Annotated in this window: 32 protein-coding genes; 20 read left to right on the top strand and 12 right to left on the bottom strand. The window is 63.5% G+C overall.

What is annotated here, in order from left to right:
* Window positions 1–164: 164 nt before the first annotated feature.
* The 4 genes from Q0K12_RS07855 to Q0K12_RS07840 all read left to right on the top strand — a co-directional run bounded on the left by Q0K12_RS07855 (window position 165) and on the right by Q0K12_RS07840 (window position 4250).
* Window positions 165–1124 carry a metal ABC transporter substrate-binding protein gene (locus tag Q0K12_RS07855; protein ID WP_297261727.1) on the top strand — a complete coding sequence of 320 codons (960 nt, stop codon included), beginning with the start codon at window positions 165–167 and terminating at the stop codon, window positions 1122–1124.
* Window positions 1108–1947: a metal ABC transporter ATP-binding protein gene (locus Q0K12_RS07850; protein ID WP_297261726.1), complete on the top strand. Its 840-nt coding sequence runs from the start codon at window positions 1108–1110 to the stop codon at window positions 1945–1947. The genes Q0K12_RS07855 and Q0K12_RS07850 overlap by 17 nt, the downstream gene beginning before the upstream one ends.
* A 2-nt stretch (window positions 1948–1949) precedes the next feature.
* Window positions 1950–2837, top strand: a complete 888-nt coding sequence (locus Q0K12_RS07845; protein ID WP_297261723.1) for a metal ABC transporter permease — start codon at window positions 1950–1952, stop codon at window positions 2835–2837.
* Window positions 2838–2948: 111 nt separating this feature from the next.
* Entirely contained in the window at window positions 2949–4250 is a 1302-nt protein-coding gene (locus Q0K12_RS07840) for a diguanylate cyclase (RefSeq protein ID WP_297261721.1), read from the top strand.
* Between the two features lie 305 nt (window positions 4251–4555).
* On the opposite strand, the gene Q0K12_RS07835 is transcribed toward Q0K12_RS07840, so the two are convergent.
* A complete protein-coding gene (locus Q0K12_RS07835) occupies window positions 4556–7456 on the bottom strand; it encodes an EAL domain-containing protein (protein ID WP_297261719.1) in 2901 nt (966 codons plus the stop codon).
* A 388-nt stretch (window positions 7457–7844) separates the two neighbouring features.
* On the opposite strand from Q0K12_RS07835, the gene Q0K12_RS07830 reads away from it, so the two are divergent.
* From Q0K12_RS07830 to Q0K12_RS07790, 9 genes are all read left to right on the top strand, one after another.
* On the top strand, window positions 7845–10094 hold the full coding sequence (locus Q0K12_RS07830; RefSeq protein ID WP_297261716.1) for a methyl-accepting chemotaxis protein: 2250 nt from the start codon (window positions 7845–7847) through the stop codon (window positions 10092–10094).
* A 226-nt stretch (window positions 10095–10320) separates the two neighbouring features.
* On the top strand, window positions 10321–11415 hold the full coding sequence (locus tag Q0K12_RS07825) for an alcohol dehydrogenase (RefSeq protein ID WP_297261714.1): 1095 nt from the start codon (window positions 10321–10323) through the stop codon (window positions 11413–11415).
* A 74-nt stretch (window positions 11416–11489) separates the two neighbouring features.
* Window positions 11490–12995: a sigma 54-interacting transcriptional regulator gene (locus Q0K12_RS07820; RefSeq protein WP_297261712.1), complete on the top strand. Its 1506-nt coding sequence runs from the start codon at window positions 11490–11492 to the stop codon at window positions 12993–12995.
* 874 nt (window positions 12996–13869) lie between these two features.
* The gene (locus Q0K12_RS07815) at window positions 13870–14865 is read left to right on the top strand and encodes a TRAP transporter substrate-binding protein (RefSeq protein ID WP_297261711.1); all 996 of its coding nucleotides are present in this window, start codon (window positions 13870–13872) and stop codon (window positions 14863–14865) included.
* 813 nt (window positions 14866–15678) lie between these two features.
* Window positions 15679–17871: a glutamine synthetase III gene (locus tag Q0K12_RS07810; protein WP_297261709.1), complete on the top strand. Its 2193-nt coding sequence runs from the start codon at window positions 15679–15681 to the stop codon at window positions 17869–17871.
* 442 nt (window positions 17872–18313) lie between these two features.
* Window positions 18314–19420 carry a glutamate synthase gene (locus Q0K12_RS07805; protein ID WP_297261708.1) on the top strand — a complete coding sequence of 369 codons (1107 nt, stop codon included), beginning with the start codon at window positions 18314–18316 and terminating at the stop codon, window positions 19418–19420.
* Window positions 19408–21039, top strand: coding sequence for a glutamate synthase-related protein (locus tag Q0K12_RS07800; RefSeq protein ID WP_297261706.1), 1632 nt, complete (start codon window positions 19408–19410; stop codon window positions 21037–21039). The genes Q0K12_RS07805 and Q0K12_RS07800 overlap by 13 nt, the downstream gene beginning before the upstream one ends.
* A gap of 12 nt (window positions 21040–21051) precedes the next feature.
* A complete protein-coding gene (locus tag Q0K12_RS07795) occupies window positions 21052–23352 on the top strand; it encodes an FAD-dependent oxidoreductase (protein ID WP_297261703.1) in 2301 nt (766 codons plus the stop codon).
* 164 nt (window positions 23353–23516) lie between these two features.
* Window positions 23517–25598 (top strand): methyl-accepting chemotaxis protein, encoded by a 2082-nt coding sequence (locus Q0K12_RS07790; protein WP_297261701.1) that lies wholly within the window; start codon window positions 23517–23519, stop codon window positions 25596–25598.
* Window positions 25599–25850: 252 nt separating this feature from the next.
* Here Q0K12_RS07790 and Q0K12_RS07785 read toward each other — a convergent pair whose 3' ends face one another.
* Window positions 25851–27119: an O-acetylhomoserine aminocarboxypropyltransferase/cysteine synthase family protein gene (locus Q0K12_RS07785; protein ID WP_297261699.1), complete on the bottom strand. Its 1269-nt coding sequence runs from the start codon at window positions 27117–27119 to the stop codon at window positions 25851–25853.
* Window positions 27120–27396: 277 nt separating this feature from the next.
* Here Q0K12_RS07785 and Q0K12_RS07780 point away from each other — a divergent pair, with 277 nt between their 5' ends.
* From Q0K12_RS07780 to Q0K12_RS07770, 3 genes are read left to right on the top strand one after another with little or no spacing between them, the layout of a single operon-like run.
* Window positions 27397–28344: a hydrogenase small subunit gene (locus tag Q0K12_RS07780; RefSeq protein WP_297261697.1), complete on the top strand. Its 948-nt coding sequence runs from the start codon at window positions 27397–27399 to the stop codon at window positions 28342–28344.
* A gap of 15 nt (window positions 28345–28359) precedes the next feature.
* Entirely contained in the window at window positions 28360–30036 is a 1677-nt protein-coding gene (locus tag Q0K12_RS07775; protein ID WP_297261695.1) for a nickel-dependent hydrogenase large subunit, read from the top strand.
* 59 nt (window positions 30037–30095) lie between these two features.
* A complete protein-coding gene (locus Q0K12_RS07770) occupies window positions 30096–30611 on the top strand; it encodes a HyaD/HybD family hydrogenase maturation endopeptidase (RefSeq protein WP_297261693.1) in 516 nt (171 codons plus the stop codon).
* Between the two features lie 248 nt (window positions 30612–30859).
* Here the strand turns inward: Q0K12_RS07770 and Q0K12_RS07765 are convergent, their stop codons facing one another.
* The 4 genes from Q0K12_RS07765 to Q0K12_RS07750 form a co-directional block, all read right to left on the bottom strand.
* Window positions 30860–31303 carry a DUF523 domain-containing protein gene (locus tag Q0K12_RS07765; RefSeq protein WP_297261691.1) on the bottom strand — a complete coding sequence of 148 codons (444 nt, stop codon included), beginning with the start codon at window positions 31301–31303 and terminating at the stop codon, window positions 30860–30862.
* On the bottom strand, window positions 31300–31578 hold the full coding sequence (locus Q0K12_RS07760; RefSeq protein ID WP_297228729.1) for a hypothetical protein: 279 nt from the start codon (window positions 31576–31578) through the stop codon (window positions 31300–31302). Before Q0K12_RS07760 ends, Q0K12_RS07765 begins: the two co-directional genes overlap by 4 nt.
* A gap of 76 nt (window positions 31579–31654) precedes the next feature.
* Window positions 31655–31816 (bottom strand): bacteriocin-type signal sequence, encoded by a 162-nt coding sequence (locus tag Q0K12_RS07755; RefSeq protein WP_297228731.1) that lies wholly within the window; start codon window positions 31814–31816, stop codon window positions 31655–31657.
* Between the two features lie 30 nt (window positions 31817–31846).
* Window positions 31847–33292, bottom strand: a complete 1446-nt coding sequence (locus Q0K12_RS07750; protein ID WP_297261689.1) for a putative sulfate exporter family transporter — start codon at window positions 33290–33292, stop codon at window positions 31847–31849.
* Between the two features lie 591 nt (window positions 33293–33883).
* On the opposite strand from Q0K12_RS07750, the gene Q0K12_RS07745 reads away from it, so the two are divergent.
* Both Q0K12_RS07745 and Q0K12_RS07740 read left to right on the top strand, forming a co-directional pair.
* Complete coding sequence (locus Q0K12_RS07745) at window positions 33884–34819, top strand: TIM44-like domain-containing protein (RefSeq protein ID WP_297261687.1); 936 nt, start codon at window positions 33884–33886, stop codon at window positions 34817–34819.
* 106 nt (window positions 34820–34925) lie between these two features.
* A complete protein-coding gene (locus Q0K12_RS07740; RefSeq protein WP_297261685.1) occupies window positions 34926–35321 on the top strand; it encodes a PaaI family thioesterase in 396 nt (131 codons plus the stop codon).
* Between the two features lie 482 nt (window positions 35322–35803).
* Here Q0K12_RS07740 and Q0K12_RS07735 read toward each other — a convergent pair whose 3' ends face one another.
* The 3 genes from Q0K12_RS07735 to Q0K12_RS07725 all read right to left on the bottom strand — a co-directional run bounded on the left by Q0K12_RS07735 (window position 35804) and on the right by Q0K12_RS07725 (window position 39272).
* A complete protein-coding gene (locus tag Q0K12_RS07735; RefSeq protein WP_297261683.1) occupies window positions 35804–36820 on the bottom strand; it encodes a bifunctional methionine sulfoxide reductase B/A protein in 1017 nt (338 codons plus the stop codon).
* Window positions 36821–36892: 72 nt separating this feature from the next.
* Window positions 36893–37879 carry a UDP-glucose 4-epimerase GalE gene (galE, locus tag Q0K12_RS07730; protein ID WP_297261681.1) on the bottom strand — a complete coding sequence of 329 codons (987 nt, stop codon included), beginning with the start codon at window positions 37877–37879 and terminating at the stop codon, window positions 36893–36895.
* A gap of 220 nt (window positions 37880–38099) precedes the next feature.
* The gene (locus Q0K12_RS07725) at window positions 38100–39272 is read right to left on the bottom strand and encodes an MltA domain-containing protein (protein ID WP_297261679.1); all 1173 of its coding nucleotides are present in this window, start codon (window positions 39270–39272) and stop codon (window positions 38100–38102) included.
* On the opposite strand from Q0K12_RS07725, the gene Q0K12_RS07720 reads away from it, so the two are divergent.
* The gene (locus tag Q0K12_RS07720; RefSeq protein ID WP_297261677.1) at window positions 39267–39701 is read left to right on the top strand and encodes a thioesterase family protein; all 435 of its coding nucleotides are present in this window, start codon (window positions 39267–39269) and stop codon (window positions 39699–39701) included. The two genes, Q0K12_RS07725 and Q0K12_RS07720, sit on opposite strands and share 6 nt — an antisense overlap.
* A gap of 139 nt (window positions 39702–39840) precedes the next feature.
* Here Q0K12_RS07720 and Q0K12_RS07715 read toward each other — a convergent pair whose 3' ends face one another.
* The gene (locus Q0K12_RS07715; RefSeq protein ID WP_297261675.1) at window positions 39841–40443 is read right to left on the bottom strand and encodes a translation initiation factor IF-2; all 603 of its coding nucleotides are present in this window, start codon (window positions 40441–40443) and stop codon (window positions 39841–39843) included.
* Window positions 40444–40805: 362 nt separating this feature from the next.
* Here Q0K12_RS07715 and Q0K12_RS07710 point away from each other — a divergent pair, with 362 nt between their 5' ends.
* Entirely contained in the window at window positions 40806–42869 is a 2064-nt protein-coding gene (locus Q0K12_RS07710) for an elongation factor G (protein WP_297261673.1), read from the top strand.
* 578 nt (window positions 42870–43447) lie between these two features.
* On the opposite strand, the gene Q0K12_RS07705 is transcribed toward Q0K12_RS07710, so the two are convergent.
* Together Q0K12_RS07705 and phoU are read right to left on the bottom strand one after the other, a co-directional pair.
* Window positions 43448–44878 carry a DnaA/Hda family protein gene (locus Q0K12_RS07705; RefSeq protein WP_297261671.1) on the bottom strand — a complete coding sequence of 477 codons (1431 nt, stop codon included), beginning with the start codon at window positions 44876–44878 and terminating at the stop codon, window positions 43448–43450.
* A gap of 476 nt (window positions 44879–45354) precedes the next feature.
* Entirely contained in the window at window positions 45355–46041 is a 687-nt protein-coding gene (gene phoU / locus Q0K12_RS07700) for a phosphate signaling complex protein PhoU (RefSeq protein ID WP_297261669.1), read from the bottom strand.
* Window positions 46042–46295: the final 254 nt, after the last annotated feature.

Below are 46295 nucleotides of genomic sequence, written 5' to 3'. Positions count from 1 at the left end.
TCTGGTGCCAATCCTATTATCACTCCCCCTCGCCCCTGGCCCCCCCCCCACGCCCCCACCCCCCCCCACAGAGCCATGCCGCAAGGCTCCCACACCCCTCACTTGACAGGCCGGGGGGGCATACCTAAAGAAAAAGAACATCAACATCAACCTGCCTGCTGATCATGAAGTTCCTTTCTCTTTTTTTTGCGGTCTTCCTGACCATCTTTTCTTTTGCCTGCCCGCAGCGAGCGGCCGCGGCGCAAGCCGCCCCGACGCTGAACGTCCTGGCCAGCACCTACCCGATGTGGCTGCTGACCCGGGCGGTGACGGCCGGCGTGCCGGACGTCGAGGTGCGGCTGCTCGTGGCGTCGGGCACAGGCTGCCCGCATGATTATGCGCCGACGCCCGCCGATCTGCTGCAGATCGAGCAGGCCGATCTCATCATCATCAACGGTCTGGGCATGGAGGATGCCTTCCGGGATGCTCTTGCCCGCCGCGGCACGCATGTGCTGGACTGCGGGGCCAGCCTTGGCGAAACCCTTGCCGGCTATGCCGGGAAGCTCCCGGCTGTCGCGTCTTGCGGACAGGGACATCATGACCACGACCATGCCGCCTGCGAGGCCAATCCCCATGTGTTTGCCGGGCCGCGCCTTGCCGCGCGCATGGCCGGGAGCATCGCGGAAGAGCTTGCCCGGCGGGATACGGCCCATGCCGGCCAGTACCGGGAGAATGCCGCCCGCTTTGCCGCCGGCATGCGGGATCTTCTGCAGCGCCTGCGGCAGCTGACGCCGCGGGGAGCTCGCCCGCGTGTCCTCCTGCAGCACGACGCTCTGGCCTATCTGGCGGCGGACGCCGGTTTTGAAGTGCTGGGCATCGTGCAGGCCGCTTCTTCCGACGCCCCGACAGCAAGCCATCTCATGCAGCTTTTGGCGGACGCGCGAGAAAAACGCCCTGACCTTCTTCTGGGCGAAGAGCAGTTTACGGACCGGACCATGCGGATGCTGGCGCAGGAGGCGGACATCCCTCTGCTATGCCTGGATTCTCTGGCCTCGGGCCCTGAAGATGTGCCTGCCGACCAGTATCTGCGCGTCATGCAAAACAATGTCAGCCTGCTTGAGGAACGCCTTGCCCATTCCCTCTGATGTGGCCGTGCGCCTGCGCGGCCTGACGGTACGCCGCGACGGGCTGACCATCCTGCAGGACATCGACGCGGATATCCCCTGCGGCAGCAGCACGGTCATCATCGGCCCCAACGGCGCGGGCAAGAGCACCCTGCTGCTCTGCATCGCCGGCGAGCTCGCCTGCGAGGGGCGGGTCACCTTTCCCGCCTTTGGCCGGCCGCCGCGCATGGCCTATGTGCCGCAGCACGTGCAGCTTGACGCGGGCCTGCCGCTGACCGTCCTGGAATTCATGGCGCTGGGCGGCCAGCGCCGCCCGCTCTGGCTGGGCGTAGCCGCTTCCGTACGGGAGCAGGCGCTCCGCCATCTGGACATGGTGCAGGCGGCACACCTGCTGCAACGCCGCATGGGCGATCTGTCGGGCGGCGAGCAGCGGCGGGTGCTGCTGGCCTCCGCGCTGGCCCGACGGCCCCGCCTGCTTTTGCTGGATGAACCGGCCGCCGGGGTGGACGCCAGCGGCGAACGTCTGTTCTGGAAGGTGCTGACCGCGGCCCGGCAAGAACAGGGATTCACGCAGATCATGGTCAGCCACAATCTGTCGCTGACGGCCCATTATGCCGATCTGGTGCTGTGCCTGAACGGAAGCCTGATGCGGGCGGGCGCGCCGCATGCGGCACTGACCGCCCCGACCCTGCGGGCCCTTTTCGGGGTCCCCATCCATCTGTATCCCGAGCAGTGCGAAGAGCCGGACGAGACCTGCGCCCAGTGCGGAGCGCACTGTCACAGTGCCGACGCGCCCGCCTGCACATCCGCCGCGGCTGCGCCGTCAGCCTCTTCCCTGAGGTAGCCATGCTGGAACATCTTTCCGTCCTGCTCCCCGATATGCTGCCTGTGGCGCAGGCTCTCGGCCGGCTGCCGCTGGACTGCCTGCAGGCCGCCTTCATGCAGCAGGCCCTGCTGGCCATCCTGCTGCTGGCGCCCATGACGGCGGCCCTCGGGGTCAGCGTCATCACCTTTCGCATGGCCTTCTTTTCCGACGCCATCGGGCACTCGGCCTTTGCGGGGGTGGCGCTGGGCCTGCTGTTCTCCCTTGATCCGCTCTTCACCATGCCGGCCTTCGGCGTGCTGGTGGGCCTGTGCATCATGGCCGTGCGGCGCGGCAGCCTGCTCTCGGCGGACACCTCCATCGGCATCGTCTTCTCGGCGGTGGTGGCCTTCGGCCTGGCCGTGGTCAGCCGGACGCCGGGCATGGGCCGCAATATGACCCAGTTCCTCTATGGCGACATCCTGACCGTCAGCCCCGCCGAACTGGGATTCCTGGCCCTGCTCGCGCTGGGGCTCTTCCTGTTTGCCGCCGCGGGCTTCAACCGCCTGCTGCTGATCGCCCTCAACCCGGTCATGGCCAGAGCGCGGGGGGTACGGGTCGCTCTCTGGCAGTATGCCTTTGCGGCCCTGCTTTCCCTTGTGGTCATGATGGCCGTACGGGCCGTGGGCGTCCTGCTGGTGACGGCCCTGCTCATCGTGCCCGCGGCAACGGCCCGCCATCTTGCCCGCACGGCGGGCGGCATGTTCTGGTGGGCGCAGGCCGTCGCCCTGTTCAGCGGCGTTGCCGGCCTGCTGCTTTCCGCGCAGAGCTGGCTGGGCACCGCCAGCGGGGCCACCATCATCCTTGTGGCCTGCGCCTGTTTTTTGTGCAGCACCGTCTGGGCCCGGCGGCAGGGGCATCGCCGCGGCTGACGGCAGCCGACAAGACGGCCTGCGACGGGGAAAGACGGCCTGCCGCACGCATTGACCTTCCTCCCGCCCGGTCGTACCCTGAAGAGGAACGACCACGGGCCCGGAGGACACATGTCCATCAAGAAAAAATTTCTGCTAGCGGGCATCTTCCTGCTCCTGCTCGGCATCAGCCTGAGCTGCTGCCATGCCGCATTGCGGCATCTGGAACAGCGGGAACGCCAGCACTGCTACGGTATCGCGCAGTCCCAGCTCGGCTACCTGACGCGGCAGATGGAAAATATCTTCAATACCACGCGGCTGCTGGCCGAACGCTGCGTCCTGCCCGACGGGGGAGTGACCGACTTTGACGAAGGGGCGCGCGGCGTCATGGTGCTCAGGGAGATACGCGCTCTGCAGCTGGCGCCGGACGGGCGCATCGTCTACAGCTACCCGCCCCAGCCGGATGTGGCCTCGCTGGATCTCTTCAGCGATCCCGCCCAGAAAGAGGACGCCATCCAGAGCCGGGATTCCGGCCTGCCGGGCATTTACGGGCCCTATCCTCTCCGCCAGGGCGGTACGGCCCTGCTCTGCCGTTTGCCCGTCTACCGCGGCGAGCGCGGCAATACCTTCTGGGGTTTCGCCATTGCCGTCATCGAGATGGATTATTTCCTGGCCAATTTTTCGCCCGCCTTCAGCCATAAATCCTACCTTCGCTACGCCCTGTTCCGGCGCGACGGGGAAAACGGAGAGCCTGTACGGATAGCGGGCTGCCCGTATGAAGCGCTCGTCGATCCGCTGGAGATCAGCAGCATCCTGCCCAACGGGCAATGGTCTCTGGCCATCGAACCGCGCAACGGCTGGATCCCGACCTGGTATGCGCATTGTCTCTACAGCCTGGCCGTGCTGCTGAGCCTCCTGCTCAGCGCGCTGATCGTCTGGCTGTTCAGGCATATCCCGCAGCTGGCCACCCTCATGGATATGGATTGCCATGATCCCCTCACCCATTGCCTGAACAGGACCAGCCTGCAACAAGATGTGGGCGGCTGGATCGCCACCCGGGAAAAATTCTGCCTCATCAGCATGGGGCTGACCAATTTCAATGCCTTATGCGAAGAGTTCGGCTATGACGTCGGGGAACGCCTGCTGCGGACCGTCGCCCAGCTGATACGCTCGCAACTGCCGCGCTCCGCGCGCCTTTACCGGACCGGCGGCGCCATATTCACCCTGCTGGTGGAGCGGGAAGCCACAGGGCCCCTGCTCAAGGCCCTGAATCTGCAGCTGGCCGGGCCTCTGCCGGTCGGCCCCCGCCTGCTGCGCTGCCACCTTGCCCTCGGCATCGCCCAATTCCCGCTGGACGGACACGCGCTTGATACGCTCCTCGGCAAGGCTGAAGAACGACGGGAGCGCGATACGCGGGAACAGCGCATCGACTGACGCCCGCCTGTCCGATGCGACGCCGGGACCGTACGGACGCCGGCGGCGGAGTCGTGGCGGCTCCCTTTCCAGCACGCATTACGGCTCCTGGCCAACAGGGATGTCGGGAGCGGAGGAAGAGTCTGGGCCCCCAAAGACAAGCGGAGCGTGTACGGCTTGCTTATCTTATTCCCTGAAATTGTTTGTAAAAATTGAGTCGGCAGGCTCTGGAACGTTTGGCCGGCGAATACGGCAAAAGGCGACGCGGCGGCACGGCGCCGCCCGACGGCTTTGAGGTGGGCGCATGCCGCTTTTCCCTGCGTCCTCTACAAGCTGGCCCGCTGGGCCAGGAAGGCCTCGAAATCGGCAAAGGGCATGGGCCGGGCGATGTAGTAGCCCTGACCGTAGGTGCAGCCTATGCCGGACAGGAAGCGGAGCTGATCCAGCGTCTCGATCCCCTCGCAGAGCACCTTGAGCCCCAGCTTACTGCCAAGATGCACCAGAGACTCCAGCATGGCCGGGCTGGACTTGTTGGACAGGAACTCCTTGTCCAGCTTGAGCACGTCCACCGGGAAGATCTGCAGGGCCGTCAGCGACGAGTAGCCCTTGCCGAAGTCGTCCAACGCCACCTTGATGCCCCAGGACTTGAGCCGCTGCAGGTTGGACACCACGAGCTCCTCATTGAAGCCCGCCAGGGATTCCGTCACTTCCACTTCCACGAGGTCATGCGGGATGTTGTGCCGCTCCAGCACGCTCATGAACTGCTCGCAGTAGGTGTCCGTCAAAAAGAGCGCGCGGGACTGGTTCACGCCGATGGGCACCACGCGCCGGCCCTCGTCCAGGCGCTGCCGCAGCCAGCGGCACACCCGGTCGAGCACATAGATGTCCAGCTCGCGGATAAAGCCGTTCTTTTCAAAAAGAGGAATGAATTCATCAGGGTAGATCTTGCTGCCGTCAGGCGGCATCCAGCGCACGAGGGCTTCGCCGCCGCTCACGTTGCCGGAAGCGAGCTGGATCTGCGGCTGGACGTGCACCACGAATTCCCCGGCGCCGAGCGCGGCCTGCATGCGGTTTTCCAGCGCGGCCATGCGCAGGACGATGGCGTCCATCTCCGTATCGTAGAAGGCATAGGAGGATTTGTACGTATTGTCGCCGATGCTGGTCTGCGCGGTCTCGGCGGCGACCACGAAGGGTGCGACCCGGCCCTCAAAATTCTGGATGCGGGCAATGCCGCAGCCCAGCACCAGCGCATGACCGAGCTCCCCGCCAAGCGCCGCGCCGGCATGGAAGAAGGTCGTGAGGCGCGCCTCGACCATACTGTCTTCCGCACAGTGCCAGAGGCAGAGGAAACGCCCGCCGCCCACATGCGCCACCAGCTCATGGCCGGACGTCAGATTCTGCAGCTCCGCGTAGCAGCGCCGTATGGTCCAGTCCCCGCTGCCATAGCCGCAGGAGCGGTTGATCTGCACCAGCTTGCGGATATTGATGCTCACCACCACATAGCCGTCCGCGCCGTCAAGCAGCATCTCGTCGCTTTCCAGCAGGAAGCGGGCCCGGTTGATGCCGCCGGTGACGGAATCGGTGTAGGCGACTTTTTCCAGAGCGTGCAGGTGCTTCTGATTGGCCTTGCCCCTGCGCCAGAATACGAGCCCGCCCAGCAGGACGCCCCCCGTGATGATCCAGAGGATGTTGCGGTGCACCACGCCGATGAGCATCTCCTGCATGGTCTGCGGCACATGGTCCATCACCAGCGTCTCCACCTGTCCCCCGGAAAGCGCCAGGATATTCTTGTCAAAAATGGAGATGGCGTAGGGCGAGACATGCGGCCCGAAGCCATAGGCCATGGGATAGAAGGCCTGCGTGATGGTGAAGGTATGCCGGCGCGGCAGACCGGCTGGCGTGATCAGGCCGGGATAGGCGGTCAGATGGGCTTCCGCCTCTCCCCTGCTGACGGCCTCGCAGCATTCCTCCGGCGTGGCATAGAGGACGAAACGGTCGGAAGGATAGGTCTGCAGGTAGGACTCCTGCACGCTCAGGAATTCCCGGGTGGTGGCGATGCGCAGTCCGGTCCCCGGCCTGGCGCTGGGGGTGATGGCAAGGGAGATGGGCGCATTATAGTAAGACTGCCCCACGAAGATGCCGAAACGCCGGGCAAAGTCGGCTGCAGGAGGAACATTGCTGACGAGGTCGGCCTCCCCCCTGCGGAGCATGGCAAGGCTTTCCTCGTAGTTGTCCGCCGGCACGATCTCGAGCGTGATGCCCGCCCGCCTGGCCAGCTCCAGCGTAAGCCGCTTGAGGAAGGGGCCCCGGCGGGGATCCATGCGTTCCTGCTCCCGGCTGTAGGCCATGCGCAGCACGGGTTTTCCGGCCAGCCATTCTTCTTCCCCGCGGGAAAGCGTTATGGCGACATTGCTGCCCACGTTGAGGAAACTGTCGAAGAGGGAGGAGAAGAAACGGGGACTCGTGATCTGCATCTGCCGGATGGCCTCGTCGATGCGGGGCATGAACACGGCGTCCCCCTTGCGGGAAACAAAATAAAAGGGCTCGATGGCAAAGGTGCCGGCGACCTTGGTCTGTTCTCCGGAAAGGCAGCCGTCCACATAGCCGTCCACACTGCCGTCCTGCACGGCACGGAGCATGGCCAGGCTTTCGTCGAACTCCACGATGCTGAAATCGAAGCCGAACTGCCGTCCCATACGGCGAAAGATGTCCTGATCGTACGTGCCACTGTAGAAGCCCAGCCGCATGCCGTCAAAGTCCTTGAAGTCCATGTAGTGGACATTGCTCTGCCGGGGCACATGCAGGGTGGTGATCTCAAAGCCGGCCTGCAGTTTGGAGAAGGTCATCTGCTGCGCGCGTTCGGGCGTGTAGGAGATGCCGCAGGAAATGTCGATCTCCCCATTATTGAGCTTTTCCGCCAGCTCCTCGAACGGGATGGGGATCCACTCGAAGCGCCAGCCCGTATAGCGGGAGATGGCCTCCAGCAGGGCCGGCGCATAGCCGCACACCTTGCCGCCGTCCTCCTTGAAGACGGCATGCTGATCGAACCAGCCCACCCGTACCACACGCTGGGCGGCATAGTCCTTGCGCAGATTTTCCGGCAGGAAGAAATGCAGGGGGGCGACAGAGGTGTCCTTGCGCACGTTTTCCGCCCGGCTTGCCCCGCACAGGCACAGCAGGCACAAAAAACCCACAAGCACGCCACATCGCCGGAACAGCCGCAACATATCCCCATTCTCCTCATCTTCACGGACGGGATGACCATCCTGCTTTGCAACGAATCTACGAGCTCGTACGGCACAAGGCAAGAAAAATCGCGTTCGGCCGGCAAAAACGGTCAAGCTTTGCCGCATGCATTGCCTATCCGCCGCACACGCGGTATCATACGAACGACAAGGCCACAAAAAATCCCCCGCAGCCATAAAGGACGCGCGCCGGCGGGCGATAAAGCGTATAGTTATCAAAAGTGCCTTCAAGGCATTTGTGCGACAGCGCTCCGGCTGTCATTGTCGTGAACTGGAGGATTCCATGCGTTGGGTTGACATTTCCGTCGGCAAAAAGCTGTATGCCACATTCTGCACTTTCATTCTCTTCTTCCTCATAACGATGGGAGCCATGCTGTTCTATCTCGACATCGTCAACAAGGATGCCGAGATCCTCAGCCAGCCCTCCAAGGACGGCGCCCTTCTGGCGGCGGAAGTCGCTCACCTGCAGTGGGCGATGAATGTGCAGAACTTCGTGCTGCAGCAGGGCAAGATCCCCCTGAGCGTGCCCACTGACGGCCGTCAGTGCGACTTCGGGAAATGGTTCTACGGTCCGCAGCGTCAGGAGCTGGAACAGGAAGTTCCCGACATGCGCGCCATCTTCGCCAAGGTGGAGGACGTGCACACCAAGCTGCATGCCTCGGCCCACACCATCAAGGAACACATGGACGCCGGCCGGCATGACGAGGCGCGCGCCTCCCTGCAGGGCAACACCCTGCCCCTTCTCGGTGACGTGCAGAAGCTCCTCTCCCAGTCCCGCAATCTGCTGACCGACTCCAAGGACGGTCTGTTGCAGCACCTGGCCACCAGCGTCAGCAACGCCCTGAGCCTCGCCTTCATCGCCGCCGTCGTCTACATCATCTTCGCGCTCACCATCTCCGTGCTGCTGGTGCGCAACATCTGCAAGCCGCTCACCCGCATCACCACCGTAGCCGACAAGGCCGCCCGCGGCATCTTCGAGCCCTCCGCCATCGACCGCGGCGACGAGATCGGCCGCCTTGCCAACGCCTTCGACACCACGTCAGCCATCATCAAGGAAAAGCTGGGGGTCAGCGAAGGCCTCATGCGCAGCATGACCTCCCCCCTCGCCATCTGCGACACCAACGGCAAGATCACCTTCATCAACCAGCTCATGCTCGATCTCTGGGGACGCGACGGGCACCCCGAAGATTACCTTGGCCTCACCGTCAGCCAGTTCTTCTACAATGACGAATCCCGCAAGACCATCTGTGACGAAGTGCTGCATACCGGCAAGCCCGTGCTCGGCTACGCGCGTACCTTCACCAACATGCGCCAGCAGACCAAGCATATCGTCATGGACCTTTCGCCCCTGCTCAACCTTGACGGCACCCTCGTGGGCGTCTTCACCCTGCATAACGATCTGACGGAAATGTACGAGCAGCGCAACCGCATCGCCCAGCTCAACGACCGTATCTACATGTCCGCCAGCCACGCGCAGGAGATCTCCACCACCCAGACCGAGGCTTTCCAGCAGCTCTTCCAGCAGCTGGAAAATACCGGCCGGGTCGCTACGGAGCAGGAACAGGAAGCCGTCGCGGCTGCCGAGAGCATGCACGTCATGGCGGAATCCATGCGGGAGGCCGCGCTCAAGACCAGCTTCAGCATGGAAAAGTCCCAGACGGCCCAGAAGGAAGCTCAGGAAGGCTACGAAGTGGTGCGCCGCACCATCGCCTGCATCACCCGAGTGGACGAACAGACCACCAAGGTCGCCGACAGCATGGCCTCCCTCGATACGCAGGCCAAGGACATCGGCAACGTGCTCGAGCTCATCAAGGACGTCGCCGATCAGACCAACCTGCTGGCGCTCAATGCCGCCATTGAAGCGGCCCGGGCCGGCGAGGCCGGCAAGGGCTTTGCCGTGGTGGCCGACGAAGTCCGCAAGCTGGCCGAAAAGACCATGCACGCCACGGATGAGGTGGCCGGCTCCATCATGGGCATCCAGAACAGCGTCCGTGAAAGCTCCAAGGCCACCAAGGAATGCGTCACCCTCACCCGCCAGGCCACCGAGCTGGCCGACAATTCCGGCGAGCGCCTGAGCAACATCCAGAACGTCATCGGCGAGGCCGTCAACGACATCGCCGCCGTGGCGCAGGTCACCACGGATCAGGCCCACGCCAGCGAAGACGTGCTGCGCAAGATGGAGAACTTCTCCGAGCAGGCCAAGATATCCACGCAGAACATGCGCGAATCTTCCAGCCACGCCCAGGAACTGCGCAAGCTCTCCGATGATCTGCGGCACATGATCGACGCCATGCGCAGCGAACGCCGCGGCGACGAACGCTTTGAGATCACCGAAGTGCATACCGTGCGCGTCTCCAACATGGCGGGCGTGCCCTTCTTCGCCACCATCCTCGACGCCAGCATCTCCGGCTTCCGTCTGCGCTTCGACACGCCGCCGAGCCTGCGTGAACAGGATGAGGTCAAGATGGACAGCGCCGACGGGCCGTTTGCCCGCATCCTGCACGAAACGCCCGCCCGCATCATCTGGGTGGACGGCAACCTGGCCGGCGTCCACATGGCGCACAACATCAACGAAAGCGTCCTGCGCGTGGTGGTGGACGAAGCCAACCATCGCGGCTAGACCGCTCCGTCTCGTCACGTTCGGGGACGCCCTTCCGAGGGCGTCCCTTTTTTTTATTTCAGCCCTGTTTTTCTCTGCTGGCGCGGTTTTTCGCGCCCTTCGCCTTTTTACTGTGCCATTTCAGGCTTGCCAGTTGCCCTTTTCTGACTTATGAAGTCAGGAAAATTCCCCCTACAAGATGTTATTAGCCGAAAAAATTGACTAAAAAAGAGGAATACCGGCTATCATGCAGGCACTTGTCTTTCGAGATACCGGCCCCTGTCTGGAATCGCGTCCTCTGCCCAGGCTGCAGGCCCCGACGGATGCGCTGGTAAGGGTCCGCCTTTCCAGCATCTGCACGAGCGATCTGCACATACTCAACGGCTCCGTCCCGCGAGCCCGGCCCGGCGTCGTACTGGGGCATGAATTCGTGGGCGAGGTCGTGGAAACGGGCAGTGAAGTTCGCCGCGTCCGTCCTGGCCAACGGGTCGCCGTCAATGTGGAAACGTTTTGCGGGCAGTGTTTTTTCTGCCGCCAGGGTTTCGTCAACAACTGCGAACAGGGCGGCTGGGAACTGGGCTGCCGCATCGACGGCTGCCAGACGGAATATGTGCGCGTCCCCTTTGCCGACAATGGCCTTGACGTTCTGCCCGACAGCGTGGACGACCTGTCGGCGCTGCTGGTGGGCGACGTGCTGGCCAGCGGTTATTTCGGCGCGGAGCTGGCCGCCATCCGGCCCGGCGATACCGTCCTTGTGATCGGCTCAGGTCCGGTCGGCATCTGCGCCATGCTCTGCGCCCGCCTCTTCGGCCCGGCCCGCATCATCGCCGTGGACAGGCTCGCCGGCAGGCTTGCCCTGGCGCAGCGCATGGGAGCGGCGGACGAGGTCATATGCGCCGCGGACGAAACGGACACCGCCGCTCTCGCCGGTCAGGTGCACGATCTGACGCGGGGACGGGGAGCGGACGCCGTCATCGAATGCGCGGGCGACTCCGCCACCTTCCGTCTGGCCTGGCAGGCCGCGCGTCCCAATGCCAGCGTGGCGCTGGTGGCCCTGTATGAGGAGGCGCAGACCCTGCCTCTGCCCCAGATGTACGGCAAGAATCTCATTTTCAAGACCGGCGGCGTGGACGCCGTCCACAGTGCCCGGCTGATCCGGCTCATCGAGGAAGGCCGTCTGGATACGCGCCCGCTCATCACCCATACCTTTTTGCTGCGGGATATCCTTGAAGCCTACAGAGTCTTTGCCCGGCGTGAAGACGGGTGCGTCAAGTGCGCCATCCTCCCCGATTCCGCCGCAGCCGCCCTTTCATCCACTTCCAACCCTCGGTTTGACAGATGACTTCTCCTTCTCCTTCGGTTCCCTCTGTCGATGACGCGGCGAAACTGCTTTTGCTGCGTGACATCGCGGAGATCATGCGTTCTCCCGGCAAGGTGCGCGATGCGCTGGAAGCAGTGCTTGACCGTCTTCGACGGACGCTGCCCGTGGTTCGCGGCAGCGTCACCCTCATCTCTCCGGCGACGGGAGAGATCCGCATCGAAGCTTCCTGCGGCCTCAAGGAGGCGGAACGCCTGCGCGGCCGTTATGAACGCGGCGAGGGGGTGACCGGCCGTGTCATCCAGACAGGGCAGGCCATGTGCGTGGCGGACGTTTCCGGCGAGCCGCTCTTCCTGAACCGTACCGGCTCGCGCGATCTGCAGCACGAGGCCCTCTCCTTCCTTTGCGTCCCCATCCGCATCGCCGGGCAGTCCGTCGGCGCGCTTTCCGTGGACAGGCGTGTGGCGGATACCCCGACCCTGCTGGCGGAAATGGATCTGCTGCATATCATCGCCACCCTGCTCGGTCATGCGGCCTTTGAAGGCCAGCGCTTCATGGACGATACGGTCAGCAAGGCCTCCACTATGGCGGAGCTGTTCCATACCAGCTCGGCGGTCATGCGCCATGTGCTGGAGCAGATGGAGCACGTCGCCCATGCCGGGACGACGGTCTTCCTGCAGGGGGAGTCCGGCACCGGCAAGGAAGTGGCGGCCCGCGCCATCCATGCGGCCAGTCCGCGGGCTTCCGGGCCCTTCATATCGCTCAACTGTGCCGCTCTGCCCGAAAATCTCATCGAAAGCGAGATGTTCGGCCATGAGCGCGGCGCCTTTACCGGAGCCACCAGTCTGCGCAAGGGACGTTTTGAGCTGGCAGACGGCGGCACCCTGTTCCTTGACGAAGTGGGGGAGCTGAGCCTGCCCGTACAGGCCAAGCTGCTGCGCGTCCTTCAGGAACGGTGTTTTGAACGCCTCGGCGGAACGCATACCCACCATGTGGATGTCCGCATCATCGCCGCCACCAATCGCGATCTGGAAAGCATGGTGGAGTCGGGCGACTACCGGCGGGATCTCTTCTACCGCCTCAACGTCTTCCCCATCCGCCTGCCGGCCCTGCGGGAACGCAAGGACGACATCCTGCCCCTGGCCAGCCGCTTTGCCCAGCGCTTTGCCCGTGCCAACGGGCGCGAGGATGCGCGCCTTTCCCTGGCGGTCATGGACATGCTGCAGCGCTATGACTGGCCGGGCAATGTCCGCGAGCTGGAAAACGTCATGGAACGGGCCGTCCTGCTCATGGACCGGGAAGACATCATCCTCCCCCAGCATCTGCCCCTTTCCCTGCATGGCGAATACCGCGCCGCTCAGGAAGTGACGCCGGAACATTGCTGCGTCCTCCCGGCACATGCCGCGACCCTGCCGCAGCGCGTGGCGGAACTGGAACGTTCCTGCATCGTGGAGGCTCTCGCGGCCAGCGGAGGCCACATGGGCAAGGCGGCACAGGCGCTCGGCCTGACTGACCGCATCATGGGCCTGCGCATGCGCAAGTATAACCTCCATTACCAGAGCTTCCGCACCAAAGCCGGCCTGTCCGGCAAAAAAACCTCCTGACGACAGCCCCCTGCCACTACGGCGGGGGCTTTTTTTGCCTGCCGCCGCGAACGACGTGCGCTTCCTTTCTTAGCCGCCTCGCCGCTTCTCCATCCCTTCCCGGCTGTCCGCCCTCCCGTAACGCCTGCCGCGCCGCGCCATGACTTGGAGCGTGTTGCCTTTGCCAAAGGCGACACGCGAGGCGGCGGTACAGCCGGCCCTGCCAGCGTGAGCGGACAGCCGCATTTTTTCCGCAAAACGTCAGACCGTATGGTTTCAACGCCCGGCGGCCACACTGGAAATGCCTTGACGCCGGCCGCTCTCCGCAGCCCTGTGAGACAACGTGCCACATCGGCAGGCCCCAGGCTCCCCCCCATCCGTTCCCTTTTCGTTTCGAGCGAACAGACGATTCTGTTTCCTTCGCTGCCCGAGGACTCCGCGGCTGGTTTTTGCCTTATGGATGCAGGCTGCCCTGTCGCCCCTGCGAGGAACCGCCGCCTGGTGGCGGAAGCGCTGCAGGGCGCATACCCGCACTGCCGCACGAAAGGCACGTCGGCCTTATCCGGCCCGCCGTCCCGCGCTCCTTGAAAATCGCATTCAACACTCTAAAATCATAAATAATTTTATATCATCACGACTGCGCGATACATATATATAAAAAATATTTCATACATCTTTTTTAAAATAAAAATATCATTTACCCTCATATTGACAAATTTTTCTTAAAAAATGTATAAAAACTACAGGAAAAGCCACAAAAATTATCTGTTAATATATCTATAAGTAAAACTCATATTTTATGATAATATGTGAAATCTTTAACAAAAAGGAGGTCTTTTCTCGCCTTCGTGGTCCTGGCTCATCCCATTTACCCATTTAACCAGTGAGGATAATTATGAAAAGCTTCAGACTCATCCCACTGCTGCTCGCTGCTTTCCTCGTATGCGGCAGCGTGGCTCAGGCACTCACCCTGCATATCGGCGCCGGCGACCCTGAAAACTCGGAAATGGGCGTCGTAGGCAACACGTTCAAGAAATTCATCGAGGAAAAGACCAACGGAAAGGTCAAGGTGGAGTGCTTCTACAGCGCCTCCCTTGGCGACGAGACGGAATGCCTGCGCAACGTGCAGAAGGGATCGCTGCCCATCGCCATTGCCGGTATCGCCAATCTTGTCCCCTTTGAAAGCCGTCTGGGCATCCTGACCCTGCCCTACCTCTTCTCCAACCTTGATGAAGTGGTGACGGGCACCAACGGCAAGCCTGCCGAGCTGCTCAACAGCTATGCCACGGCCGCCGGTTTCCGCATCCTGACCTGGACGTATACCGACTTCCGGTACATCTCCAACTCCAAGCGTCCCATCAAAAAGATGTCCGACATGCAGGGTCTGAAGTTCCGCGTTCCTCAGAGCGCGGTGCTCATCGCCGCCTACAAAGCCTTTGGCGGCAGCCCCACGCCCATCTCCTGGGCCGAGACCTTCACGGCCTTGCAGCAGGGCGTGGTGGACGGACAGTGCTACGGCTACATCGGCTTCCGGGCCAACAAGTTCCAGGAAGCCAATCAGAAGTACCTTTCCGAAGTGCACTATACCTATCAGCTGCAGCCCATGATCATCAGCGAGCGCGTGTTCCGCAAGATGGATCCTGAACTGCAGAAGCTGGTCATCGAAGGCGGCAAGGTGGCTCAGAAGGCCGTGCTGGAATACCAGATCAAGGAAGCCAGCGCCGCCAAGGAAGAGCTGATCAAGGACGGCGTCGTCATCTCCCAGCTGGAAGACGAAGAGCAGTGGAAGAAGGCCGCCATGGAAAAGGTCTGGCCCGAAATGATGGAGTTCGTCGGCGGGCGTGATGCCGTCAACGCCTACCTCAAGGCCTGCGGCAAGCCCACCATCTAAAGCGATTCCATAGTGAAAATGCGGATTGCTCGGGTAGTCGCGAGAGCGACTACTCGTAACCGAACACACGGAAAAACCACGCTTTTTCCGTAGTATGAGGGCGGCGTCAGCAGGGAAATTGACACAATTTCAATGCGAATCCGCTCTACGACATTGGGACGCAGGGGCTGGCGGCCGTCCCTCTGTGCTGAAACTCCCCTTTTGCCCTGCATGACGGCTCGCCTCCGAGCTTATACGGCGGCAAAAGCGGATCGGCCCGGGACGGCGCTCGCGAAAGGGTGGACGCAGCCCGTGCCGCGCCCGGCGCGCCGGTACGAAACGCCATCAGCATAGCCCGGCTCCGCCGCCCTGCTCCAGCCGCCATCCCTGCCCCAGTGTTCTCTTGCGGCCGGTATCCTCTGCGGATGCCGGCCGCTTTTTCGCGCCGGGATTTCTGCCCTGCCGTCGCGCGCGACGGGGCAGACGGGGCGGCTTTCCGTTGTTTTTCAACATAAATGTGTATTTTACGGCGCAAATCCGACTAAACAACATTTTTGTATATTTATTTTTCAACAAGTATCCTCATATGTTATACACAAAAACATACCCGTTATGCCGCATGTGCACGCAATCTCCGCCTACTTTTCTACTCTAAAGAAGAAAAAATCACCGTTTACCTGGACGGGACACGCCCTTCGCACGAGAACACAAAATAATACATAATAAATTTAACATCTTACAAAAACAAAAAAGGACTGGCACACTTCCTGCCTTTGGGAGGGCGGGAACGCGCTGAAGCGTTTCCGCCGAGTTTCACCATCCCGGAGGATTCCCGTGAAGAGTCAACGCCATTCCGCCCTGCAGGAAGCCCTGTCCACCGCCCCGCTGCGCCTTTCCGCCGTAAGCGATGCCGCCGCCGCGGACGGCGCGGAGACATTCGGCTGCCATGTCTTCGGCCTTGACGCCATGCGCAAGCGCCTGCCCAAGGACGTCTACCGCCGTCTTGCCCGCATCATCAGCGAGGGCGGCCGTCTCGATCCCGCCATCGCCGACGTGGTGGCCAACGCCATGAAGGACTGGGCCATCGAAATGGGTGCGGATCACTATACCCACTGGTTCCAGCCCATGACCGGCCTCACGGCCGAAAAGCACGACGCCTTTCTGTCCCCCACGCCGGACGGACACATGATCAACGAATTTTCGGGCAAGATGCTCATCAGCGGCGAGCCGGACGCCTCGTCCTTCCCGTCGGGCGGCATCCGCTCCACCTTCGAGGCCCGAGGCTACACGGCCTGGGATCCGTCGGTGCCGGTCTTCATCGTCCGCAACGACAACGGGGCCACCCTCCATATCCCTACCTTCTTCTACGCCTATTCCGGCGAGGCCCTGGACCGCAAGATCCCCCTGCTGCGCTCGCTGGATGCGCTTTCCGTGCAGGCGCTGCGCATCCTGCGCCTGTTCGGCAACACCACGGCCCAGCGCGTGCGGGCCAGCGTGGGCCCGGAACAGGAATACTTTCTGGTGGACCGCCGTCTGGCGGCCCTGCGCCCGGACATCATGCTCACGGGCCGCACCCTGCAGGGCGCGCCGTCCCCCAAGGGACAGGAGATGGAGGATCACTACTTCGGCGCCATCCCCGGCCGCGTCATGAGCTTCATGCAGGACGTGGAGCGGGAGCTGCAAAAGCTCGGCATCCCGGCCAAGACGCGCCACAACGAAGTGGCCCCCGGTCAGTTCGAGCTCGCGCCCATCTATGAAGAAGCCAATATCGCCTGTGACCACAACATGTTGACCATGAACATGCTGCGTCACCTGGCCGCACGGCACGGCTTCATCTGCCTGCTGCACGAAAAGCCCTTTGCCGGGGTCAACGGCAGCGGCAAGCACAACAACTGGTCACTGACCGACTCCGACGGCAACAATCTGCTCAACCCCGGTTCCACCCCGCAGGACAACGCCCAATTCCTCGTCTTTCTGGCGGCGGTGCTGCGGGCCGTGCACCTGCACGGCGCGGCCCTGCGCCTCGGAGCCATCGGCGCGGGCAACGATCACCGTCTTGGGGCCAACGAGGCCCCGCCGGCCATCATTTCCGTCTTCCTCGGTCAGGAGCTCACCGGCGTCATCGAGGGCATCATCAGCGGCAAGCCCGCGCCCGATACCGGCAGCGGCGTTATGGAGATCGGCGTCTCCAGCCTGCCGCCCCTGCCCATCGACACCTCGGACCGCAACCGCACGAGCCCCTTTGCCTTCACGGGCAACAAGTTTGAATTTCGCGCCGTGGGCTCCTCCCAGTCCGTGGCCCCGGCCAACATCGCTCTCAATGCGGCCATGACCTGCGCCCTTCAGGACATCGCCGATGAGCTGGAAAAAGGCGTGGCGGCAGGCAGAACCCTTAACGCGACCCTCCAGGACCTGCTGCCGCGCCTTTTCCGTCAACACTCCCCCGTGGTCTTCAACGGCAACGGTTATGCCGAGGCCTGGAAGGAAGAAGCCGCCGCCCGCGGCCTGCCCAACTACCCCGATACCGTCACCGCCGTGGAACACTACAGCGACGCCGACGTCATGCAGGTCTTCCTGCGGGCGGGCGTGCTCAGTGAACGGGAAATGCTGGCCCGGCAGGAGATCCTCTTCGAACACTACGCCAAGACCGTACGCATCGAGGGCGACGTCCTCCTGCGCATGATCAGCCGGCAGATCCTCCCCGCCGCCCGCCACGCCGAAGACAGCGCCGCCCGCCTGCTCATGCACGTGCGCGCCGTGACCGAAAATGGCGACCAGGCCGAAAGCGAACACTTCCGCAAGCTGCATGCCCATACGGGACAGCTCCAGCAGGCCGCCGCCACCCTGGCCGACGCCCTCGCCGCCTGCCGCGCCGCCGCCGACGCGCACGACATGGCCCGCACCGCCCGCGACGCCGTGCTGCCCGCCATGCTGCTCTGCCGCGAACACGCCGACGCCCTGGAACTGCTGGTGGACGACGAGCTCTGGCCCCTGCCCACCTACTCCGAACTGCTCTGGACGCATTAGTGGGGTGATGCGGGGGGAAGGGGCCCCTTTGCTCGCGCCCAAAGGGGCCCCTTCCCCCCGCCCCCCCATCCCCACCAAACGCGCTTTACCGGCCTCAACACAAAACCCCAAAGCATTTTGGGCAATATCAATAAACGAACATGGTCACGTTTGGAGAACGGCAACTATCCCTTTCCCCCTATGAAAGCGCGCTGGGGGAGGGGTGGGGGGCTTGGGGGGAGGGGGACCCCCTCCCGCGCTAGGCGCGACCCGACGGGCGGCCCAAAGGGCCGTGTCCGTTAGGCGACAAAGGAGCCTTACGGACATCGACAGCAGAGCGAGGGGGTCCCCCTCCCCCCAAACAACCTGACCATAGCCGACACACCAACAAACACCCTCAATACGTGCGGCCCGCGTCCGTTCTCCCGAACTCGGCGGGTGCGGGCCGCCACAGGACGGACATATGTGCAGAATCGGATCCATCAAGAGCCTGACGCCTCTTGCGCCCTCGGCGGCCTTGCAGCTCATGCTGCCGCAGCAGGAAGGGCATGACAATTCGGGCTTTGCGCTGGTCATGCAGGATTTGGAGGGCGTGTTTGCCCATTACAAGGACAAGCCGCTGCTTTCGCTGGCCTGTACGCCGCAGGGGGTGCAGCTGGTCAACGATTATATGGAGCAGCGAGGTTTCGTGCAGGCGGCGCAATGGGTGCCGGACGTGGATCGGCGTCCGGGCCTGCGCATCGAGGCCATGCCGCGGTACATCTTCCGCAATTACGATTATCCCGAGGTGTACCACTACCGCAGCCGGGCCGAGCGTGAGGAGCTGCTTGTGGACACGCGCCTGGCCCTGCGCGAGCTGCTGGAGCGGCATGATGCCGGCTACGTCTATTCCTTCTGGCCGGACGTGCTGACCCTCAAGGAGATCGGCGATCCGGCGGACATCGCCACCTATTTCCGCCTCTGGGACGACGATTCCCGCCTGCTGGCCCGCAACATCGTGGCCCAGTGCCGCCAGAACACCAATTACGACATCGTGCGCTATGCGGCCCATCCCTTCTTTTTGCAGGGGTATACGCTCTGCGCCAATGGCGAGAACACCTTTTTCACCAAAAACAAGGAATTCCAGAAGTCCCTGCACCGGGGCTATGTGGGCTTCGAGTCCGACTCGCAAAATTTCCTTTATACCCTGCATTATGTGCTGCATGAGCTGAAGTGGCCCCTGCGCTACTTCAAGCACGTCATCACGCCCCTCCCCCTTGCCGAGGTGGAGACCCGCCCGGACCGCGCGGTGCTGACGCGCATCCGCGAGTCCCTGGCCCATCTGGAGATCAACGGCCCCAACGCCATCATCGGCCTGCTGCCCGACGGCAGCATGCTCACCTGCTGCGATTCCAAGAAGCTGCGGCCCGTGGTGGTGGGCTTCGACGACGGCATGGCGGCCATGGCTTCGGAGGTCTGCGGGCTCAACGCCATCATGCCCGGCCGCGACGCCTCGAAGGACATCTACCCCAACGAGCGGGAGCTCGTGCTCATCGACAACGATCTGGCGGTGCAAAGATGGAAGCAGTAAGGACCCAGGATATCGGGCGCAACGATCTGCGCTGGAAGATCGACTATGACGAGGCGAGCTGCACGCTCTGCGGCTCCTGCGTGGCGGCCTGCACCTTCGACGCCATTGAAGTGAGCGTGCGGCGGCACAGCCTGCCCCTGTCGGACGGGCCTTTCCCCACGCCGCGACAGGAGCACCGGCCGCGTCCGGTCATCCGGCAGCGCGCCGAATTCGCCCGCGCCTGCGTGGGCTGCGGCATGTGCGAAAAGGTCTGCCCCAACGGGGCCATACGGCCCGTCCGCAACCCGGACAACCGCTTTGCCCTGCTGGCCCGCGCCGGGGGGCCCCTCAAGCGCGGCGGCCGTACCAACCTCAACACCCAACGCACGCTGGACGCCATCGTGGTAGGCCGCATCAGCCAGATGACCGACCCGGCGCTGGATTCCGAGCGCCACACCTTCGACATGCGCGCCCCGCTGGGCCGGGTCATGCTGGCGCAGGACCTGCCCCTGCGGCGTGACGGGGACAATCTGGTGCTGGACGGCCGCACGCCGCCCGTCCACTGGATCTATCCCGTCATCTTCAGCGACATGAGCATCGGCGCGCTCTCCACCCGCGCCTGGGAGGCCATCGCCCTGGCCACGGCCTATCTCAACGAGGTCTGCGGCCTGCCCATCCGCATGTGCTCCGGCGAGGGCGGCATGCCCGTGCGCCTGCTGGAATCCGACCAGCTCCGCTACATGATCCTGCAGATCGCGTCCGGGCACTTCGGCTGGAACCGCATCATCCGGGCCATGCCCCGCATGAAGACCGATCCCGCGGGCGTGCTCATCAAGATCGGTCAGGGGGCCAAGCCGGGGGACGGCGGCCTCTTGCCCGCGGCCAAGGTGGCCCCGCATATCCAGGCCATCCGCGGCGTGCCGCGCACCACCCTGCACTCGCCGCCCAACCATCAGGGCCTCTACTCCATCGAGGAATCCGTGCAGAAGATGCACCTTTCCCTCAATGCGGCCTTCGGCTTCCGCGTGCCGGTGGCCATCAAGTGCGCGGCCTCGGCCACTTCGGTCTCGGTCTACAACAACCTTTTGCGCGACCCGTACCGCATCTGCGGCGGCTTCTTCATCGACGGCATCCAGGGCGGCACGGGCGCGGCCAACGAGATCTCCCTCGACCATACCGGCCACCCCATCGTCTCCAAGCTGAGGGACTGCTACCTTGCCGCCGTCTCGCAGGGCCTGCAGGGACAGATCCCCCTCTGGGCGGGCGGCGGCATGGGCATGACGGGCAACGCCGCGGCCGACGCCTTCAAGATGATCTGTCTGGGAGCCAACGGCATCATCATGGGCAAGCTGCTCATCCAGCTGCTGGGCTGCGTGGGCAACGAGCAGGGCCGTTGCAACGCCTGCTCCACCGGCAAGTGTCCTACCGGCATCTGCACGCAGGACCCGCGCCTCGTCCGCCGTCTGGACGTGGACAGGGGCGCGCAGAACATCGTGGACTACATGCTGACCTTTGACGACGAGCTGCGGAAGCTGCTCGCCCCGGTGGGCAACAGCTCCCTGCCCGTGGGCCGTTCCGACGCGCTGGTGTCCACCAGCAAGGACGTGGCCGACACCCTGCACATTTCCTACGCCTGCTGACGGAGATTTGTCATGCTGCATCTGACGACCGTACATGAACACCAGCGCCTTTCCACGCAGGACCTGCTGCTGCGCATCGAGGAGGCGGTGGAACGCGGCGAAACCGATTTCGTCATCGAAGCTTCCGGCCAGCACGACATCGGCGGGCCGCTCTGGAACCCCGAAGGCCGGCCCCTGCGCTTCCTGGTCACCAATCCCGGCCAGCGCGTGGGCGGCATGTGCATGCCGGACACCGAGGTCATCGTCAACGGCCCGGCCCCGGCGGACGTGGGCTGGCTCAATGCCGGCGGCCGCATCATCGTGCGCGGCGACGCCGGGGACACGGCGGGGCACTGCGCCGCCGCCGGACGCATCTACATCGGCGGCCGCGCCGGGACCCGCTCCGGCTCGCTCATGAAGCACGACCCGCTCTATGAGGCCCCGGAACTCTGGGTGCTGCAGAGCGTGGGCAGCTTTTCCTTTGAATTCATGGGCGGCGGCAAGGCCATCGTCTGCGGCTGGAACAGCCAGACCCTGACCAGCGTGCTGGGGGAACGGCCCTGCGTGGGCATGGTGGGCGGCGTCATCTATGTCCGCGGCCCGCTGGGCGAACTGCCGCCGGACGTGGCCGTGCATCCGCTGGACGAGGACGACATCGCCTTTCTGGACGCCGGGCTGGAAGCCTTCCTCGACGCCGTGGAGCGGCCGCGCCTGCGCCGGGAGCTCACCGTCTGGAAGCACTGGCGCAAGATCCTGCCCGCCCCGCACGCCGCGGACAGTCACGAGGGACTGCCGGACATGCACGACTTCCGCCGCAACCGCTGGGTGGAGGACGGCATCTTCAGCGACGTCTGCCCGGACGACTTCGCCGTATGCGGACTTGTGGCCCATGACGCGGACCGCCTGCGCCGCCCCGTCTGGGAGAACGCCCGCCATGCCGCCCCCTGCGAGCATGCCTGTCCGGCGGGCATCCCCTCTCAGCGCCGTTTCAACCTCCTGCGGCAGGGCCGCACGGAGGAAGCCCTGCGCCTCGTGCTGGAGCACAGCCCCTTCCCCGCCTCGGTCTGCGGCCATGTCTGCCCCAATCTCTGCCAGACCGCCTGTACGCGCAACGAGCTGGACGACGCCATCCAGATCGGCGCGCTGGGACGGCTCTCCGTCCATGCGGAACTGCCGGTCACCGCGCCGGCCAGCGGCAAGAGCGTGGGCGTCATCGGCGGCGGCGTGGGCGGCCTGAGCGCGGCCTGGCAGCTCGCGCACAAGGGCCATGCCGTCACGGTCTATGAGGCCGACGAGGACATCGGCGGCAAGCTGCGGCAAGTCATCCCCCATGCCCGCCTCGACGAAAGCGTGCTGGAGGCGGAACTACGGCGCATCCGGGAGGCCGGCGTCACCATCCGCACCGGCTGCCGGGTGGATGCCGAACGGTTCGCCGCCCTGCGCAAGGAACACGACGCCCTCATCATCGCCACCGGCGGTCACAGGGCGCGCGTCTTCCCCTGGCCGGGCAAGGAGCGCATCGTGGCGGGCATCGACTTCCTCAAGGCCGTGAACCGGGGCGAATCGCCCGCCGTGCCCGAGCGGGTGGTGGTCATCGGCTGCGGCAATGCGGGCATGGACGTGGCCGCCGGGGCCTTTGCCTGCGGCGCGAAGGAAGTGACCTGCGTGGACGTGCAGAAGCCCGCCGCCTTCGCGCACGAGATGGCCCATATCGAGGCCCTCGGCGGCAAGATCGTCTGGCCGGTGCGCACGAAGGAGATCACCGAACAGGGCCTCGTGGACGAGGAGGGCCGCCTCTTCCCGGCGGACATGGTCATCATCAGCGTGGGCGAGACGCCGGAACTGGACTTCGTGCCCGAGACGGCCTCGCGCTTCCGCGACTGGCTCTCCCCCGCCGCCGACGGCAGCGTGCTGGAGGATGTCTATGCCGTGGGCGACGTGGTGCGGCCCGGCCTGCTGGTGGACGCCATCGGTTCCGGCCGCCGCGTGGCCGAGGCCGTGGATGTCCGTCTGCGCGGCACGCCCCCCGATGCCGCGTCCGCGCGCGCCCGCGTCCCGGCCGCCAGCCTGCATACGGCCTGGTTCGCCCCCTGTCCGTCCGCCGAGCGCCCCGATGCCGCCCATGATCATGAGCGTTGCATCAGCTGCGGCACCTGCCGGGATTGCAGCCTCTGCCTGACGGCCTGCCCGCAGCAGGCTATCAGCCGCACGCTGGAAGCGGACGGCAGCGCCACCTACACGTCCGACCCGGCCCGCTGCATCGGCTGCGGCATCTGCGCGGGCGTCTGCCCCTGCGGCATCTGGAAGATGCAGGTCAACAGCCCCGCCGCCTGACGGATACCTTTCCTCTCCCTCCTCCGGTACGGCGGGCGCCCCCTCGCGGGCCCCGCCGTACCGGAATCACATTTCCCTCCCTGCCATATATCAGGGACATCCCCGCTAATGTTTTTTGAGCGCGGGCCGATAAGACCGACATATCACGTAGTGGGAGAATCCGCATGACCATCTCGCGCTCGACAAGTCTCGTCAACGGCGTCATGTTCGTTCTGATCTGCTGTGTCGCCCTGCTCGTCTGGAACCTGTACCGCAATGTGGAAGACAACATCCGCATGAACCGGCAGAAAGAGGTCGCCCTCCAGCTGGCCAACGAGCTCATGCAGTCCTCGGAGCAGCTCACGAACAATGTCCGGGAGTATGCAGTGACCGGCGATGACCGCTACGAAAAGATCTATCTTGCCATCGTGGACGAACGCGCCGGGAAGATCCCGCGTTCCCAGAGCAAGAGCGTCGCTCCCGGCCGTACCGTCAGCCTGACGGATCTCATGCGCGAAAACGGCTTTACCGAACAGGAATTCGCTCTGGTCAAGCAGGCCAACGACCTCTCCAACGCGCTCGTGGTGCTTGAAACAAAGGCCATGAACGCCGTCAAGGGCATCACCACCGCTCCGGACGGTTCCGAGGTCCGGGGCAAGCCCGACCTGGCACTGGCCCGCTCGCTGGTCTTCGGCGCGGACTACAAGAGCCAGACCGACAAGATCATGCAGCCGCTGGCCGAATTCTTCCGCGCCCTCTCGGCGCGCACCGCATCTCAGGTGGAAGAGAGCCGCGCCAGCGTCATGCGGGGCATCCTCCTGCTGACCGTGACCCTGCTGCTGCTGGCGGGCGCGCTGGTCTATTCGTTCATCTTCGTGCGGCGGGGCATCTGCCGTCCCCTGGCCGATACCGCCCGCTTTGCCCGGCAGGTCATCGAAGAAGGGGATCACTCCTCCCGGCTGCACAACACGAGCCGGAATGAAGTGGGCGACCTGGCCCGCGCGCTGGACAACATGCTGGACAAGCTTGTGGCGGAACTCGCCTTCTCCCGGGGCGTGCTGAGCTCCATGCCTACGCCGGTCATGGTCTGCGACACTGAAGAGATCATCCGCTTCGTCAATACGCCCATGCTGGAGCTCTTTGCCCACAAGGGCGACCCGGAAAGCTACGTCAACATGAACATGCGCGCCTTCATCGGCGCGGATGACGACATCTGCCGCCGTTGCGTGGAATCGCGCACGACCCTGCGCGAAGATCGCCATTTGAACATCCCCGGCAAGGGTGACGTCTTCGGCGCGGCCATGGCCACGCCCATTTTCGACAATCAGCAGGTCGTCCGGGATACGCTGGTCGTCTGGCTGGACTACACGGAGATCAGCCGTCAGCAACGGCACATGGAAGAAACGGCCGAGCGCATCCAGGAGGCCGCCGGCGAGACCACCGCCCGCATCGGCACGGCCAATACGGCCTGCGGCAGCGTGCTCCAGCTTATCGCCAAGGCGGACGACTCCTCGCGCCAGACCTCGCAGCGCATGGCCGAGACCATGTCGGCCATGGAGCAGATGAACGCCGCCGTCCTCAACATCGCCAAGAATGCGGAGGATGCCGCCTCCCATTCCGCCACCATGCGCGACAAGGCCAGCGAAGGTCAGGACATCGTCAATGAGGTGGTGGCGGCCATCAGCGCCGTGCAGGAAAAGTCCCTGCGCCTGCGCACGGACATGGAACACCTGCATGGCGAGGCCCAGAACATCACCCAGGTGATGACCGTCATCTCCGATATCGCCGACCAGACCAACCTGCTCGCCCTCAATGCCGCCATCGAGGCCGCCCGCGCCGGGGAAGCCGGACGCGGTTTTGCCGTGGTGGCCGATGAAGTGCGCAAGCTGGCCGAAAAGACCATGGCCGCCACCACCGAGGTGGACAAGACCATGGGCGGCATACAGCGCGATGCCGTCACCAACATGAAGAACGTGGACGAGGCCGTCAGCAACATCAACCATGTGACGGAGCTGGCCCGCGCGTCCGGCGACCATCTGGCCGACATCGTCAGCCTGTCCACCGAAGCGGCGGACATGGTGCGGCTCATCGCCTCCGCCAGTGAGGAACAGTCCGCCACCTCGGCCCAGATCAACGGCGCTGTGGAAGAAGTCAACCACATCAGCAAGGAACTGGTCGATGCCATGTCGCAGGCCACCGAATCCACGCAGGCCCTGACGGAAGAGCTCAGAGAACTGCAGAAGGTGGCTGACCGGCTGGTGGAATAAGTCTGCCGCCTCGTGCTTTGCCTTTTTCAATGGCAAAGCGCTCCAAGCACAAAAAAAGCCCCGTTTTGGCGGGGCTTTTCTTTTTGTCATTATGTGGGGAGTCGGGCCCCCTGGAGCATTTTCAGTGTGAAACACTTTGCGTTCCACACATACGGCCTGGTGTTTCGCGAAAAAAACGCGGTTTTTCCGCTTACTTTCGGCGAGACGGCGCTGTGCTGCCGCCTCGCGCTTTGCCTTTTCAGGCAAAGCGCTCTACGCCTTGTCCAGCGCCTGCCGCAGGTCGGCAAGCAGATCGTCGGGATGCTCCACCCCGACGGACAGGCGGACCATGCCGGGCGTGATGCCCGCTTCCACCAGCTGCGCGTCGCTGAGCTGACGGTGCGTGGAGCTGGCCGGATGCAGAACGCAGGTACGGATGTCGGCCACATGCACCTGCAAGGATATCATGTTCAGGGCGTCGATGAAGCGGGCCCCGGCCTCGCGCCCGCCCTTGAGGGTGAAGGACACCACGCCGCTGCAGCCTTTGGGCATGTACTTCTGCGCCAGCGCATGACAGGGGCTCGACGCCAGCCCGGGATAGAGCACTTCGCCCACCTTCTCATGTCCGCTCAGCCACTGGGCCAGCCGCAGGGCATTGGCACAGTGCTTTTCCATGCGCATGGGCAGGGTCTCCAGCCCCAGATTGATGTAAAAAGCCCCCTGCGGGGTCTGGCACATGCCCATGTCCCGCATGAGCTGGACGCGGGCCTTGACGATATAGGCCGCCTTGCCGAAGGCCTGCGTATAGACGAGCCCGTGGTAGGAGTCGTCCGGCTCCACGAATTCCGGGAAGCGCGGGCTTGCCGCCCAGTCGAAGCGGCCGCCGTCCACGATGACGCCGCCCATCTGCACCGCGTGGCCGTCCATGTACTTGGTGGTGGAATGGGTCACGATGTCCGCGCCGAAATCCAGCGGACGGCAGAGGATGGGCGTGGCGAAGGTATTGTCCACGATGAGGGGCAGGCCGTGGGCGTGGGCGATGCGGGCCAGCCGCTCGATGTCCAGCACGTCCATGGAAGGATTGGACAGGGACTCCCCAAAGACGGCCTTGGTTTCCGGGCGGATGGCCGCGGCGATCTCCGCGTCGGAGGCATGCTGATCCACGAAGGTCACCTCGATGCCCATACGCTTGAGCGTCACCGCAAAGAGGTTGAAGGTGCCGCCGTAGATGCTGCCCGTGCTGACGATGTGCTCGCCGCTGCGGGCCAGATTGAGCACGGCCAGCATATTGGCCGCCTGCCCGGACGAGGTGCAGAGCGCGCCCACGCCGCCCTCGAGCGCGGCGATCTTCTTTTCCACCGCGTCCACGGTGGGATTGCCGAGGCGGGTATAGAAAAAGCCCTCGGCCTCAAGGTCGAAGAGCTTGCTGACTTCCGCCGTGGAGGCATAGGTAAAGGTGGTGCTCTGAGTGATGGGCAAAACGCGCGGCTCGCCGTTGCCCGGCGTATAGCCGGCATAGAGGCAGAGAGACTCTTCTTTCATGCAAAAAACCTCACTGAACGTGCTGAAATGTCGGCAGCTACCTTACGTCAGGCCGTGCCGCATGGCAACCGCGGCCTGTGCTCCCTTTTTCACATCATGCCCAAAAAACATGACCCTATTGACCTGCCCTTTCCAACAGGCTAGTGTGAACCTATCCAGACATGCCCGTCCGCGGCCGGCCGTAGCGTTACGCGGCCGGGGGCGGGGCGGGACGGCCATGCGCCGCGCCCGTGACCTTATCTGCCTTGTGTTCACACACTCTTGCCAGGAGGCTCTTATGCGTATTGCCGTGGGACTGGGCAAAAAAGATGCGGAACAGCGCCTTGACAGCGCCGGCGTCAGCCGCCGCGATTTCATGAAATTCTGTACGGCCGTCGCCGTCACCATGGGCATGGGCCCCGCTTTCGCGCCGCAGGTGGCCGCCGCCCTCACGGGCAAACGGCCTTCCGTGGTCTATCTGCACTTTGCCGAATGCACGGGCTGCTCCGAAGCCCTGCTGCGTACCTACAAGCCCTTCCTTGACTCCCTGATCCTGGACACCATCTCCCTGGACTACCATGAAACCATCATGGCCGCCGCCGGGGAAGCCGCCGAGGACGCCCTGAACAAAGCCGTGGAAGGCCCGGACGGCTTCATCTGCATCGTGGAAGGCGCCGTGCCCACCGCCGACATGGGCAAATTCGGCTATGTGGCCGGACATACCATGTACGACATCGGCAAGCGCATCCTCCCCAAGGCCAAGGCCGTCATCACCATGGGCACCTGCGCCGCCTACGGCGGCATCCAGGCGGCCGCCCCCAATCCGACCCAGGCCAAGGGCATCAACGATTGCTATGCCGATCTGGGCATCAAGGCCATCAACATCCCCGGCTGTCCGCCCAATCCGCTCAACCTGGTGGGCGCCATCGTGGCCTTCCTGCAGGGCAAGGAGATCGAGCTCGACGACAAGGGCCGTCCCACCATGTTCTTCGGTCAGTCCGTGCATGACCAGTGCGAGCGCCTGCCCCACTTTGAAGCCGGCGAATTCGCGCCTTCCTTCAATTCCGAGGAAGCCCGCAAGGGCTGGTGTCTCTATGAACTGGGCTGCAAGGGGCCGAGCACCTTCAACAACTGCCCCAAGGCCCTGTTCAACGACACCAACTGGCCCGTGCGCGCCGGTCACCCCTGTATCGGCTGCAGCGAGCCCAATTTCTGGGACGAACTGACCCCCTTCTACCAGAACTAGCCAGGGAGAAACCACATGAGCGACAAGAAAACCCCCCAGAGCAGCTATTCCGGCCCTGTTGTGGTGGACCCCCTGACCCGCATCGAGGGGCACCTCCGCATCGAAGTGGAAGTGGAAAACGGCAAGATCAAGGACGCCCGCAGCTGCGGCACCCTGTTCCGCGGTCTGGAGAACATCCTGAAAGGCCGTGATCCGCGCGACGCCCAGCACATCACCCAGCGCACCTGCGGCGTGTGCACCTACACCCATGCGCTCTGCTCCACCCGCGCGCTGGAAGACGCCATCAAGGCCAAGGTGCCGGCCAATGCCACCTACATCCGCAACCTGGTGCTGGGCGCGCAGTTCCTGCATGACCATCTCGTGCACTTCTACCATCTGCATGCCCTCGACTTCGTGGACGTGACCAGCGCCCTGCAGGCCGATCCGGCCAAGGCGGCCCAGCTGGCCTCCTCCATCTCGCCGCGTCCGGCCAAGGCCGAGGACTTCAAGGCCGTGCAGGACAAGCTGAAAGCCTTTGTGGCTTCCGGCCAGCTCGGCCCCTTCACCAACGCCTACTTCCTCGGCGGCCATGAGGCCTACTACCTTGATCCCGAGGAAAACCTCGTGGCCACGGCTCACTATCTGGAAGCCCTGCGCGTGCAGGTCAAGACGGCCCGGGCCATGGCGGCCTTCGGCGCCAAGAACCCGCATCCGCAGTTCCTGGTGGCCGGCGGCGTGACCTGTTACGAATCCCTGACGCCCGCGCGCATCAAGGAATTCACCGATCTCTACAAGGAGACCCGCGATTTCGTGGAGCAGGTCTATATCCCCGACCTGCTCATGGTGGCCAGCAAGTACAAGGACTGGGCGGCCTTCGGCGGCACCGACAACTTCATGGCCTTCGGCGAATTCCCGGCTCCGGGCGGCGAGCGTCAGCTTGACAGCCGCTGGCTCAAGCCCGGCGTCATCTACAAGCGCGACCTGTCCAGCATCAACAAGTTCGATCCTGAACTGATCGCCGAACATGTGCGTCACAGCTGGTTCGAAGGCGACAAGGCCCTGCCGCCCTACGAAGGCCAGACCGTCCCCCATTTCACCAAGATGGGCGATACCGATCGCTACTCCTGGCTCAAGGCGCCGCGCTACAAGGAGACCGCGGTGGAGACCGGCCCCCTGGCGCAGGTGCTCGTGAGCTATGCGCAGGGGCATGAGGCCATCAAACCCCTTGTGGATCATGTGCTCAAGGCCCTCAACGTGAAGCCTGACGCGCTGTACTCCACGCTGGGCCGTACGGCTGCCCGCGGCATCGAGACGCTTGCCATCGCCAAGCAGATCGACGTCTGGCTGAAGAGCTACCAGGACAACATCGTCAAGGATCAGCAGATCGTGGAAGATTGCGAGATCCCCAAGGAAGCGCGCGGCGTGGGCTTCGTCAACGCGCCCCGTGGCGGCCTCTCGCACTGGCTGCGCATTGAAAACGGCAAGATCGGCAACTTCCAGCTGGTCGTGCCCACCACCTGGAACCTCGGTCCCCGCGACGGCAATGACGTCATGGGCGCGGCCGAGCACGCCCTCATCGGCACGCCCGTGGCCGATCCCAAGCGTCCGGTGGAGATTCTGCGCACCATCCACTCCTTTGACCCCTGCATCGCCTGCGCCGTGCACGTCATCGACGGCGAAAGCAACGAAGTGCACAAGTTCAAGGTGCTGTAATCCCTTGCCATGACTCAGAGAGCGGGGGCCACGGCCCCCGCTTTTTTTCAGGACGCATCATGCCCGCTTCTTTCAACCCGGAAACGCCGCGCATCCTCATCATGGGCGTCGGCAATGTGCTGCTTTGTGACGAAGGCTTCGGCGTGCGCGCCGTCGCTTACCTCGAAGAACATTACGACTGGCCGGAGAACGTGCGCTTTCTGGCCGGCGAGACCGGCGGCATCATGCTCATGCCGGAGATCCAGTCCTGCGATCTGCTGGTGGTGCTGGATGTGGTGCTGGGCGGGGAAGCCCCGGGGACGGTCTATCTGTTGGAAAATGACGATCTGCGCAAAAGCCTGAGCTTCAGGGATTCCATGCACCAGACGGACCTGCTGGACACGCTGGCCACCTGCGAACTGGCCGGACATCGCCCCGAAGCGCTGGCTTTCGGCCTGCAGCCCTTCGATTATCACAGCATGGTCATGCAGCTCAGTCCGCAGGCCGAGGCCATGCTGCCCACCTTCTGCCGCAAGGTCGTGGACGAACTGCAGCGGCGTGGCATCCGCGCCACTCAGCGTTCTCGGTCCTGTTGAGATTTTCTTCATGCAAAAAGGAGCGGCCGCCGTTCCCGGCAAGACCGCTCCTAGAGCATTTCCCGTTTGAAACGCTTCGCGTTCCAAACCATACGGCCTGGCGCTTTTCGGAAAAAACGCGTTTTTTCCGCTCACGTTGGGCCGGGCGGCGCTGTGCCGCCGCCTCGCGTTTTACCTTTTTCAAAGGCAAAACGCTCTAACGATACGCTATTGTCCTTGCTGCTCGCCCCTGTCGGGATGAGGGGCGTTCAGTCCGCTTTTCCCGTCAGTTCCGGGGGCAGGTCGTCCTCGGAATAGAGGACAAGCCCCGCCTCCCGCAGACGGCGCGCCCAGACGCCCTCGCCAGGACAGGTGGCCCCGGTAAAGCTCCCGTCATAGATCTCGCCGAAGCCGCAGGAAGGCGAACGCGCCTTGAGGATGGCCGCCGTACAGCCGTGCGCGCGCACGATGCGCATGGCCCGCTCGGCGCCCAGTTCAAAGGCTTCCGTTACGTCCTCCCCTGTCCGCATGATGACCCGGCCGTCCCGCTGCTCGCACGGCGGACGCGGTACCGGCAGGCCGGACAGGCTTTCCGGGCAGGCCGTCACCGCACGTCCTTCCTCCACCAGCCTGCGCACGGGCTCAAAGGGCTTGCTGCCGCCGTCATAGCGGCAGGAAAGCCCGGCAAGACAACCGCTGACCACATACTTCATGCTTTGGCTTCCTTGTCGGCCGTGCCGCTCTTGGCTTCCGGCGCGGCGCTTTCGTCCGTATCCGGCAGGAGGGCCGCCTCCCACATCTCCTGATAATACATGCAGGTGCCTGGATTCCAGGCCGTGGCCGTGGCATGGTCATAGGATTCGGTGATGGGCCAGTTGGTGAACGGGGCAAGGGCCTCGGCAAAGGAGGGAGCCTCCACCGTGGCTTCCTGCGCCAGACGCAGCGTGTAATTGGGGCCCTTGAGAAAACGGAGATGATAACGGGGCATGGATGTCGCTCCTTGCAAAAGACCGGGAGGGGAATCCCCTCCCGGTCTCGTCAGAATCAGATGGTGACGGTGAGGCCTAGTGGACGGTCATCACGAACTTGCTGATGAGGAAGAGCACCACCAGCAGGCCCACGCCGAGGCCCCAGCTCCAGTGGATGAGCTTCATTTCCGTCTCATCAAGGGGCTCGTACTCCATATTCTTGATTTCTTCGTGCAGCTTGACTTCTTTATCTTCCATGAGAGTTCTCCTTTACTGAGCACGGGATGACTAGCCGCCCATGACCGGCGGATGCATGCCGTGGAAGAAGGCGAAGGAAATGAACAGGCCCACCCAGATGATGAAGCCGAACAGGCAGACCACGTACACCACGGCCAGGCGGCCGATGCCTTCTTCACGCAGCTTGTGGAAGTTGGAGACCACGCCGATGCTGAAGAAGGTCAGCAGGAAGAAGATCACGCGGAAGCAGTTGGCCACGCCGGAGACCTTGTTGCCAATCTGATGGATGGGGCCGTTGGGTTCCAGCAGGCAGATGGCCAGCATGATCAGGAAGGTCGCCAGATAGCCCAGCACGAAGCGGGGGAAGCGTTCCATCACGTCGCCCCAGGTCATGCTGCGTTCACCGCGGGTCTTGTCGAACTTGGCCGTCCAGATGTAGGCCAGCAACAGCGCCCAGATGCCGATGAACATGTCGATGAACACCTTGACCGTGGTGGTCACCATGACGATCCAGCCGGGTTCATACTGCACGCCGGTCATGCCGGCCACCTTGGTGATGATCAGGGCTTCGGTGATGGCGCCGGAAGCGATGGCGCCGCCGTCGGACTTCACCGCCAGGCCCATCCAGCCGCCGGCCACCATGGGCTCGGTGTACAGGAACTGCTGGGCGATGAAGGGCAGGATCAGCATTTCGATGCAGGTGAACACCACGACCAGGGAGGACACCATGATCGGCACCACAGGCCGGGCGCGGATGGCGCCGCCGGTGGCGATGGCGGCGGACACGCCGCAGATGGAGATGCCGGAGGCCAGCGGGGCCGCCCATTCCTTGTTGAACTTGAAGTACTTGCGGGCCACATAGTAGACCACGGCCCAGTAGAGCAGGTAGGCTTCCACGATGGCGCACAGGCCTCGGAAGAACACATGGCCGGCAAAGGCGGACGCGCCGGCGGCCTTGACGCCCAGTTCGGCGCCGAGCACCACGATGGCGATCTTGACGAAGAGTTCGGGGCGGCAGGCGTCACGCAGCCAGTTGGCGAAGCCCGGCGTCACGTTGCCGATGAGCAGGCCCATGATAAGGGCAAGGATCAGGCCGGCTTCGGTACTCAGACCGAGCGCCCAGGTGATGCCCTGCTTTTCCAGCTGGGTGGGGTTGGCCGCGATGTAGGCGTTGGCGCCCACGGTATAGCAGGCCACAGCCACAAAGAAAATGACGGTGAAGGCCGCCAGGAAGCGTCCCACGTTGCCCTTCATCAGTTTCACGCCGAAGCAGAGCAGCGCCGCCACAAAGGCATAGGTGGCGAACAGCGCGCCCACGCCGGGGATGATCTTGCTGGCTGAGCTCCAGCACTTGATGGGGTCACCCACCCACATGCCCATCTTCAGCGCCCAGCCAAGCGCGTCGATGCCGACGAACTTGCCCAAGGCAAGAATGAAGATGATTGAACCCAATAACAGGGCAACCTTATCTTCATTGAATGTTGCTTTCGTTGTCATAGACATCTCCTCCAATTGAATTGACACCACATCCGCCCGTCGGGCGGATCACTCCACATTCGTCAGCCGCAATACACCAACTGTCTGGTAACCCCCTATTGCATTATGCGGCCCGGCAGGAAGCGGCAAACAACCTCCGGCAGCCCACCCGGCTGCCGCCTGTCGCCCGCGCTGACATTGTGATTCTTTGAACTACTTATTTCCTTTCTACCCCTATCCCTACCGTTGTCAAGCCATAACATGATACGATTCCTCATTCACAGATGATACTTTGGCAAGCATCACAACGAGATTTCGCCATACGGCGTTTTGCGGCCGGCTGGCGGACCCGTCGGAGCGCAGGCCCCCTTTCTCTTCGCCGCCGGTACGGCGGTACGGCGGCTGGTCACCGTTACATTTTGTTATAAATACATCAGATATGCAAGATTCCGGCGCTTCAGCATCATTTATTGCCTTTCCCGCTTTTTGCCGCGCCTGCCGGCTTGTCCGCCACCTGCCCCTTGCCATATCCGACGCCATGACTATATAGATAAGAGTGACATATCCACATGACGTCGCCAGACGTCGTCCAACCCCCTCAGGGAGTCAACCATGTCTTTCAAAGCTCTTGTCACCGCCTTCTTTCTCCTTTTTGCCTCCTGTGCCGTCGTCATGCCCGATATGGCGGAAGCCGCCCGCATGGGCGGCGGGCGCTCCTTCGGGAGCCGTCCCGCCATGCGCAGTCCGGCCGCGCCGCCTGCCAGCACCATGCAGCGGCAGGCCCAGACCAATGCGGCCCAGCGCCAAAATGCCGTGGGGCAGCCCAACCGTGGTTTCCTGGGCGGCATGGGCGGCATCGTCGGCGGTCTGCTGGCCGGTACGCTCCTGGGCTCTCTGCTGTCCGGCGGCGGCTTTTCCGGCGGCGGCCTGCTGGACATCCTGATCCTCGGCCTGGTGATCTACCTTGCCTACCGCTTCCTTATCCGGCGCCGTGCCGGGTCTCCGGCTCCGTCTCCCGCCGCTGCCGCCGGGGCCGATGGCGGCATGGTGCAGACGCCTTTCCCCCAGAATGCGTCAGCCAGCCAGTATGCCGACGTCTCGTCCGGCTCCGACTCCGCCCAGGCCTGGGGCGGCTTGAGCGGCGGCGCAGCCGCTCAGGCTCAGGGCCCGCAGATCCCTGCCGGCTTTGATACCGAGGAGTTCCTGCAGGGAGCCAAGCTTGCCTACAATCGTCTGCAGGCCTCCTGGGACAAGCGCGACCTCAACGACATCGCGCAATTCGCCACGCCAGCCGTGCTGGACGCACTGCGGGAACAGCTTGCTGAGGACCCCAACCCCAGCCGTACGGAGATCATCCTCGTCAATGCCCAGTTGCTGGAAGTGACGGAAGACGGCACGGACGAACGCGCGCAAGTGTACTTTGACGTGCTGCTGCGTGAGGATCCCCAGCAGCAGACGCCGTCCAACGCCCGTGAGATCTGGCACTTCGTCCGCGCTCGCACCAACGGGACGTGGAAGCTGGACGGCATCCAGCAAGTTGTCGGCTAACCTTTCCCTGGCCTGATTTTTCGGCAGACCGCCGCGGCGGTCTGCCTTTTTCATGGCGGCGGCACTTCCCGCCGCGCCTTTGCGAACTCCATCTTCGAGGATACCCATGACCAACTATGTAGCCAAACATGACAAACTCGTGCGCCACCTCGGCATGACCATCGAGGAAGCCAGCCGCGAATACGCCCGTGTCAGCATGCCCATCACGGAGAACAACAAGAACGGCATGGGGGTTGCCCACGGCGGCGCCATCTTCGCGCTGGCCGACGTGGCCTTTGGCGCGGCGGCCAATGCGGGGCAGGTCCACGGCGTGGTCAGCCTCAACTCCACCATCGAATTCCTGCGGCCGGGCACTGCGAGTCCCCTTAAGGCCGAGGCTCACCTTGTGCGCAAGGGAGCCCATATCCAGAGCTATAATGTGGAAGTGCGCGACGCCAACGAACAGCTCATCGCCCGCTGCATGGCCACCGGCTTCCAGACGGACGTCCCGCTCCCCGAATAGACGCCTTTCCCCTTCGTTCACGCGAAAAGCCCGGTTGACCGGGCTTTTCGCATTTAGGGCCTGTTGCCACTATCCGTTTCTTGTTTGGAGGCGAAGGGGAACCCCATCCCTTCTCCTGCGCGTTTTTTCTGGGGAAGAGTCAGGGACACGAGGCAACCCGCCCTCAAAAGCAAATGGTTTGAAACGCCAAACGTTTCAAACTGAAATGCTCCAAGTGGAACGTACGCGCGACAAGACGCCGGAGGATGGCTCCTCCGGCGTCTTGTCGATTTGCGGCCTTGCGTCAGCGCCACACAGCTTTTCCGGCAACCTCCGTACTTTTGTCCGGCCGTGGGCCGTGTCTTCCCTGTCGTCAGTCCGGGAAAACTCGGCCCTTGCAGTCGTCCATGCCTGCCGCCGGAAATGACCGCTGGCCGCTGTGCGAGGTGACACAGCGGCCAGCGGGGCAGCGTCGGGAGACTCCCCTCCCCGCAACGCTTTGCCTATTCCGCCCGCTGCTCGAAGCGCTTGACCGGCAGGTGGCAGCCGCCCCGGCCCGTACGGGCGGTGAAGTTCTGGTGGTAGGCTTCCGCTTCGTAGAACGGGCCCGCCTTTTCCAGAGTGGTCACCACCTTGTAGCCCAGCTTCTTCAACTCGTCGATGAGGTGTTCGGCAATGAACTTTTCACTGCCCGACGCATAGAAGACCGCCGAGCGATATTGCGTGCCCACGTCCGGCCCCTGCCGGTTCAGCTGGGTCGGATCGTGGACCTCAAAAAAGCGGCGCAGGATCTGCTCATAGCTGATCTTGGACGGATCATAGCGGATGAGCACCGCCTCCGCATGTCCGGTCCGGCCGGTGCTGACCTGCTCGTAGCTGGGCGAGGGCACGGTGCCGCCCGTGTAGCCGGAAACGGCCTCGATGACGCCGGGCAGCTTCTCGAAAGCGTCTTCCACACCCCAGAAGCAGCCCCCGGCCACGATGGCCGTGGCGGTCAGCCCCGCCGCCTGCCGGCGGGCAAAGGCTTCCTTTTCCGCCTCGCTGCCCTTTTCCGCAAAGGCCATGCTTACGGAATTGACGCAGTGTCGCGTATTCTTTTCGGTAAAGCCCTCGCCCTCGAACACATGGCCAAGGTGGCCGTTGCAGTGGGCACAGACGATCTCCGTACGTTGCCCGTCAGGATCGGGCAAGCGCCGTACCGCGCCGGGCAGTTCGGCATCAAAGCTCGGCCAGCCGCAGCCGGAATCGAACTTGTCCTCGCTGCTGTAGAGCGGCATGCCGCACTGACGGCAGATATAGGTGCCCGGATCGCCCTGATGGTTGAACTTGCCGCTGAAGGGCGGCTCCGTCGCCTTGTTCAGGATCACCGCCGCTTCCTGCTTGTTCAGGGGCGGCATGGCAGAGTTTTGCATGGTCGCCTCCGCATTGCGTGTCTTGGTGAAGGTCAGGCCGATGAGCAACAGCGCAAACACCGTCACCACCAGCAGGGGGATATCCTTGAAAAGAGAAGGTAATTTCATACCATTCTCCTAGGTTTTTATAACCATAAAAAAGGTCTTGCTGTTTGGCAAGACCTTTATCAGGAGTTTTTCCTATTTTTTATAGCCGGCGGGATGCCGGCTGTGCCAACGCCAGGCCGAAGCGATGATCTCTTCCACGCCCTGCCGCGGCTGCCAGCCGAGCACGTCCCCCGCCTTGCGGGAAGAGGCCACCAGCCGTGCGGGATCGCCCGGGCGGCGCGCTCCCACCACCACCGGCAGAGGGCGGCCGGTGACACGGCGGGCCGTTTCGATCATCTGTCGCACGGAAAAGCCCTGCTCGCTGCCCAGATTGAACACGTCGCTTTGGCCGCCCGCTTCCAGGTGCCGCAGCGCCAGCGTATGCGCCTCGATCAGATCCTCCACGCCCACATAGTCGCGGATACAGGTGCCGTCCGGCGTATCGTAGTCGTCGCCGAAAATGGTGATATGCGGCCGCCGGCCCAGCGGCACCTGCAGGATGAGCGGGATGAGATGGCTTTCCGGCCGGTGGTCCTCGCCGATGGACCCGTCCGCCGCCGCGCCGCCCACGTTGAAGTAGCGCAGGGAGACGTAGCGCAGGCCGTGCGCAGCGGCCGCCCAGCGCATCATGCTCTCCATGATGCGCTTGCTCTCGCCGTAGGGATTGCCGGGACGCAACGGGGCCTCCTCGGTGATGGGCACGCTGTCCGGCTCGCCGTAGACCGCGGCCGAGGAGGAAAAGACGATGCGCTCCACACCGTGGCGGACCATGGCTTCCAGCAGCACCTGCATCCCGTGCACATTGTTGCTGAAGTACTGCAGCGGAAGCTGCATGCTCTCGCCCACCAGCGAACTGGCGGCAAAATGCAGCACGCTCTCCACCGTATGGCGCGCAAAAATGGCGTCCAGTACGGCCGGATCGCGCATGTCGCCCTCGACGAAGGGCACGTCCGCGGGCAGAGACTGACGGTGCCCTGTCCGCAGGCTATCCAGCACGACCACTTCGCGGCCCTGCTCGCGCAAGGCGCGCACGGCATGCGAGCCGATGTAGCCCGCGCCGCCGCAAATCAAAACGGCCATACCTCTCCTCCCTGCCCGCGGCGCACGACACGCCGCGGCGCTCCCCCCTGTCTGCTCCGCCGTGGCTGGGCGGACCAGAACATTTTCAATTTGAAACGCTTTGCGCTTCAAACCATACGGCTTGACGTTTCGCGACAAAAGCGCAGTTTTTCCGCTTGGTTTGGGCCGGGCGGCGCTGTGCCGTCGCCTCGCGTCGCAGCTTTTTCAAAGATAGAACGCTCTACCGCGCCACCAGCACCCAGGCCGGGCCGTGCGCGTCAAGATGGCTGGCCACATAGTTGGCCCGATCGCCGCCGCCGCAGAAGATGTCTATACGGTTGCGCTTGATGGCCCCGCCCACGTCCTGCGCGAAGCCTATGCCCCGCAGCGGGATGATGCCGAAATCCGGGTCGGGCGCGTTGACGCCGTAAGCCACCACCGCGCCCAGCGGGATGTACTTGCGGTCCGTGGCCAGGGAGAGCCAGTCGTCCACCACCTGCCCCATAGCGCCCGTGGGGCCGCGGTTGCCGAAGCGGAAAAAGACGTAGCTGGGATTCTCATGCAGGATCTCGTTCACGCGCTGCGGATTGTTCTTGAACCATTCGCGCTGCTCGAAGATATGGCCTTCCTTCAGGAGGCCCTTTTCCCGCATGATGCGGCCGGAGCTCTTGTACTTGTGGCCGTTCTGTCCGGCATAGTTCACGAAGGCCTGCGTGCCGTCGTCGAAGATGAGCCGCCCGGACCCCTGTATCTCCAAAAAGAAGACGTCCACGGGATCGGCCGCCCAGGCCAGTTCCAGCCCCTTGCCGGCCAGCACCTGCTTTTCCTCGATGGTACGGCGGTCGTAATAACGGCCCCGGTTGCGCCGCTTCACGGCGGCCAGATCCGGCGGCAGCTTGTAGATGGCCTGCGGATAGCCGGGCTTGGCCGTACGGCTGGCCCGCACATAGGGCTCGTAATAGCCGGAATAATCTATGCCGTTGGGCACGGCCTTCCAGGTGAAATTGGCCAGGAAAAGCCCCGGCTCGGCATCCAGGCGCGGCAGCAGGGCGTCCAGCCGTTCCAGCGTACGCCGCATCTCGCCCCAGGTCAGCTTGAGCCCGGGCCGGTTGACGGCCAGCGCCCCCTGCGGCTTGCTCTTGACATAGCGCAGAGACTTCCGCACCGTAGGCGCCATCTCGCGCCATGACGTGAGATCCTGATTGCGCGGATCCAGCCAGCGGACGAATTCCTGCGGCGCTTCCGCCGTCACCGCCGGACCGAGAGGCCGCCAGCGCGGGGCCTCCACCCTGACGTCCGACGATTTCCCGGCGCAGGCGCACAAAAGCGTCAGCGCCAGCAGAAGACCACAGCGCACAAGCGCAAACAACGACGCTCGCAGGGGCTTTGCCTGCGAAGGAGCAATGGCGTGCATACCAACTTTCCTGCTTCCGATGTCTGGCTGTCGCACCGCATCTCCTACGGGGAAACCGACACCATGGGAGTTTTATACTATGCGGAGTATCTCCACATCTTCGAACGGGCCCGCAGCGAATATATCCGCTGTCGGGGCATGAGCTACAGCGAGGTCGAGGCGCGCGGCATCCTGCTGCCGGTACGCGAAGCCCGCTGCCGTTACCGGGCCCCGGCCCGCTATGACGACCTCGTGCAGGTGCACGCGGGCATCAGCGAATGGGGGCGCGCGTCGCTCGTCTTTGTATATGAGATGTGGAATGAGGACAAGTCCGCCCTGCTGGCCACCGGCAGCACCCAGCATGCGCTGGTCAACCGGGAGGGCCGCCCGATGGCTGTGCCGGACTGGTTCAAGGCGCTTTTTTACCTTCCCGCCGCGGATCCGGCTTAGGTCCTGTCACCAGTGCTTGCCGTTTGCTTGAGGGCAAGCGGAATGTGCGGCTAATTTCCTGTATCCAGGGAATACTGTGTAAAGCTTCAGTGGGAGTCTTTTCCGTGTGGAACGCAAAACGTTCTCCACGAAAAAACCTCTATTGTCCCGGCAGGCCCCGCTTGACGGCGGGCCTGCCCTGCGCCAGCCGGGCCACCGCGGCGGACATATGATGCCGGTGCGCCAGCTGGGCCTTTCCGCGCGGAGGCGCAAAACGGCGGGCAAACTGCGGCAGTTCCTCCGCCTCTTTTTCGTACCCGCGCAGGATGTGATCCAGATGCTGCATGGCCGAAGCCACATCGTGGAAATCGGCGTCGCGCCGGCAACCGCGCACCTGCCAGACCGCGTGCCCCTGGATGCGCTTGTGCAGGGAGCGCAACGACGTCTCCTGCATGGCCAGCGCCAGGCTGAGTTCCCCTTCCGGCAGATGCAGCACCAGACGGCGGCCCTCCACCTCCACGGGGCAGGCCTCGCGCCCCGGCGTCAGCCGCAGCAGATCCCGCACGGCGGCCGTGGTGACGTCCATGTGCTCCTCGCTGCTCATATTGCGCATGTCTTCGGCGATCTTGCGTTCCTCGCCCGCGATGCGCTCCCGCATGCGTTCCGAGCTGCGCTCCAGCGAGCCGATGCCGCGCCGCATGATGCGAAAACTGAAGATCAGGCCCACGAGCACGATAAAGGCCCCGGCAGCCAGCACAACCATGTTTGCCTCCCCAGATGGCACATCCTATCCACATATAGTCATCTTTCCCTCTCTTTCTGTCAAGATATCCATATCCGCGGGGGGACTTCCCTTTTTTTGGGCGACGCGCTATGGTTAAAAAAGGAGTAAAACCATGCTGGGCCGATTTTGAGGCAAGGCGACGGTCATCCGCGGCGTCACACCACGCCATTCCCGAATGTTTCGGGAGATACGCCGTACCGTCTTGCCTGTCTCCCGCCCGAAGGACGGCGCGGAGCATCCATCGGCCCAGGCTGTCGGGCATGCAGCCGGAGACGCGCCATGCCCCTATCGGCTGAGGTCCTTCCGGCTCCGTGCCACACTGATTACTAAGGGAGTTTTCTATGTCCAACCCGGTAGATGCTCAACGCACGTTCGCTCTCGTCGGCACCGGCGGGTGCGGCAAAACCTCGCTGGCGGAAATGCTTCTCTTCACCACGGGCGCCATCTCGCGGATGGGCGCCATTGAGGAAGGGACCACCAGCCTTGACTATGAGCCCGAAGAAGTCCGCCGCCGCGGCTCCATACAGCCCGCCGTCGCCACCTGGACGTGGAACAAGAACCGGCATTTCCTGCTCGACATTCCCGGCGACGGCAACTTTACCGGGGACATGGAATATCTGCTCAAGGGCGTGGACAGTGCGCTCTTTGTGCTCGACGCCGTGGACGGCGTGCGCCCCCTGACCAAAAAACTCTGGTCGGCCGTCCGTGAGGAAAAGCTGCCCGCCCTCTTCGTCATCAACAAGTTGGACCGCGACCGCGCCGACTTCTCCATGGCTTTCGACAGTCTGAGCTCGCTGGGCGTCAAGCCGGTGGCCCTGCACTATCCCCTGCGCGAAGGCGAAGCCTTCACGGGCTATGTGGACGTGCTCACCGGCAAGGCCTGGAAATTCGGCCCGGACGGCGCCGCCACCCCCGTCGCCCTGCCTGACGCCGTAGCCGACGACGTGGCCCTGCTGCGGGACGTTGCCGTGGAGAACATCGCGGAAAGCGATGAAGCCCTCATGGAAAAATACCTCGAAGAAGGCAGCCTGACCGACGACGATCTGCGTACCGGCCTGCGCAGCGGCGTGCTGCGCGGCGACCTGACGCCCGTGCTCGTCTGCTCCGCGCTGGAGAACAAGGGCGGCGCCGCCATCCTGGACGCCGTGCAGACCCTGCTGCCCTCCCCGCTGGAACGTCCGCCCTTCGTGGACGCCGAAGGCAACGAACGCGCCCCCTCCCCCGATGAACCGCTGGCCGCCTTTGTCTTCAAGACCCTGGCCGACCCCTTCACCGGGCAGCTCTCCTTCCTGCGCATCCTCTCCGGCACCATCGACGGCGACGCCACCGTCAAGAATACCCGCAGCGAAGAAAACGAACGCCTCGGCAACCTGCTCTACATGGTGGGCAAGAACCAGACCCCCTGCAAGGATGTGGTGGGCCCCGGCGCCATCATCGCCGTCGCCAAGCTGAAGAATACCCGCACCGGCGACACCCTGTGTGACGAAAAGGCCCCCTTCACCCTGCCCGCGCCCGAACTGCCGCCGCAGCTCATCACCTACGCCCTCTCGCCCAAGGAAAAGGGCGACGAAGACAAGGTCTATGCCGCCATCCAGCGCCTGCTTGACGAAGACATCACCCTCAAGCTCGGCCGGGACGAAGAAACAGGCGACATCCTCCTTTCCGGCATGGGTCAGCTCCACATCGAGCTTTCCGTGGAAAAGGCCCGTCGCCGCTTCAAGGTGGACATCATCCTCAAGACCCCCAAGGTCCCCTACCGTGAGACCGTGCGTGGCAAATGCCAGGTGCAGGGCCGCCATAAGAAGCAGTCCGGCGGCCGCGGCCAGTTCGGCGACTGCTGGATTGAACTGGAAGGCCTGCCGCGCGGCTCCGGCTACGTGTTCGAGGACGCCATCGTCGGCGGCGTCATCCCCCGCCAGTACATCCCCGCCATCGACAAGGGCATCCAGGAGGCGGCCGCCCGTGGCTTCCTCGCCGGCTGCCAGGTGGTGGACTTCCGCGTCAAGGTCTATGACGGCAGCTACCACACCGTGGACTCCTCGGAAATGGCCTTCAAGGTCGCCGGTTCGCTGGCCTTCAAAAAGGCTATGGAAAGCCTCAAGCCCGTGCTCCTCGAGCCTGTCGTCCTGCTGACCGTCTCCGTGCCGGACGAAAACATGGGCGACGTCATCGGCGACCTCTCCTCCCGCCGCGGCAAGGTACTCGGCTCCGACTCCCGCGCCGGCGTGACCGAGATCAAGGCCCACGTCCCCATGAGCGAAGTGCTGCGCTACGCCCCCGACCTGCGCTCCATGACCGGCGGTCAGGGCTTCTTTACCATGGAATTCGCCCACTACGAAGAAGCGCCGCAGCCCATCGCCGACCGCGTCATCGCCGAATACCAGGAACATAACGGACAGGAATAAAACCTGTCCCTGAACGACAACCCAAAAAACGCGGCCCGCTCCGGCAGGCAGCGTTTTTTGTCGTATTGCGGGGGATTTGATACGGGGGGAAGGAAGGGGACTTTTTTGCAAAAAAGTCCCCTTCCTTCCCCCCGCGCCCCCCATCCATCCTGCAAAAAACCTTACTCTGGAAGATGACAGGCTGACGTTTCCCGGAAGGCCGTCTCTCGACCGCTTGTCCCCCGGCAGCGCCATGAAGCATTTTCCGCCTGGAACGCTGTGCGTTTCACACCATACGGCCTGTCGTTTCGCGGAAAAAAACGCGGTTTTCCCGCTTGGTTTGGACCGAGCGGCGCTATGCTGCCGCCTCGCGTTTTACCTTTTCAAAGCTAAAACGCTCTTGCTCCTGCAAACTCGGGATATTTACCGTCATGCCGCCGGGGGACCTGCGGTCGAAGGGCGGGACAGGGCGTCACGACGCCTTGCCGGCCTCCCCGGCAGAGTTTTTGAGGGGAAAAGGGGGCGTGGGGGAAAGGGGGAACTTTTTGCAAAAAGTTCCCCCTTTCCCCCACAAAAAACCTTCCGACAAAAAAGTAGGCCTAAACGGCACGCGCAGCAGCGGTCAGGCCGGCGTTGCGTTCGATGAGGTCAAGGGCGCGGGCGATCTGGCGGCCTTTGCTGCTTTCGCGGGCGAGTTCGCGTTCCAGACTGGTGATGCCCTTGATGACGGAGGAGTGAGTACGATTGAGGCGGTCCCCGATCTCGGCCAGGGACAGGTCGGTATGCTTGCGGGCCAGATAGAAGATGGTATTGCGGCCCATGACGCACTCCTGACGGCGGGAGCGGGATTCGAGCTGACGCAGGCTCAGACCGTAGATCTTGCAGACGAGCGCCACGATGTCGTCCCAGTCCGGGACGGTCTCGGCCCCGGCGAACTGCTGGAGCACTTCCAGCGCCATTTCCGGGCTGATGCGCTTGTGCAGCAGGCGGGCCTTGAAGGCCAGATTGTTGAGACAGGCTTCCAGCTGGCGAATATCGCCGTTCAGGCGGCCCGCCAGCAGTTCGCCCACCTCGTCAGGCAGCATGACCTGGAAGCTGCGCGCCTTGCGCTGCAAGATCTCCCGCCGCATCTCCTGCGTGGGGCGCTCCATGGGGGCCAGGATGCCGGCGGAGAGGTGGGACACGAGCTGACTGTCCAGCCGTGAGAGCTCGCGCGGTGTGAAGGTACTGGTGAAGATGGCCCTGCCGCCACGGCTCTGCAGGCTTTTCACCAGATTGAGCACCATTTCCTGGATCTTTTCCTTGCCCTGCAGGAAATGCACGTCTTCCAGCAGGAGGACGTCCCACTGGTGCATCTGCTCGCGGAAGCTTTCCACATCGCGCTGGCGCACGGCCTGCACGAAACGGGAGGTCAGCTCCTCGGCGGTCAGGTAGCCCACACGGGCGCCCTCGCCTTCCTGCTGCAGGGTCAGGCCCACGGCCTGCGCCAAATGGGTCTTGCCCAGACCAGGCGCGGAACTGACGAAGAGCGTCTCCACGAAGCCGTCGGCCTTGCAGACGTCCCGCGCGGCGGCCACGGCCATCTCGTTGCTGCTGCCGACCACAAAGTCATCAAAGCTGAAGCGGAAGCGCGGACGGGCCTTGGGCATGGGGGCGAGCCCCAGCGGCAGCATGCCCTGCTGCGCAGTCATGGCGGCGGGCATATCCGGCACGGAAACAGACGACGCCTGCACGGCGCTGCCGGACTGTGCGGAAAGGGACGGCGCGGGGGCGGCCGTCGTGACGGCTGCCTGAGCGGCAAATTCCAGCGTCAGGGCGGCGGGTTCGCATTCAAGAACAGCGGCAGCGGCTTCCCGGATCAGAGGCTCGAACTGTTCGCGCAGACGGCGGGCCGCAAAGGCAGACACCGTGGAGAGACGGAGCGTCGTCCCCTCGATGCACGCCTGCACAGGAGCCACCCAGACCTTGTAGGGGCCGGGTTCCATAAGATTTTCAAGGATTCCTCGTATCTTCTGCCATTGTTCCTGCATGGGGCTTCTATACCCGAAGGCCCAAAACGGGAGCAATGAGAAGAAAACAGGCAGATATGCCCAAAGGCTTTTTTGCCCTTCCCCAAGCCTTATTTTTATAACACATTATTTTTACATATTTTTTCTTTTTTTCACATTCCCCCCCGTATGCCTGAAAAGCTTGAAAAACCAGCATGGGGAGGGGGCCAGACGTTTTTTTCCACAAAAACATGTGCCAAGATATACACAAAGAGCATTTTGTTTTTCTCGATTATTTTCATTTTTTCTTCATTTTTCTTGTCATCCTCGATAAAGCAGGGCCGCCCTGCCTCTGCGCTTGTCAAGGGGGATGAAAAAAAATCTCATTTTTTTCTAGAGAATTGCCTTTTCTTTTCCCCCTTCCGGTCATGCCGTCCGCAAAACAAAAAGGGCGGCACAAGGCCGCCCGAAAAGGAGAGCAAGAGGAAAGCAAAAAGAAAGCGCGACGCGCCGTACCGTCAGGAATCGCGGCAGGCGTCGCCACCGTGTTTGAGGCTCTGCCCCTGGGTGATGAAGTGCACATGTTCCGCCACATTGACGGCCCGACGCCAGATGCGGGACAGGCTGTGCACCACGAGGATATAATGCATGACCCAGTGCGGATCGGTCCCCGGCTGGGAGGTGAGGCGCTCCATGAGACGATGCAGGACCAGCACCTCGCTCTGCACGGCGTCGTCATCCTCATCCCGCATGCGCAGGGCCACCTCACCGTCGTTGCCGCGGAAAGCCTCCTCGGCCATTTCAAACGCCGCACGGGTACGGCGCAGCATCTGGCGCAGCTCTTCCGGCATCTCGGGCCGCTGCCCCAGATCCTGCAGGAGGATGGCCTGCTCGGCTATGCTGACGGCCTCATCTCCGATGCGCTCCAGATCGGCGACCATGCGGAGCGCCCCCACCACGAAACGCAGATCGCAGGCCACGGGCTGGGTGCGGGCCAGCAGGCACAGGGCCTGCTCGTCGATCTCGTCTTCCAGATCGTCTATGACGTTATCCCCATCGATGACGGCCGCCGCGCGGGCCGGGCTCCTTTCGTCGAGCGCGCGAAAGCTTTCATCAAGCGCGATGCCGACCGCGGCGCTCATGACCAGCAGACGGGTACGCAGGCCGGCAATGGCCTGTCCGGGAAACTGTTCCTGATGTCTCATGGAAAAAACCTCCTGACGAGCGGGCTTCCGGTAAGCGGTCCCACCCGCAAAATGACTGTCTCTGCAAGGCGTGGCCCTTGAAAAATAACGCGCCACTCCCCTCTCCGCCCTTTCTCTCCCATGAGCGGATTCGCATGGAAATTGTGTCCAATTTCCATGCTGACGCTGCCCTCACACACGGAAAAAGCGTGGTTTTTCCGTGTGTTCGGTTGCGGGTAGTCGCTCTCGCGACTACCAGAGCAATCCACATTTTC

Source organism: uncultured Desulfovibrio sp., assembly GCF_944324525.1.
Taxonomy (GTDB): Bacteria; Desulfobacterota; Desulfovibrionia; order Desulfovibrionales; family Desulfovibrionaceae; genus Desulfovibrio.
This window is presented reverse-complemented; position numbering and strand designations above follow the sequence as displayed.

What these genes read in the sequence shown, in the direction of transcription:
- Q0K12_RS07855 (WP_297261727.1), top strand. Translation starts at nt 165, where the DNA reads ATGAAGTTCCTTTCTCTTTTTTTTGCGGTCTTCCTGACCATCTTTTCT.
- Q0K12_RS07845 (WP_297261723.1), top strand. Translation starts at nt 1,950, where the DNA reads ATGCTGGAACATCTTTCCGTCCTGCTCCCCGATATGCTGCCTGTGGCG.
- Q0K12_RS07840 (WP_297261721.1), top strand. Translation starts at nt 2,949, where the DNA reads ATGTCCATCAAGAAAAAATTTCTGCTAGCGGGCATCTTCCTGCTCCTG.
- Q0K12_RS07835 (WP_297261719.1), bottom strand. Translation starts at nt 7,456, where the DNA reads ATGTTGCGGCTGTTCCGGCGATGTGGCGTGCTTGTGGGTTTTTTGTGC.
- Q0K12_RS07830 (WP_297261716.1), top strand. Translation starts at nt 7,845, where the DNA reads ATGCTGTTCTATCTCGACATCGTCAACAAGGATGCCGAGATCCTCAGC.
- Q0K12_RS07825 (WP_297261714.1), top strand. Translation starts at nt 10,321, where the DNA reads ATGCAGGCACTTGTCTTTCGAGATACCGGCCCCTGTCTGGAATCGCGT.
- Q0K12_RS07820 (WP_297261712.1), top strand. Translation starts at nt 11,490, where the DNA reads ATGCGTTCTCCCGGCAAGGTGCGCGATGCGCTGGAAGCAGTGCTTGAC.
- Q0K12_RS07815 (WP_297261711.1), top strand. Translation starts at nt 13,870, where the DNA reads ATGAAAAGCTTCAGACTCATCCCACTGCTGCTCGCTGCTTTCCTCGTA.
- Q0K12_RS07805 (WP_297261708.1), top strand. Translation starts at nt 18,314, where the DNA reads ATGTGCAGAATCGGATCCATCAAGAGCCTGACGCCTCTTGCGCCCTCG.
- Q0K12_RS07800 (WP_297261706.1), top strand. Translation starts at nt 19,408, where the DNA reads ATGGAAGCAGTAAGGACCCAGGATATCGGGCGCAACGATCTGCGCTGG.
- Q0K12_RS07795 (WP_297261703.1), top strand. Translation starts at nt 21,052, where the DNA reads ATGCTGCATCTGACGACCGTACATGAACACCAGCGCCTTTCCACGCAG.
- Q0K12_RS07790 (WP_297261701.1), top strand. Translation starts at nt 23,517, where the DNA reads ATGACCATCTCGCGCTCGACAAGTCTCGTCAACGGCGTCATGTTCGTT.
- Q0K12_RS07785 (WP_297261699.1), bottom strand. Translation starts at nt 27,119, where the DNA reads ATGAAAGAAGAGTCTCTCTGCCTCTATGCCGGCTATACGCCGGGCAAC.
- Q0K12_RS07780 (WP_297261697.1), top strand. Translation starts at nt 27,397, where the DNA reads ATGCGTATTGCCGTGGGACTGGGCAAAAAAGATGCGGAACAGCGCCTT.
- Q0K12_RS07775 (WP_297261695.1), top strand. Translation starts at nt 28,360, where the DNA reads ATGAGCGACAAGAAAACCCCCCAGAGCAGCTATTCCGGCCCTGTTGTG.
- Q0K12_RS07770 (WP_297261693.1), top strand. Translation starts at nt 30,096, where the DNA reads ATGCCCGCTTCTTTCAACCCGGAAACGCCGCGCATCCTCATCATGGGC.
- Q0K12_RS07765 (WP_297261691.1), bottom strand. Translation starts at nt 31,303, where the DNA reads ATGAAGTATGTGGTCAGCGGTTGTCTTGCCGGGCTTTCCTGCCGCTAT.
- Q0K12_RS07760 (WP_297228729.1), bottom strand. Translation starts at nt 31,578, where the DNA reads ATGCCCCGTTATCATCTCCGTTTTCTCAAGGGCCCCAATTACACGCTG.
- Q0K12_RS07755 (WP_297228731.1), bottom strand. Translation starts at nt 31,816, where the DNA reads ATGGAAGATAAAGAAGTCAAGCTGCACGAAGAAATCAAGAATATGGAG.
- Q0K12_RS07750 (WP_297261689.1), bottom strand. Translation starts at nt 33,292, where the DNA reads ATGACAACGAAAGCAACATTCAATGAAGATAAGGTTGCCCTGTTATTG.
- Q0K12_RS07745 (WP_297261687.1), top strand. Translation starts at nt 33,884, where the DNA reads ATGTCTTTCAAAGCTCTTGTCACCGCCTTCTTTCTCCTTTTTGCCTCC.
- Q0K12_RS07740 (WP_297261685.1), top strand. Translation starts at nt 34,926, where the DNA reads ATGACCAACTATGTAGCCAAACATGACAAACTCGTGCGCCACCTCGGC.
- Q0K12_RS07735 (WP_297261683.1), bottom strand. Translation starts at nt 36,820, where the DNA reads ATGAAATTACCTTCTCTTTTCAAGGATATCCCCCTGCTGGTGGTGACG.
- galE (WP_297261681.1), bottom strand. Translation starts at nt 37,879, where the DNA reads ATGGCCGTTTTGATTTGCGGCGGCGCGGGCTACATCGGCTCGCATGCC.
- Q0K12_RS07725 (WP_297261679.1), bottom strand. Translation starts at nt 39,272, where the DNA reads ATGCACGCCATTGCTCCTTCGCAGGCAAAGCCCCTGCGAGCGTCGTTG.
- Q0K12_RS07715 (WP_297261675.1), bottom strand. Translation starts at nt 40,443, where the DNA reads ATGGTTGTGCTGGCTGCCGGGGCCTTTATCGTGCTCGTGGGCCTGATC.
- Q0K12_RS07710 (WP_297261673.1), top strand. Translation starts at nt 40,806, where the DNA reads ATGTCCAACCCGGTAGATGCTCAACGCACGTTCGCTCTCGTCGGCACC.
- Q0K12_RS07705 (WP_297261671.1), bottom strand. Translation starts at nt 44,878, where the DNA reads ATGCAGGAACAATGGCAGAAGATACGAGGAATCCTTGAAAATCTTATG.
- phoU (WP_297261669.1), bottom strand. Translation starts at nt 46,041, where the DNA reads ATGAGACATCAGGAACAGTTTCCCGGACAGGCCATTGCCGGCCTGCGT.